A 57,671-nucleotide genomic window follows, 5' to 3' on the forward strand; every position below is an offset into this window, starting at 1 on the left:
CGCTGAGTAACAATGAAGCAATGGAGATTGTTGATAAAGCTATTCAAGTTGGCTGGCGCTACTTTGATACCGCACCGCATTACGGTAGCGGCTTGTCAGAACTGCGTTTAGGACTGGGATTGCGCGGGCTGGAGCGTAGCGAATATGTATTGTCTACCAAAGTAGGGCGCCTACTACAATCCAGAAAACAGTTACCCGGTCTTGAAGCTGGGGAGTTCTTTTATGACGAGAACCCGTTTAATCGGTGCGCTGATTACTCTTATGCAGGCATTATGCGCTCTTATGAAGAGTCTATTCAGCGTCTGGGAACCCGTTATATCGACATTCTCTATGTTCACGATCTCGGTACTTATACCTACGGTAATACGGAACTGGAACGTCAGCATTTTAAAACCTTCTGTGATTCCGGACAGAAAGCGTTAGTAGAACTGAAGCGTAATGGTGATATCAAAGCCTGGGGCGCTGGCGCGAATGAGGAGGCTATCCTGATGGCGCTAATGGATAACGCTGAACCGGACATTCTCATGCTTGCTAACCGCTATAACTTGCTGGAAACAGATCGTCAGGTATTTTTTGCTCAATGTGAGAAAAACCGTGTCTCGGTAGCGGTTGCTGCTCCTTTTGCGACCGGGATCCTGGTCGCAAAAGATAAATCCAAAGCACTGTATGAATACGGATCTGCGCCGGCTCAGGTTGTCGAAAAAGTGAATGCTATAGAAGCTGTATGTGCAAAGCATTCTGTGCCGATTGGTGCAGCAGCGCTGCAATTCCCATTAAGAAATCAAAACGTGGTGACGGTTACCTGTGGCGTTCAGTCGGTGGAGCAGGCTGTAACTAATTTTGCCTGGGCTAACTGGGATATTCCGCAGGATTTGTGGGATGAGTTAGCCAGTATCGGCATTCAGTAATCGTAATGCGTATTATCACCAAATAATTAACAGATATTGAGGATGTAATGAAAATTATTAAAGCCGAAATCTTTATGGTTGATTTAAAACCTAAAGTAAAGCGTGTAGATGCGATTCAATCTTTTGTATCACAAGAGACGCCAATTATTCGTTTGACCACCGCGAGTGGAGAAATGGGTGAGGGGTATACCTACACCATTGGTACCGGTGGTTCTTCGGTGGTTGCGTTATTGCGGGATCATTTGTTACCGAAGTTGATCGGCCAGGATGCGACAATGATTGAGCAGATTTGGGAGTCGCTGCTGTTCTCGACGCATGCGACATCGGTTGGTGCCATCACCTCGCTGGCATTGGCGGCTATCGATACAGCACTTTGGGATTTGAAGTGCAAGCGTATGAATTTACCACTATATAAAGTGGCAGGTGGCGCGAAGTCACGCATGAAACTGTATACCACCGAGGGCGGCTGGCTACATTTAAGCACTCAGGAGCTGGTGGATGATGCCTTGTCCGTCAAGGCTCAAGGGTTTTGTGGCTCCAAAATCAAAATTGGTTCTGAAAGTCCAATTCGCGATATTGAGCGCTTGCAAGCCGTGCGAGATGCGGTAGGTGATGAATACGTAATCATGACCGATTGTAATCAGGCGTTCAAATTTTCGGAAGCAAAGCAGCGGGCTGCGCTGCTGGAATCGATTAATCTTTCATGGATTGAAGAACCGTTCCTCGCTCATGATGTTGATTCCCATCAAAAGCTGTGTGAATCAACAACAATTCCGGTCGCAGTGGGTGAATCTATATATTCTATTCAACACTTCAAAGAATATCTGCAGAATAATGCTGCGGATATTATTCAGGTTGATGTTGCCCGTATCGGTGGGATCACGCCCTGGCTTAAAGTAGCACATATGGCTGAGTGCTTTAATAAAATTGTATGTCCGCACTTTTTGATGGAGTTGCACGTCTCGTTATGCTGCGCTATTACCAATAGCCGCTGGTTGGAATATATTCCTCAGCTTGATAGCATGACTCTCAGCAAAGTGAATATTAGTGAAGGGTTTGCTTGTCCGCCAGAGGAGCCAGGCTTGGGTATTCAATGGGACTGGCAAAAAATTAAGGCCGAAACCGTTGTGCATCATATTGTCGAATAATACGACTATTCGCTTCTCAGGAACATATTATGTCTGAAAATCATGCTCTATTTCATGGCGCATGGTGCCCATCAATTACTCCTTTTGATGATCAGGGGAATATTGATTTTGCGGCACTACAGCAGCATTTGCAACGTCTGGAAAATGCCGGCACCCATGTTGTTCTGCTGATGGGTAGCATAGGGGAGTTCACTGCATTAACGTTGGATGAACGGCTGACGCTAATCCGTGAGGCACGTAAACTGACACCGTTGCCCATGGTTGCCAATATCTCTACGACCTGCGTTGATGACATGCTCCATCTGGCGGATGAAGCCAGAGATTGCGGTTATCAGGCGGTGATGATTTTACCGCACTACTATTTTCAACAAACGCCGAGCCAACTACTTGCGTACTATCGTCAGTTAGGGCAGCGCCTGCAAGGTAAGTGGTTTGCTTATAATTTCCCTGCCCGTACCGGATGCGATCTGGATGCGACTTTGGTCGCACAATTAGCGGCTGAATTTCCAGATTTTGTTGGGGTGAAGGACACTGTTGACTGTCTCTCTCATACCCGCGCTATCATTCAGTCTGTTGTGCCAGTCAGACAGGACTTTGTCGTACTGTCAGGCTACGATGAGTATCTGATCCCCAATCTTTTGGCCGGTGGTGCAGGGGTTATTTCAGGGTTAAACAATATCTGTCCAGAGCTCTTTGTTCAGGCCATTGAGGCCTGGAAAGGTAATAATTTGGCGCAGCTTAACCATATTCAGCGTGAAATTAGCCGTCTTTCTGGTATTTATGCTATTGGAAATGACTTCGTTACGACCATTAAAACTGCAGTGGCGCACAAATTCCAATATTCCGGGATTAAATCGCGCAGTTTTGCAGGCGAATTAACATTACAGGAATCTCTGTTAATCGACGATATGTTCGATATTAAATAATAAAATACCTCCAGACACATTGCTGTATTTCCATATGCAGTAATGCCACACATTCATGTTATACGGTGAATATTATGTCTTATAGAATGATTTTAAACGAAACTTCATATTTTGGCCCGGGTTCGATTAGCAGTATTGTTGATGAAGTAAAAACGCGTGGTTTTAAAAAAGCACTGGTCATCACTGATAATGCTCTTATTTGTTTTAATATAGCGACAAAGGTACTGGATATTCTTGATAGCGCAGATTTGTCCTACCAGGTTTTTGATAAGGTTACTCCTAACCCCACGATTGAAGTGGTACAAGAAGGGGTTGAGGCTTTCCAACAATCAGGAGCAGATTATCTGATTGCTATTGGTGGCGGCTCTCCGCAGGATACCTGTAAAGCTGTAGGGATTATTGTTAATAACCCTGAGTTTTCTGATGTGCGTAGCCTTGAGGGTGGGGCAAACACAAAAAATGCTGCCGTTCCGATGATTGCAGTTCCAACTACAGCCGGTACTGCGGCAGAGGTGACCATTAACTATGTGATTACTGATGTGCAGAATCGACGCAAATTTGTCTGCTATGATCCGCATGCTATTCCTGTCGTGGCCATTATTGATGCCGATATGATGGTCAGCATGCCGGCCAGCCTGAAGGCCGCCACGGGTGTTGATGCGTTGACCCACGCAATCGAAGGTTATATTACGAAAGGGGCATGGGAATTAACCGACATGCTGCATCTGAAGGCCATTGAGATGATTGGTCGTTCGCTGCGCGGGTCGATACAGGGCATTGCGCAGGATGCTGATGGGATGGCTCTGGGGCAATATATTGCCGGAATGGGTTTTTCCAACGTCGGACTGGGGTTAGTGCATGGGATGGCGCACCCGCTGGGCGCCTTTTACGGCACTCCGCATGGTGTTGCTAATGCGGTACTGTTGCCACACATCATGGCTTACAATGCTGATTTTACTGGTGAGAAGTATCGAGACATCGCGTTGGCTCTCGGTAATAACCACGCTGCAACATTGCCAATTGAGGATGCCCGTCAAGCGGCGGTAGAGGCAGTCATACAGCTAAACCGTGACGTTAATATCCCCGTTCGACTGCGGGATATAGGGATGAAACTTGAAGATATAGATGCGCTGGCGGAGGCCGCGATGGTTGATGTATGTACTGGTGGTAATCCACGTGAAACCAATATTGAAGAAATTAAAGCGCTATATGAACAGCTCTACTAATTACTAATACTCTGCGACCGGTAGCTATACCGGTCGTATTATTTCAGCAGGGAGAGTTATTTAAAGCTGGAAAACAGACGGCTATAAGAGTTGCCGACGTGCTGGGTAATGGCATCGCGGGTCTGCTCTATATCTCTGGCGATAATGCCAGCACAAATTTTCAGATGCTCTCTGGATGAGTCAGTAATTGAGTCATTCTTCATTTTATCCGAGCGCAGCATGCGCAAGCGATCGTACATAAATGACAGCGTTTTAGTCACTATGGGGTTGTGGCAGTCAGACAGCATCTGCTCATGAAGTTCGTTATCCGCTTCCAGTAACAGTGACACATCCTGTTGCTGAAAACCTGCTTCGATTTTATCTTTAATCTGCTGATAGCGTTGTGGATCCTGATTCTCCCATGACAGATTCAGCACCATAATTTCAATATCTTTTCTGATCTGAAAAATATCGCGTATTTCGCTGAAAGTGATGGGCTTGATGGTTTTGGTTTTATTTTTAGAAGGTTCAATCCACCCTTCGGTTATCAGGCGAAACAAGGCTTCTCGCAGCGGGGTTCGACTGACGTTGAGCTCCTGACATAGCTCGTTTTCAGATATGGCGCCCACTAACTCATTGGCGATGATTTTGGCCTTCAATTGATGATACGTTTTTTCGCTGATATTCATAGATTAGGTTCAATGACGGTCATAATCCGGTTTAGTTACCTACAAATTAGTCGCTTGTCACTATGAAATCAATGGGTAAGCCTGTGTGCTTTGCGGCCGTATGATAAGTAAAGAGCGAATGCTGGCATTTCTTACTGTGCAATTAAGAGCATGGGCGGGATATAAAGAAATCCACGCGTTAGCGTGGATTTCTGGTCTACTCAGACAGCACAGCAAATTACACGTTGAACAGGAAGTTCATTACGTCGCCATCTTTAACGATGTAATCTTTACCTTCCGCACGCATCTTGCCGGCTTCTTTTGCGCCTTGCTCACCTTTATAGGTGATGAAGTCTTCAAATGCGATGGTCTGTGCGCGGATAAAGCCTTTCTCGAAGTCGGTGTGGATCTTACCGGCAGCCTGCGGAGCAGTTGCGCCTACAGGGATGGTCCACGCGCGGACTTCTTTCACGCCTGCGGTGAAGTAGGTTTGCAGGTTCAGCAGTTCATAACCGGCGCGGATCACGCGGTTCAGACCAGGTTCTTCAATGCCCAGCTCAGCCATAAATTCTTCACGATCGGCATCGTCGAGTTCGGCGATATCGGATTCAACCGCCGCGCACACGGCAACTACCACAGAGCCTTCAGCTGCCGCGATCTCGCGCACTTTATCGAGGTACGGGTTGTTCTCAAAACCGTCTTCGTTAACGTTGGCGATATACATGGTTGGCTTCAGGGTCAGGAAGCTCAGGTATTTGATGGCGGCTTTGTCTTCGTCTGTCAGGTTAGTCAGTGAACGCAGCATCCCGGCATTTTCCAGCTGTGGCAGACATTTTTCCAGCGCGGCCAGTTCAGCTTTAGCGTCTTTGTCGCCGCCTTTGGCTTTCTTCTGCACGCGGTGAATCGCGCGTTCGCAGGTATCCAGGTCAGACAGAGCCAGTTCGGTGTTGATAACGTCGATATCGTCAGCCGGATCCACTTTGTTATTAACGTGAATGATATTGTCGTTTTCAAAGCAGCGTACCACGTGGCCGATCGCTTCGGTTTCGCGGATGTTGGTCAGGAACTGGTTACCCAGACCTTCACCTTTGGACGCGCCTTTTACCAGACCGGCAATGTCGACGAATTCCATAGTAGTCGGGAGAATACGCTGCGGCTTGACGATCTCAGCCAACTGGTCCAGACGCGGATCGGGCATCGGTACAACGCCAGTGTTCGGCTCAATAGTACAGAACGGGAAGTTAGCCGCTTCAATACCCGCTTTGGTGAGCGCGTTGAACAGGGTGGATTTGCCTACGTTTGGCAAACCGACGATACCGCATTTGAATCCCATGTTTAAATCACCTTAATCTTTTGATATTCAACCTGTTATGGAAAACAGATTGTAGAAAAGTAAATAACTTTGCCTATTATACACAGCACGCGCGAAAAATGCCGCACATCGCTGCTTATTGTGCTTTAAAGGTATGTAATCGGCTGGTTGCCTTGGTCAGGCCATCTTTGAACAAAATCTCGGTACAACGTGCCGCTTCGTCGATGGCTTCATCAATTAACTTCTGTTCTGAAACAGGCGGTTTGCCTAAAACAAAACCGACAACTTTGTTTTTATCGCCGGGATGGCCAATTCCGACGCGTAAGCGATGAAAGTTCGGGTTATTGCCCAACTTGCTGATGATGTCTTTCAGGCCGTTATGTCCGCCGTGACCGCCGCCGAGCTTAAACTTGGCAACACCTGGGGGCAAATCTAATTCGTCGTGGGCAACCAAAATCTCATCGGGGTTAATCCGGTAAAAGCTGGCCATCGCGCTGACTGCCTTGCCGCTCAGATTCATAAATGTGGTTGGCACCAGCAGGCGGACATCTTCACCTTCGAGCGTCACTCTGGAGGTGTAACCGAAGAATTTCGGCTCATCGCGCAGGGGGGCGCGTAATCTCTCTGCCAGCAAATCGACGTACCATGCGCCGGCATTGTGTCGCGTAGCCGCATATTCTGCGCCGGGGTTCGCCAGACCGACAATCAATTTAATCGTCACGTATTTTGTCCTGAGTGTGTCCATAACCGGCGTGTAGTTTACTGTCTGTCGGCGCACTTGACAAAAAACTGCGTGCGTACCGGCACAAACTGAATAATTGCCTCACTGGACTATTAGAAAGTGAGAGTGTTCAGTAGCTTATTTGTAAAGTTTTGTTGCATGAGTGTTTGTAATTGTGATCGCAGGCGCACTTGCGAGCGGCAGTGTTGTCTATACTTTACACATAAGGATTAGGGGTATTCCCTGTAGCAACCCAAAGTTCCGGAGGTGACACATGAAACGCAAAAACGCTTCGTTACTCGGTAACGTGCTCATGGCTTTAGGGTTGGTGGTGATGGTTGTCGGTGTGGGCTATTCAATCTTAAATCAGCTGCCGCAATTTAATCTGCCACAATTTTTCGCACACGGTGCCGTGCTCAGTATTTTTGTTGGCGGCGTACTCTGGCTGGCGGGGGCTCGCGTCGGCGGTCACGAACAAATCAGCGACCGCTACTGGTGGGTGCGCCATTACGACAAACGCTGTCGTCGTAATAATAGCCAACGCCATAGCTAAACCGTGATATTCCTGCAGACCAGCCAGCATCACGCTGACTGGTTTTCAGTTCGTCTTGTTTCTGTGCGAGCGGGACCGAATGCGCTGTAATAGTGCTAGTAGGGCTAAAACCACTGCCAGATACCCCATGACGTACATTCCCTGAAGTTTTCTTGATGCCAGCTGCGGATCGGCGACCCACGCCAGAAACGCGGTGACGTCACGCGCGTACTGTTCCTCGGTTTGTGGCAGATGGGACTGCGAGGTCCAGGTAATCTCACCGTCTGCCAGCGGCTTTGGCATATTGATTACCCCACCCGGGAAATACCTGTTTGCCTTCATCTCTGGATCGTTGGGTAAATAACCCGTTAGCAGCGCATAAATATAATCCGCACCGCCGTCAGTATAGGGAATAAACGCATCGAGGATAAACTGCGGAAACCCGCGATCGTAGCTTCGTGCCCGCGCGATATAGCTGAGATCCACCGGTAGTGCGCCATTGTTGAGGTATTTGGCTTCCTGATCGTTCAGATAAGGGGAGGCGAAGACATCGTTCAGATTGCCATCTCGCTCACCCGGTTGCCCGTCGTCTTCAACTGTTGCAAACACATAGCCGCTGGCTAGCGCTTTGGCCTCCGCTTGCGTGAGATGCGGCCCGCCAGGTTCGGTTAGCTCTTTGAAGGTGAGGTATTTCATACCGTGGCAGGCCCGGCATTTTTCTTCGTAAACCTGCAAACCGCGGCGCAATTGCTCGCTGTCGTGTGTGCCGTTTACGCCGCTAAATGCCCATGACTGTTGGGGGGGAAGCTGCGCATACAGTTCGTGACCGCAGAGCAAACCCAGAGCCAGGGCGGCATAGCTTAAGCATCGTCCTATCATGTCAGTCCTGTTTTTCCAGTAAGCGCCGGCATGGCATCACAATCAGAAACCATGCGAAGTAGATAAGCGTTGAAAGCTGAGATGCGGGGCGGATCCAACCCTCGTCATGACTGAACCCGTCTACCAGGTCGGGTCCAACCAGCGCTTTTGACCCCAGCCAGCCTAAAAAGAATGCATTGCCGACCCAAATCCAGAAGCTGACTTTGACCCATTTGCTGTAATGACGAAACCGTGCGCGAGAGGTATCCAGCCAGGGTAAAAAATAGAAAATCAACACTGAGGCACACATGGCAGCAATGCCCGCCAACTCATTGGGAAAACAGCGCAGAATAGAAAAGAAGGGTAGAAAATACCATTCGGGCGCGACGACTGCGGGCGTGACCGTCGGGTCGGCGGGGATGAAGTTATCGGCACTGCTGAAGTAGTGCGGCGCGAAGAATAAGAACCACGCAAACAGCATTAAAAACAGCGTCAGCTTGAGGGCATCGCGTTCGGTGACGCGAAAATCAAACAGCAGACGTTGCGATTCACGGGCGGTGAACGTTTTTTTCATCGCGTGGGCGAACGCCGACTGGACGGTACGCACATGCCATATCGTCATCGCAACAATGGCGAAGGGAATAATAAAGTGCAGCACATAAAAACGCCCCAGTGTCGGAGTGCCGGGCGCATACCCGCCGACCAAAAAGGTATACAGCGTATCGCCAACGAACGGTATTGCGCGGGCGAAGCTGGTGATGACCGTGGCGGCCCAATAACTTTTTTGCCCCCAAATCAGGCTATAGCCGAGAAACGCGGTGATCATCAGGAGCACATACAGCGTCACGCTGATAGTCCACATCTTCAGATACGGTTTGCGGTACACGTTGTAATACATGGCGCGAAAGATATGCAGGTAGCAGGCGAAGAAAAAAAGTGAGGCGCCAATAGCGTGTAGATTACGCACCAGCTCCCCGTGCCTGACCGCGCGCATAATATGCACAATGGAATCAAACGCGGATCCTGCCGTGGGCACATAGAACATTGCCAACACGATGCCGGAGAGAATTTGCACGCCCAGCATGACCAGCAAGATGATGCCGACGGCAAAGATCCACACACCGGCCACCGAGCGGGGGAATGGAAGGCGAAATTGAACGTGACGCGCAGGTGTTGTCGGGGAAGCAGCGCTCATGTCAGGCCTCTTTTGTGCCAAGGCGAACGCTCAGACCATCGGCGGCCAGGGCGTAGTCGGGGATGGCCAGATTTGCCGTAGCCGGACCCCGCGTCACGCGCCCGGAGGTGTCAAACTCTGAGCCGTGACACGGACAAACCCAGCCTTGCCCGCTGGGATTGGCGTTAGGGACGCATCCGGCATGCGGGCAGTAACCCTGAACGATCAGCCACTGCGGATGCGCCGCCGTGACCCGCTCGCTGTCCAACTGTGGGTCGAGCAACAGCCGGGTGTCGGCCTGCTGTGCCGCCGAGATCTCGTCCGCTGTACGATGGCGAATCAGGATAAGTTTTCCCTGCCAGATTCGTTTCACCGTCTGGCCTGCAGCCACTCCCGCAAGGGAAACATCCACCGGCTCATTTTCTGCCACGGTTTTATCGTCCGGGCCCAGCGCCGAGATGAGTGGCCAGACGGCTGCAGTCACCCCCGCCGCGCCGACAAATTTTGTCAACTTACACAGGCAGTCGCGTCGCTGGGTGTGGATTGCCTCACTGTCCGTTTTTTCATTCACCGCTGTTATCCTCTTTTTGTTGCGCCGTTAGGGCTTTTCAATGCGGGTATAAATGTCCTGAAAGCGCTTATCGGCAAGGCCGGGGGCTTTAAACGCGCGGTAACTGTCGGGTAAAACGGCGTCGCCGACTTTGATAAGCATAATCATCCCCTGCGCATAGTGCGGAGAGCATTTGATGCCGTAGAAACCGGCGATGTCGTATTTGATTTCAATCTCCTCATCGATTTTGCCGATAAAACCGGGGTATCCGGCGGGGGAGAGTTCGGCAATCGAAGCCGCATTGTGGCTTTTGTGCTTGCGAACAAACTTCACGCTATCGCCCGGCTGGATCGCCAGATAATCCGGTTCGTAGACCATTGGTCCGCCGCTGCCACGGTTTTTCATCAATACTTCGTAGGTCTGTGCGAACGCTGTCGAGGTGAACGCGAACAGGCACAGGACGAGCAGGCTTTGTTTAAGACATTTCATAGCGGTTCCTTGTGGTATTTACGCCGGTCGTTGGTAGCGGATGAAGCAGCTCGCCTCATCGGGATCGCGTTCGACAATCGCATCGATGCCAAACCAGCTGTTAAGATTTTCACGGGTGAAGACAGCCGCAGGGCGGCCCTGTATAGCCAGTTGCCCGGCCGTCATCACCATGATGCGATCGCAAAACATTGCGGCATGGTTCAGGTCGTGCAGGGCGGCAATCACGGTCAGTTTTTCGCGTTTGACCAGGTTAAGCAGGCCAATTTGATGCTGGATGTCGAGATGATTGGTCGGCTCATCCATCAGCAAGACCTGAGGCTGTTGCGCCAGCGCCCGGGCAATATGCAGGCGCTGGCGTTCACCGCCGGAGAAGGTATGCCAGCAGCGGTGTTGGACGTTTTGCAAGGAGACTTTCTCCAGCATCGTCTGCACGATATCGTCGTCAGTCCGTGACCACGGCGACAGCAGGCTTAACCACGGCGTGCGGCCAAGGGACACAGCCTGGATGGCGGTCAGACGCTCGCTGGTTTCCGCCTGCTGTTCAACCAGGGCGACCTTTTGCGCCAGATGGCGGCGCGAGTAGCGGCGAATATCTTTGTTGTTAAGCGAAACACTGCCAGCGGAAGGTTTGAGTAAGCCAGCCAGCAGGGAAATCAGCGACGTTTTCCCCGAACCGTTGGGGCCGATAATGCCAACAAACTCGCCGGGCGCGACCTGAAACGAGACATCATTGACGATGGTCTTGCCTTTCACCTCCCAGTGCAGGTGCTGTGCGCAGACCACATCGTTGGCGGTATTTGCCGCGCGTAGCGGCGTGGTAAAACGTGGGTTAACCGTCATTTGCTCGGGTTCCCTCGGATCAAAATAATCGAAAATGCGGGTGCGCCAACCAGCGCAGTGATCACCCCAATAGGCAGTACTTGCCCTGGTAGTAAGGTGCGTGAAATGACGTCCGCGACGATAAGAAAAATGGCACCAATCAGGGCGCTGACGGGCAGTAAGCGGTGGTGCTGATTGCCCACCAGTAAACGTGCGGCATGAGGAATGACCAGCCCGACAAAGCCAATGGCTCCGACAATCGACACCATAATGGCGGTCATCCCCGTCACCGCGGTAATCAGTACGCCGCGAGTGCGTTTAACCGGGATGCCCAGCGAGGCCGCCGACTCGGCGCCAAATGAAAATGCGTCCAGATGGCGGGCGTAGCAAAAGCAGACGATGATGCCGACCAGCGCGGTCGGGATGGCCAGTACCACATCGGGCCAGCGTACGCCGCTCAGATTGCCGAGCAGCCAGAACATAATGCCGCGTGCCTGTTCGGCATTGGCCGAACGGGTAATGATGAGCGAGGTAATGGCATTGAACAGCTGCGAGCTGGCGATCCCGGCGAGAATAATTTGCGTGGTGGCGGAGCCATGTTTCCCTCTGGCTGCCGCGGCCAGCAGTGCGACAAACAGAAATGCCGTCAGCGCGCCGATAAATGCCCCGAGCGACATGCTGATAATCCCCGCACCCAGCCCGGTCAGCGCGATCAGCACCGCTCCTGTCGACGCCCCGGCCGAGATCCCCAGCAGATAAGGTTCGGCCAGCGCATTACGCAGCAGCGATTGCAGCACCACGCCGGAAACGGCCAGACAGGCGCCGCAGCAGGCGGAGACCAGTGCACGGGTCAGGCGGTAGTTCCAGATAATCCCGGCATCCAGCGCGTCTACCGGATATTGGCTGCCAAACAGGTGGTTTGCCAGCGTGTGGGTGACATGCTGCCACGGGATAAACGTCTCACCGATGGAGATCCCCGCCAGCAGTACTCCGCACATCACCACGCTGACCCACAGGCTATGCAGCAGCGCTCGCTGTGTAAACTGACCCATCGCCCGACGCGTCCTGCGTAATTCGCTCATTGTTTACGGCTTTCCTGAGTACGAAAGCGCGTGATGCCCATGTACGGCATCACGCGCAACGAGGATTAGTGAGTGGCCTGTGGATGTGCCAGACCGTATTGCACCAGCGCATCGGCGAGTTTTTCCAGTCCATCAATGGTTCTTATTCCGGCGTTCATAGTCTGGACATCAATCACCGGCAGGTGGTTGTCTTTCACCGCCGGGATAAGGCGGGTAACAGGGTCAGATTTGAGGTATTCCATTTTGACTTTCCAGTCATCCGCCGGGAAACGGCGACGGCCCATCTCGCCGAGAACGATCACCGACGGACTGGCTTTGGCAATGGTTTCCCAGCCGACGGTCGGCCACTCTTCGGCGGAATCAATGACATTTTTTACCCCGAGGGTCTGCGCAATCCACGCGGCGGGGCCAAATTTACCGGCAACATACGGGTCAAGCTGCAGATCGGCGCTGGAGAACCAGAAGACGGCAGAAACGTTATTTTCCATGCCGGTGATCTTCGTTTTGGCTGCGGCTTCGCGGGCTTTGAGGTTAGCTATCAGCTCATCACCTTTGTCCTGCACATCGAAGATTTTTGCCAGATCGGCAACTTCCTGGTAGACCATGGCGATATCAAACATGCCTTTACGCACGCCATCACCGCCGTCTTCATTGTCTTTTGCACAATCAGCAGGGGCGGTATAAACCGGAACGTTGAGTTCACTGAATTGTTCATAAGAGGCAACCGTCCCCGCGGGGCCAATCTGCCATTCAAACTGGCTGGCAACCAGGTCTGGTTTTTTGGCGATAATGCCTTCAAAGCTGGGTATGTTTTGCGCGATGACCGCAATCTTGTCATTCACAGCTTTGTACTGTTCAGGAACCGGGCCAAACCACAGCGATGTGCCTACAACGCGATCGGCCAGACCCAAAGAATAGAGGATTTCAGTGCTATTCTGACCCACGGTGGTCACGCGCTGCGGGGCTTTATCAAAGGTAATATCCCGACCGCAGTTTTTGATGGTCAGTGGATATTGCGTCTTCGCCGCAGTAGCCATATTACTGGTCAGGAAAAGTGTCGCGCCAGCCAGCGCCAGAAGTGAATATTTGCAATAAGAAGAGGTAAAATCAGAATACATTATCATTGTCCCGTTGATGCCAGAATCTCAGCGTCTGGTCATTGTTTATTTCACGGGACAGGCACATGACGATAGATGACATCTAATCATGATAGTCAGGCAAGATAATATGAAAATAAAACATATTGTTGCCGTTTGATCAGGAATCAATTCTTTTCACTCGTCAAATAAATCACCCCATGGACCATCCCGTCCACTCAATGTATAAAACCATGACAGCAGGTCTCCTGGCTCACGGTAATCAGAATATCGGCCTTCCCATAAAAAATATTTTACAGTGACCTGTAGTGAACCATCACTACACAGGGATATTCAGCATCCGCTTACAGTTGCGGGGGCAGCTATGGCATAAGAGAGAAATCATCCGCACCATATTCCGTTTCAAAAACATGACTATGCTTTGAAATACTGTCGGCGGGGACTGTATCGGCATGCCAATATTGCGTCAACCGCTTGAATAAGTAGGTCGCGTTTGATTGTTATTTTTTAATTCCTTTTAAATCATGTGGTTAATATCTATTTTTTTAAATTGTCTTAATGAAAGTAATGAATGTTCGGTAAACTAAATGAGAATTATTTGACGCTGATCAATTAATATTATTGTGCTGAAAAAGGGCAGAATGGATAACGTTAAATACGCTGTTATTTAATTTTTTGCACCGCGTCACATTTTTAAAGATATTTTCCCATATGGACAATTTGTTGCTCGCCACCTTCATCAAGGAACACGTTAAAGTCATTTTTGCACCAAAACTGATAGCCGCCGGGTAAAAAATGATGGGTATGCAAGTAGAGCGTTTTATATTGCTGACGCTGACAATATGCTTCTGCCAACGTCATAAGTTGGCGGCCTATACCTCGACGGCGGTGTTCCTGTTCCACGTAACAGCGGCAAATTTCTGCGGTGGTGGTTAAATCATAGCGTCCGTGCAACGCTGTTATTCTGTCATCGTACTGACATACTGCCAGCGTGGCGATAAGTTGCTGGTGTTCATCCCACGCGCCGAGCAATAGATTCCGTGGTTGTTGCAGGTAGTTTGCACGCAAATCTAATATGTCTTCGTCAGGCCGTGGGGTGGGCCTGTTAGCCTGAAAATAGAGATTTAAATGACGAATAATAAATGATTGAACGGCGGGAATATCCGACTCGGTAATTTCGCGAAAGGTATACGTAGCATTAGGGTTCATTGTTGTGGGTATTATCAGAAGTAGGGGAAATGATAATAGCAACTCAGAGGGGATTGCAGAAGTGAAGAGTGACCGACAAGCAAAGCCTGCCGGTCATCGCTAAACGTTAAATATCGGCCAGCGCGGCGTCACGGTTCGGGAAGAACGCCAGACGACCAGGGATGGGCTGAATACCCGCTCGTGCCATGGTGCGCAGCGGTTGGAACTCCAGATTACTGATACGTAATTCACAGCCTTCCGGCAGTCGTTTAACAAAACGCTGGAAGGCGTCCAGACCACCGGCATCCAGTACCGGGACGGCGTCCCACTTCAGTACCACGATACGCTTGCCAGCAATGCGCGTTTCAAGATCGGTAAACAATCCCTCGGCGGCGGCAAAGAACAGCGGGCCAATCACGCGCAGCACCAGCACATCGTCCGGTACATCTACGTTAACCGGTGCCAGGCGTGTCATGCGCGCAATGCGGCGCATAAACAGTAGCGAGGCAAGGACGATACCGACGCTGATGGCGATCACCATATCAAACAGTACGGTCAGCGACATACACATCAGCATCACGATGATGTCGTCTTTCGGTGCGTGACGCAGCAGATCCACCACTTTATGGGCTTCACTCATGTTCCACGCTACCATCAGCAGCAGGGCGGCCATGGCGGAAAGCGGCAGCCAGGAGAGCCAAGGAGCTAACACCAGCAGGGCGAGGATCACCAGAATCGCGTGGATCACTGCAGAAATGGGCGAGGTGGCCCCGGCGCGAACGTTAGCCGCAGAGCGGGCAATTGCGGCGGTAGCGGTGATGCCGCCAAAGAATGGCGCAACGATATTCCCCAGACCTTGGCCCACCAGTTCGCTGTTGGCTTTGTGCTTGGTGCCGGTCATCCCGTCGAGCACCACGGCGCACAGCAGGGATTCAATGGCGCCCAGCATTGCCATCGAGAAGGCTGCGGGTAACAGCGCCCGCAATGAGCTCCAGCTCAGCGTAAAGTCCGACCCTGGCATATCCCACGGCAACACCAGCTGTGGCAGCAGTTGCGGGATACCGTTGCCCTGCGAGCCATCCGCCAGAATGTAGTGGAACTGAGACCCGATGGTCGCGACATGGCCACCCGTCAGGTTAACGATGCCCATCACCGCACAACCGGCCAGCAGCGCCGGAAGATGACCAGGCAGGCGGATCCCCAGGCGCGGCCAGAAAATCAGGATCCCCAGCGTGACCACGCCAATGGCGGCATCACCAAGGTTAATGGTCGGCAGGGCCATGAACAACGCACCCACTTTTTGCAGGTAGTGTTCCGGGACGTGTGCCATCTGCAGACCGAGAAAATCTTTAATCTGCATGGTACCGATGGTGATACCGATACCTGAGGTAAAGCCTAAGGTAACGGAGACCGGAATATATTCGATCAATCGGCCAAAGCGGGCGAGGCCGAAAAGGATCAGGAAGATCCCGGACATCAGCGTGGCAACCAGCAGGCCTGCCAGCCCGAACTGCTGCGACACCGGATACAAAATCACCACGAAGGCGGCGGTAGGACCGGAGACGCTAAAACGTGAACCACCGGTAAGGGCGATAACAATCCCGGCAACGGCTGAGGTATACAGGCCGTACTGTGGCGCAACGCCGCTGCCAATTGCCAACGCCATTGCCAGCGGGATAGCAATAATCCCCACGGTTATTCCTGCGATCAGATCGCGGGTAAAGCGCGAGGCGGTATATTTTTCTTTCCAACAAGCGTCGATGAGGGCGCGGAAAGGCATCACATGTGAGGAAAATAGTCTGTTCACAATAATGTTTCATCCATGAGCGCATCATCTATCTAGAAAATGATAGTTGAAGTTGGCATAAATCATACAAATAAATAAAACGGATAAAAAAACCCGCCGCAGCGGGTTTTTGAGCCGGGCTCGATTAATGCTCGAACATAGCAGAGATGGATTCTTCGTTGCTGATACGACGAATCGCTTCGGCCAGCATACCCGACAGGGTCAACGTACGCACGTTCGGCAGTGCTTTGATTTCGTCGGTCAGTGGAATGGTGTCACAAACCACGACTTCATCAATCACCGAGTTGCGCAGGTTGTTTGCCGCATTGCCTGAGAAGATCGGGTGAGTTGCGTAGGCAAATACGCGTTTGGCACCACGTTCTTTCAGCGCTTCTGCTGCTTTGCACAGCGTACCGCCGGTATCGATCATGTCATCAACCAGGACGCAGTCACGACCTGCAACGTCACCAATAATGTGCATCACCTGAGAAACGTTCGCACGCGGGCGACGTTTGTCGATGATAGCCATATCGGTATCGTTCAGCAGCTTAGCGATAGCGCGGGCACGCACGACGCCACCGATGTCCGGAGAAACCACAATCGGGTTGTCCAGGTTCAGCTGCAGCATGTCTTCTAACAGAATTGGGCTACCGAATACGTTATCAACCGGTACGTCAAAGAAGCCCTGGATCTGTTCAGCATGCAGGTCAACGGTGAGGACGCGGTCAACGCCAACGCTTGACAGGAAGTCAGCGACGACTTTTGCGGTAATCGGTACACGAGCGGAACGTACGCGACGATCCTGGCGTGCATAGCCGAAGTAAGGAATAACGGCGGTGATACGGCCTGCGGAAGCACGGCGCAGAGCATCGACCATAACGACCAATTCCATCAGGTTGTCGTTAGTAGGGGCACAAGTGGACTGGATGATGAAAATATCACCACCGCGTACATTTTCATTAATTTGTACGCTGACTTCGCCGTCGCTAAAGCGACCTACAGCGGCGTCGCCGAGTGAAGTGTACAGGCGGTTGGCAATACGTTGTGCTAGTTCCGGGGTGGCGTTACCAGCAAAAAGCTTCATATCAGGCACGAGAAGAACCTCAGGCATGCGTCCATTGGTGGAAAGAATCTGCCGAAAACTGTGCGGGCCAGGCAGTATCCTCTCCAGGCGGTGTATTAAAGAGCGCGATGCAACGTCTGGAACGGGGTGACGTTGTCACCGCAACTCAGCTTGCCCGGCTTACTCGTCATCATTCATGTTTCATGTGCGCTGGCATCAATAATTCGCACCAGTTACATACTTTTGTATGTTCCTGGCGATTCGTCATTTCGCCATCTTCCTGAAACCCGAATGATTTAGAGTAGCGCTCTGTGCAATGGGGAGAGGTTGACACCTTTCGCCACAAAGCCTTCGAGCCATTCCGGGGCTTGCTCAAGCACCTGGCGAGCACGAGACTCTGTATCAAATTCAGCAAAGACACAGGCCCCTGTACCAGTCAGGCGCGACGGCGCATATTCTAACAGCCAGGAAAGCACCGCATCAACCTCGCGAAAACGTTTTCTTGCGATAACCTCGCAATCATTGCCGAATTCACATTTTAGTAACGTTTCTATTGACCTTTTTGGCGTGTTGCGCGGGAGTTCCGGGTCTTTAAAAATCACCGGCGTAGGAATACTGACGCCGGGGTGAGCAACCAGGTACCATTTTTCCGGTGGATTGACCGGCGTGAGAATTTCTCCCACCCCCTCGGCGAAGGCCGCGTGTCCGCGTACAAATACCGGCACGTCGGCACCCAGCGTTAACCCAATGGTTGCCAGTTCATCGACAGACAGTCCGCACAGCCAGAGGTGGTTCAGCGCCACCAGAACGGTGGCGGCATTCGAGGATCCGCCGCCCAGACCCCCGCCCATGGGCAGACGCTTATTAATGCTGATGGCCGCGCCGCTCCCGGCGGGCAAACGCCCACTTTCTGCGGCAGTTTTCATCAGCAAACGCGCGGCGCGCACGATCAGGTTATCTTCATGCTCTACGCCTGCAACCGGGGTGAGTAGATGAATGTCGCCGTCATCGCGCACCTCAATGCTGATATCATCGCCGTAATCGAGAAACTGAAACAGCGTCTGCAGCGTGTGATAACCATCCGCACGCTGTCCGGTGATGTATAAAAACAGATTCAGTTTTGCCGGAGAGGGCCAGTGGGTCATCATTTCACGATCCAGTTATCCATTTTCAGCTTAATGCGCTGGTCGCCGTCGGACAGTTCCATGTTAGCGGGCATCGCCGGCTGCGTTTTGCTGTCGTAGGCGCTGTACACCACTTTCCAGCGCTTACCGTTCTGGCTGTAGTTGACTTCACTCAGACGGTACTGCTCGTCGAGTTTGTAGTCGGTGGCATCGCCCGGCAGACCGAGGATCCATTGACGCAGGCTATTGAGAGGAATCGGCATGCCGGTCAGTTTGCCAATCATCTCTTCGGCGTCATCGGCGGTGTAATGCTTGCCTTTATTATCGACAAGCTCGACGTTGCCAGGCTGGGCTTTCAGTTCCAGTTCAGTACTGCCCAGCGGATTGGTCAGCAGCAGACGATAGTTATCCTGACCGGTTTGCTGCCAGAAGAAGCGGGCATAAACCTTCTGCTGATCGGAAATGTAGGCAAACGCGCCGCGCGTCTGATACTGGTGCAGCGCACGCACTTCCTGCTGGTGCTGACGCCACTGCGGGGAGTCCGGGCTTTTGCCAGGACCTTGCGGCGCATTGAGTGTACAGGCGGTGAGGACCAGGCTTGCCAGCGGCAGCAGGCGGATCAGGCGAAAATCAGGCAGGGTCATAATGATGACAAATCCTTGAGATACGTTGCAGTTATAGTTCTTAATGCTAGCGCCGCCGTTTAACCTCGTCTACGTTCACGTTATCTTAAATCACTAAAATTTGTGCACTAAGCTATTACTCCAAAAGGGGGCAGTCTCTTTTATTGGCCGCACGCATCCTGTATGATGCCCGCAGTCTAACCTTATCAACGCTGGTACTATTCCCGCACACATGACCCTTTTAGCGCTTGGTATTAACCATAAAACGGCACCTGTATCGCTGCGAGAACGCGTAACGTTTTCGCCGGATACGCTCGATCAGGCGCTGGACAGCCTGCTTGCGCAGCCAATGGTGCAAGGCGGGGTAGTGCTGTCGACGTGTAACCGCACGGAGCTGTATCTCAGCGTCGAAGAGCAGGATAACCTGCAAGAAGCGCTGATCCGTTGGCTGTGCGAATACCACAATCTGAATGAAGAAGAACTGCGCAGCAGCCTTTACTGGCATCAGGACAACGACGCCGTCAGCCATCTGATGCGGGTTGCCAGTGGCCTGGATTCGCTGGTACTCGGCGAGCCACAAATTCTCGGTCAGGTGAAAAAAGCCTTTGCGGATTCGCAAAAAGGCCACCTGAACGCCAGTGCGCTGGAACGCATGTTCCAGAAATCGTTCTCCGTCGCCAAACGTGTTCGCACCGAAACCGACATCGGCGCCAGCGCCGTGTCCGTTGCCTTTGCGGCCTGTACGCTGGCGCGACAAATCTTTGAATCACTTTCCACGGTAACCGTGCTGCTGGTTGGCGCAGGTGAGACCATCGAACTGGTGGCGCGTCATCTACGCGAACACAAAGTGAAGAAGATGATAATCGCCAACCGTACGCGTGAACGTGCGCAGGTGCTGGCAGACGAAGTCGGCGCTGAGGTGATTTCATTGAGTGATATCGACGCACGTTTACAGGACGCCGATATCATTATCAGTTCTACCGCCAGCCCGCTGCCGATTATCGGTAAAGGGATGGTGGAGCGCGCGCTGAAAAACCGCCGCAATCAGCCGATGCTGCTGGTTGATATCGCCGTACCGCGCGATGTTGAACCGGAGGTCGGCAAACTGTCGAACGCTTATTTGTACAGCGTTGACGACCTGCAAAGCATTATTTCGCATAACCTGGCGCAGCGTAAAGCGGCGGCGGTGGAAGCCGAAACGATCGTCGAGCAGGAAACCAGCGAATTTATGGCCTGGCTCCGCGCCCAAAGCGCGAGTGACACCATCCGCGAATATCGCAGTCAGTCAGAACAAGTGCGTGATGAACTGACCGCCAAAGCGTTGGCTGCTCTTCAACAGGGCGGTGACGCGCAAGCCATTATGCAGGATCTGGCCTGGAAACTGACTAACCGCCTGATCCATGCACCAACCAAATCACTTCAACAGGCTGCCCGTGACGGGGATAGTGAACGCCTGAATATTCTGCGCAACAGCCTCGGGCTGGAGTAGCAGCACACCAATCTTATTTTTTACAGGGTGCATTTACGCCTATGAAGCCTTCTATCGTTGCCAAACTGGAAGCCCTGCATGAACGCCATGAAGAAGTTCAGGCGCTGCTCGGCGATGCGGGAACCATCGCAGACCAGGATCGTTTTCGTGCGCTGTCGCGCGAATATGCCCAGTTAAGCGATGTTTCCCGTTGTTTCACGGACTGGCAACAGGTTCAGGACGATATCGAAACGGCACAGATGATGCTCGACGATCCTGAAATGCGTGAGATGGCGCAGGATGAACTGCGCGAAGCAAAAGAAAAATGTGAACAGCTGGAACAGCATCTGCAGGTGCTGCTGCTGCCGAAAGATCCGGATGACGAACGTAATGCGTTTCTTGAAGTGCGTGCCGGAACCGGCGGCGATGAAGCCGCGCTGTTTGCAGGCGATCTGTTCCGTATGTACAGCCGCTACGCTGAATCCCGCCGCTGGCGCGTGGAGATCATGAGCGCCAACGAAGGTGAACACGGCGGCTATAAAGAAATTATTGCCAAAGTGAGCGGCGATGGCGTGTATGGTCGACTGAAGTTCGAGTCTGGTGGTCATCGCGTACAGCGCGTTCCTGCCACCGAATCTCAGGGGCGTATCCATACCTCTGCTTGTACGGTCGCGGTGATGCCTGAGCTGCCGGAAGCGGAACTGCCAGACATCAATCCGGCTGACCTGCGCATTGATACCTTCCGTTCATCGGGGGCCGGTGGTCAGCACGTTAACACCACCGACTCGGCTATTCGTATTACCCACTTACCGACCGGTATTGTGGTTGAATGTCAGGACGAACGTTCACAGCACAAAAACAAAGCCAAAGCGATGTCGGTGCTGGGATCACGTATTCGTGCCGCTGAAGTGGCGCGACGCCAGCAGGCGGAAGCCTCTGAGCGTCGTAACCTGTTAGGTAGCGGCGATCGCAGCGATCGTAACCGTACTTATAACTTCCCGCAGGGTCGCGTGACCGATCACCGCATCAACCTGACGCTCTACCGTCTGGACGAAGCGATGGAAGGAAAACTGGATATGCTCATTGAGCCGATTGTCCAGGAATACCAGGCCGACCAGCTGGCGGCGTTGTCCGAGCAGGATTAATGGATTATCAGCACTGGCTGCGTGAAGCAATAGGCCAATTACAGAACAGCGAAAGCCCGCGTCGCGACGCCGAGATCTTACTCGAGACCGTTACCGGCAAAGGGCGTACCTTTATTCTGGCATTTGGTGAAACGGTATTAACAGCCGCACAGCAGGAACAGCTGAGCGTGCTGTTGGCGCGCCGTCAACGGGGAGAGCCTGTGGCGCACTTAACCGGCGTTCGCGAGTTCTGGTCGCTGCCGCTGTTCGTTTCTCCTGCCACGCTTATCCCACGTCCGGACACCGAATGCTTAGTCGAGCAGGCGCTGGCGCGCCTGCCTGCCTCTTCGTGTCGTATTGTTGATTTGGGGACCGGCACGGGCGCTATTGCGCTGGCGCTGGCCTCCGAGCGCCCGGACTGCGATGTGACGGCGGTTGACCGGATGCCGGACGCAGTGGCGCTGGCGACCCGCAATACGCAGCATTTGGGCATCAACAATGTGCGGGTGCTGCAAAGTGACTGGTTCAGCGCTTTGCAGGGGCAGCAGTTCGACATGATCGTCAGTAATCCACCGTACATTGATGAGCAGGACCCGCATCTGGCGCAAGGCGATGTACGCTTTGAGCCGCTGACCGCGCTGGTGGCGGGCGCGAGTGGTCTGGCGGATATCGTGCATATCATCGAACAGTCGAGACACATGTTAACCCCTGGCGGTTATTTGCTGCTGGAACACGGCTGGCAGCAGGGGCAGGCGGTGCGTGACGCGTTTATGCGCGGCGGATACCTGGCGGTCGAAACCTGTCGCGATTATGGCGGCAACGAGCGCATTACACTCGGACGCATCGCCGCATGACCACCTTCAGCTTGTTACTCGGCGTTCATCTTATTAGCATTGCACTTTCCGTGGGGCTGCTCACGCTGCGTTTTTGGTGGCGTTACAGCCACGCACGTCTTGCGTCAGCGCGCTGGACGCGGGTTGTCCCACCGGTCATTGATACCGTTTTGTTACTCAGCGGCGTGGCGTTGATCGCTAAAACGCACATCCTGCCATTCACCGAACAGGGGACATGGCTGACTGAAAAGCTGTTTGGGGTTATTATTTACATCGTTTTGGGTTTTATTGCGCTCGATTATCGTCGGGCGCGCAGCCAGCAGGCGCGTTTAATCGCCTTTCCGCTGGCGCTGGTGGTGCTGTACATCATCATTAAACTCGCCACCACAAAAATACCGTTACTGGGGTAATCATGAGGTCGTTAGCTGATTTCGAATTTAATAAAGCGCCATTGTGCGATGGGATGATCCTGGCATCGGAGTCTATCCGCCTGGATTTCCCTACGCAATCTGTCTACGACGAACTGGAACGTCTGGCCAGCCTCGCGCATGAAGAAATTAGCCAGCTCCTGTCTCAGGATGAGCAACTGGAAAAATTGCTGGCACTTTTTTACGGCGACTGGGGGTTTACGGATACCCGCGGCGTCTATCGTCTTTCTGATGCACTTTGGCTCGACCAGGTCCTGAAAAATCGTCAGGGCAGCGCGGTGTCGCTTGGCGCCATCTTGTTGTGGCTGGCCAATCGGCTGGATCTGCCGCTGGTGCCGGTGATATTCCCGACGCAGTTAATCCTGCGCATTGAATCACTGGAAGGCGAAATGTGGTTGATTAACCCGTTCAATGGCGAAACGTTAAATGAGCACACGCTGGAAGTGTGGCTAAAGGGCAATATCAGCCCGGTAGCGGAATTGTTTAACGAAGATCTCGATGAGGCGGATAACGCGGAAGTGATCCGCAAACTGCTCGACACGCTGAAATCATCGCTGATGGAAGAACGGCAAATGGAACTGGCACTGCGCGCCAGCGAAGCTTTGTTGCAGTTTAATCCTGAAGATCCGTATGAAATACGCGATCGCGGATTGATCTACGCGCAGCTGGAATGTGAACATGTTGCGTTAACCGATTTAAGTTATTTCGTTGAGCAGTGTCCGGAAGACCCGATCAGCGAAATGATCCGTGCGCAGATAAACACTATTTCGCACAAGCAAATTGTATTGCATTGATTAATGACACTTTACCTACCGTTTAAGGCGATCCTATGAAACAAAAAGTGGTTAGCATTGGCGACATCAACGTGGCAAATGACCTGCCATTCGTGCTGTTTGGCGGCATGAACGTGCTGGAATCCCGCGATCTGGCGATGCGCATTTGTGAGCACTACGTAACCGTTACTCAAAAACTGGGTATCCCTTACGTGTTCAAAGCCTCCTTTGATAAAGCCAACCGTTCTTCCATCCACTCTTATCGTGGTCCGGGCCTTGAAGAAGGGATGAAAATCTTCCAGGAACTGAAGCAAACCTTTGGCGTAAAAGTGATCACCGATGTGCATGAAGCCAGCCAGGCGCAGCCTGTGGCTGACGTTGTGGACGTGATTCAGCTTCCGGCCTTCCTCGCCCGCCAGACCGATCTGGTTGAAGCGATGGCGAAAACCGGCGCCGTTATCAACGTCAAAAAACCGCAGTTCGTAAGCCCGGGTCAAATGGGTAATATCGTGGATAAATTCCATGAAGGCGGCAACGACAAGGTTATTCTGTGCGACCGTGGCGCAAACTTCGGTTACGACAACCTGGTTGTGGATATGCTGGGCTTTGGCGTGATGAAGAAAGTTTCCGGTAACTCACCGGTTATTTTTGACGTTACCCACGCGCTGCAGTGCCGTGACCCGTTCGGTGCTGCAAGCGGCGGTCGTCGTGCGCAGGTGACTGAACTGGCGCGTGCCGGTATGGCGGTAGGTCTGGCGGGTCTGTTCATTGAAGCACACCCGGATCCGGCCAATGCGAAATGTGACGGTCCTTCCGCGCTGCCGCTGGCGAAGCTGGAACAGTTCCTCACTCAGATCAAAGCGATTGACGACCTGGTGAAAAGCTTCGACGAGCTGGACACCGAGAACTAAGATAGCTGTGCGGGCCGGAGAATTCTCTCCGGCCTTTTTGACTCTTGTCGTCAGGCGCCAAATGCACCGTCAATCGTGTGCATTGCCCCCGTTACAAATCCCGCTTCCGGGCCTGCCAGCCAGGCAACCATGCCGGCTACTTCCTCTGGTCGTCCGTGTCGTTTTAGCGCCATAAAGCCGTGCATCAGATCTTTCAATGGGCCTTCTGCCGGGTTGGCATCGGTATCAATGGGACCGGGTTGGACAACGTTTACCGTAATACCGCGCGGGCCGAAATCTCGAGCCAGTCCTCTTGCCATCCCCTGTAACGCTGACTTACTCAGCGCGTAAGAGGCCATTCCGGCAATTGGCATACGGTCGCCGTTCACTGAACCAATAATAATGATTCGCCCGCCGTCAGGCATCTGTCGTGCCGCTTCCACTGCAGCGTAATAGGGGGCGTGGATATTAATATGGAAAAGGCGTTCAACCGCATCAGGGTCCTGATCAAGCGCGTCGCCGAACAGAATAATCCCTGCGTTGACCACCAGTACATCCAATGGACCGCTTTCTCGCACCCGCGCGATGACGGCGTCGCGATCGGCGCTATCGGTTTGCGCTGTACGGGTACCTGTCTCTTCGGCCAGTGCTTTAGCGGCGTCAGGGGAACCTGAATAAGTGAAGCTAACGGTTGCGCCATCTGCGGCAAAACGACGCACGATAGCGGCACCAATTCCACGGCTGCCGCCAAGCACCAGCACTGACTTACCATTAAACGAAGACATCAGAGATTCCTTGAACAATTATGTAGTGATCGATATATAATGTCCGCATGGTTTTCTGTCAATGGATTTGTAATGAGCACTACAAAATGCTTCCGCGCGCCGGGTCGACCGCGTAATTTTGATCCAGAGCTGGCCGTGGCCAAAGTGCAGCGGTTATTTCATGCCCAAGGTTATGACACCGTTAGCGTGGCGGATGTCACTCAGGCGCTGAACATCAAGCCACCCAGCTTCTATGCAGCTTTTGGCAATAAACTCGGTCTGTACCAGCGCGTCCTTAGCCGCTACGTACAAAACGATGCTATTCCATTTGACGATATTCTGCGCTGTGACAGACCGGTTGCGGAGTGCCTTGCGTCTCTGCTTGAAGAAGCGGCACGCCGTTATGCTGCCGATCCAGACGCACCTGGCTGTTTGGTTCTGGAAGGAACGCATAGCAACGATCCACTGGCGCGTAATGCCGCCCGTGCTTTCTATTCCGTAGCAGAAAATAAGATTCATGACTTTATCGCACAGCGGCACCCTGAAGAGGCACCAGGCCTGACGGATTTCATTTGTACAACGATGCTAGGTCTGTCGGGTAAGGCACGTTGCGGACACTCGCTTGAACGCCTGCTATCCAGTGCGCAAATTGCCAGTTTAGCGCTGATACACCGATTTTCCTGACTATCGCCACACAAGGAGTAGAGAAACATGATAGGTAAGATGGGTTTTTTCTTTAGCACGCCGCCGCCTGTTATCCGCAATGTTACGCTGATTACATTGCTGATTGGGGCATCCTTTCTGGCACATTCGCAGGAGAAGGCTGATGTCATTTTGTATAACGGACAGCTGATTACGTTGGATGACCAACAACCAAACGCCCATGCGTTGGCGGTGAAAGGGCAACATATTGTTGCCGTCGGCAATAACGAGGAGATAAAAAAATGGTCAGGCCAGAATACAAAAGAAATTAATCTGGCGGGGAAAACGGTTATCCCCGGGTTAATTGATGCGCACCTGCATGGCATCCGGGGAGGACGAACGTTTTTATTCGAAACCTACTGGTTTGATGCCAAAAATTTACCTGATGCGTTGAATAAACTGTCGCAATCGGCAGCACAGAAAAAGGCCGCACAATGGGTGGCCGTTGTCGGCTCATGGATCCCCGAGCAATTTGCTGAAAAGCGCGATCCAACCTTTCAGGAGTTGAATCAGGCGGTACCTGAGAACCCGGCTTATATCCAGAGTCTTTATGATTATGCGCTGTTAAATCAATCCGCGATTGATACCCTGAAACTGAATACCGCCAAGCCAGATATTCCTGCCGGAATAGAAATAGAACGTAATGACCACGGGGCAGCAACCGGGAAACTGCGTGGAACTATCGGCAGTTTTAATCAGCTTTTTGCTCAAATTAGCCAGGACAGCGATGTTAAAGAGAATCTCAACGCCTTTATCCGCTATTTAAATCAACGGGGTGTGGTCGGGTTTATCGATCCTTCCGCGGGGCAAGAGCAGGCTTATCGTGATTTTTTTAAATTCCAGCAACAACACCCTCTCAGAATGCGCGTGGGCTATCGTTTATCGGCGCCGCCAGGTAATGAGACGGAGTGGTTTAAACAGCGCCTGGCTTTTCGCCCGGCAATCCATGATGACGGGAAAATCGCCTTTTTAGGTTTTGGTGAAAGCTTAGTTATGGCAATGAATGATGGCGTGCGGATGTCATCGGGATTTAGCGCGTCTTCGAATGCGAAACAAGAGCAGTTTAAAGTGTTACAACTGGCGGCGCAGGAAGGCGTTCCCGTTGAAATACATGCCTATACCGATGATAGCGCAGAGGCGATTTTAGACCTCATTAGTGACGTTGCGAAATCGCATGATATCGCGTCGTTGCGTTGGTCAATTGCCCATTTAAATACCGGCACGCCAGAGACTCTCGCCCGGATGAAAGCACTTGGTTTGGCCTATTCTGTTCAAATGGGGCCGTATTTTGAAACTCCCGCGATTGAACGCGCTAACGGTAAAGAAGTGGCGGCGCTGTCATCCCCCATTCAACCCGCGCTGGCGCAAGGGATTGTTGTTGCGGGAGGTACTGATGCGACGCGAATTGGCGTTGCAGGCGTGTGGCATGCCATTGAATATCATGTGACGGGCAAAGCGCTTGATGGCACGCTACGCCATGAAAATCGCCGGTTAAGCCGGGAAGACGCATTAAAAATGTATACGTTAAACGCCGCCTGGCTGGCTTTTGCTGAACAGCAGCGGGGAAGCTTGCGTGCGGGTAAGCTGGCCGATTTTGCCGTGATTAATCAGGATATTCTGGCGATTGCGGCAGATAAACTGCACCAAACGGAATCACTGTTAACGTTTGTCGATGGGCAACAGGTCTACCCGCCGCAATAAAGGATGCGAAAGAAAACGGCCCTGCAAAGGGCCGCTAATTTGGACAGAAAAGCGAATCAGGCAAAGATCGTCATCAGATAGGCGATAAACAGTGCCAGATGGGCCGCACCGTTAAGCACGTTCGTGCGCCCGGTCGAGAAGGAGATATGACACAGTACCAACGAAGAGACCATCACAATCATCTCTGGCGAACCTAAGCCAAACACCAGATCGTTGCCCGTCGCCCACGCAATCAGCGTCACAACCGGAACCGTCAGCGAAATGGTGGCGAGCACGGAGCCGAAGAACAAATTCATCGCCCGCTGTACCTGATTGCTCAGCACCGCTTTCAGCGCCCCCAGCCCTTCAGGGGAGAGGATCAGCAATGCGACGAGGAAACCGGTGAACGCAACCGGCGCGTTCAGTTCCGTTAACAGTGTCTCCAGCGGGTTAGCGTTCATTTTGGTGACCGCGATAACCGCAATTAAATGGATGATTAGCCAAGCCGCATGCCACATATTGCTATGCGCTGATGGTTTGCCGTGATGCGGATCGTCGTCGTCACCCTCGTCTTCATGTTCGTAAATAAACAGGCTCTGGTGGGTTTTGGTCTGAATCAGAAGAAATACGCCGTACATCGCGGCAGAAATTAACGCCACCAGCAGCGCCTGCGCGGTGGTGAAATTCGCGCCCGGCAATGCCATCGGGAACACCAGCACAATAATGGCCAGTGGGAACAGGGCGATCAAATACTGTTTAATACCAAACAGGTTCATATACTGGGTGGCGAATTTACGCCCGCCTAACAGTAATGAAAAACCGACCAGACCCCCGGTGACAATCATAATGATCGAATAGAGCGTATCACGCATCAGGGTCGGCGCGGCGTCACCCGTTGCCATTAATGCAGAAATTAAGCTAACTTCAAGAATAACCACTGACAGACTGAGGATCAGGGAGCCATAGGGTTCGCCGAGTCGGTGGGCTAATACGTCTGCGTGACGAACAACGCTAAATGCGCTGCTTAATATGCCCACCAGAGCAAGCGCATTAATGCCGATAACCACTGGTAGTGACTGGCTGCTCCCCCATAAAAACAGCACTACCAGCGCCACAATCGGGAAGACGAGCGAGGTCTCCTTGTGGCGGGTTTTTACCGCCTCATGTGCATGTGTCATTTACGTTACTCTCCATCTCTGCAGGTATTTATAATTATAAATGTATTAAAGAATGTGAAAAATAACAGATATCTCGGTATTTCCGATCTGTTTTTACGTAATTTTACGGCGTGGCCTGTTTCTTGCCTCAAAGTGAGTAAAATTCCTTATCTTGTTTAGAGAGCATTTAAATAACAATGTGTTAGTTTTAATTGAACACAAATATTGACACTGGTAATAGGGAAAATGTCGGTACTGAGCGAAACATAAGTACAGGATATAAAGTGCCGTTGAGTCTTTGTAGCCTTGCAAGCGGTCAGTGAATTGCCTATTGTCCTGATATTGGTTTCAAAATGAGCAGCAAAAAAGCCCGGAAGGCGTCAAAAAGTTGTCGCAGGGATGTTGCAGTGGCGGAGGTGTAAGGTGTTAACGCGTGATTTTTTATTGAATGCCGACTGTAAGACGGCATTTGGTGCTATTGAAGAATCACTACTCTGGTCAGCGGAACAACGTGCAGCCTCACTGGCCGCCACGCTCGCTTGCCGACCAGATGATGGACCGGTGTGGATCTTTGGTTATGGATCGTTGATGTGGAACCCGGCCTTAGAGTTTGAAGAATCGTGTACCGGCACGTTAGTCGGCTGGCATCGGGCATTTTGTCTGCGCCTGACGGCAGGACGAGGCACGGCGTGTCAGCCTGGACGGATGCTGGCGCTGAAAGAAGGGGGACGTACCACCGGTGTGGCCTACCGCTTGCCGGATGCCTCGCTGGAGCAAGAATTGTCGCTGCTGTGGAAACGCGAAATGATCACCGGCTGCTATCTTCCGACCTGGTGTCAGCTCACGCTTGATGACGGGCGGACGGTCAATGCGTTGGTCTTTATTATGGATCCGCGGCATCCGTTGTTTGAGTCCGATACGCGCGCGCAGGTGATCGCGCCGCTGATTGCCGCCGCCAGTGGGCCACTTGGGACCAACGCGCAGTATCTGTTCTCGCTGGAACAAGAACTGTCCCGGTTAGGGATGCAGGATGACTGTCTGAGCGAACTGATCGTCACGGTCAAACGACTGCTGGGCGAGGTGTTACCGGAAGGGGTCATGCGACCAGGATTTGCCTGAGCCGGAGAACTGCCCGAGAAGCGAAAGTGCTTTCGGGCAGCTAACTATCAGGCTGCGATATAACTGATGGAATGCTCCAGCGACTGGCTGTGGCTGTCGATCAGAACATTCCACGTGCCGGTATACGGCACGGTCAGCCATGCGTTATCCCGATCCTGCACGCTTAAAATGTCAGTCTGCGTGTCTTTGACGTGATTTTTCTCGCTCATCAGATGAATGTGACAGCGCTCAGAGCAGCGCACTACCACCGTATCTCCACCAAACAATTTCAAACTTGCCTTCACTAATGCCATTTTTCACCCCGTTCTTGAAAACAACGTACTTTCTGTCGAAAGTGCTGCGTGATGTTGTTCACATTTCACTCATGGCATAACACCAAAGGGGGAGGGACGGGATGCTGATTTTGATCAAAAAATGGCATAACGATTAAACAAAAATGACAAAATCCCTGAAAAGCGTTGAAAGGGCGTGCTTACGTTTAGAGAAACCGCGCCCCTGACAGATTAAATCTGGAAATATCCGGCTCTTTCAGTGTGCTTGCCTGAAAAGCCGTCTATCAGAAGGTTAACACCTTATCTGCTGCCAGCGTCCACTGGGCTAATTCCACCAATGTCCCGACTTCAACGCCGTCAATTAACGGCAGCGTGGTAATGCCACGACCATCGGTGCAGGTTTTGCACAGCTTCACCGGCACGTTTTGTGCGGTCAGGATCTCCAGCATTTGCTGAATATTGTAGCCTTCCGTCGGCTTCTGCCCGCGTATTCCCGCCGTTACTGCGTCCGACATCAAAAAAAGTCGCAGGTCGAGGCTGTCATCCTGTTCGCGCAGGGCAATGGCCAGACGCAGACTGTTAAATAACGATTCGCTTCCATAGGCCGCACCGTTCGCGACGATCACTATCTTTTGCATTTTGACTCCTGTTGTCAGGGGGGCATGGATATTGCTAGCTCTTTGGGAAAACCCGTTATCCGTGAGAGCAGAGATGATGACACATGCGCAAGACCCCGGTGCCACGCAATGGTTTCATCACGCACGCCAGCTTGAGAATACCCAGCTTCGCCAGTTGGCGCAGTCAAGCCAACTAGTGACGCGCATTAGCCATCTGGTGCATATGCTACAGTGCGAACGCGGTGCATCCAACATTTGGTTGTGCTCCCGTGGGTCACTTTACGGTCCGGAGGTCCGTGCCAGCCGCGCACTGGTGGATGAGGAATGTCGACAACTGCACGCGCTGTTTACGCAGCTTATGCCGCAGGCCAGCAGCACGCTATGCCATCGCATCGCCGGTACCGTCTGGTGCCTGGCGCAGTTGCCCGCATTGCGTGAAGCGGTCAGCGGGCAGGCGTTAGATGCGCAACAGGCCATGGCGCAGTACAACCGTGCGCTGCGGCATGTGCTCGGTATTGTCCCGCAACTTAATGACAGTATTGATGACCCCTACGTTGCCCGCGGGATGGTGGCCCTGTACAGCTTTATGCAGGGCAAAGAGCTGGTGGGGCAAGAGCGGGCATTGGGCGCGATTGGCTTTACGCTTGGCGAATTTGAGCCGCCTATGCGCCAGGCGCTGGTGGATCGGATCGACGGACAGCAGCCGTGCTTTGAAGCCTTTAGCTCACTGGCCTCACCGGCGCTGGTGCAGCATTTTCGCCAGCAGTGTGAAGCCTCTGGCACGATTGAACAGTTGCGTCGACAGGTTTGCACGCGACACCCGCAGGCCGATAACGGCGAAAGCACGCTGCGCTGGTTTACGTTGCAGACCCAGCGGCTGGAACGTTTACGCGACGTGGAGGAGAGGCTGATCGGCGAGCTGATGCAGGCCGTTGAGCGGCGTCTGGCGGAAGACGCCAACGCGCTGCCGCTCGATAACTGGCTTGATGATAGCGCCGATGACAACCTCTGCCTGCGTCGCGACAAACAGCTTCTGCTGCTGGTTCGCCAGCAGGCACGCCAGCTCGAGCAGATGAGCGGCCAACTGGCGTCGCTACAGGATACGTTAGAAGAGCGGAAGGTGATTGATAAGGCGAAAAGTGTACTGATGAATCATCACAATATGAGTGAGGAACAGGCCTGGCAACGGCTGCGCAAAATGGCGATGGATAAAAATCAGCGGATGGTGGATATCGCCCGTGCGTTGTTGACCGTGAAATCACTTATTCAGGGATAGCGGCTGCACAACAGACGAGCAGCCTCTGCCATATTCGGGTGCAAAATAACGTCACCGGGAGGTAAAAGCCGCTCAGCGCGCCAGCGAAATTCTGGCATCCGAATTGCATTCATCTCTACAGACAGTTTAGCAACAGACCAACGGCGGTTTGTCTGCTTTGAGGATAAAGGCGTCCTGCAATGCTTCGGCATTGCCGGGCGCTTTTTTTTTGTTATGGGGAGCATGTATGGGTGACAGAACAGTTTTGCTAACGCGGCGGCGATTCCTGCAGGCCAGCGCCGCCATCGGGGGGGCATCCCTGATTTCCGGCCTGATGCCATCGGTGTGGGCTGCAGGGTCTGACGCGCCAGAAATGACCACGGTCAGAGTGGGCTTCATTCCCCTCACTGACTGCGCGCCGTTGGTGATTGCCGCGTTGAAAGGCTTTGATAAAAAGTACGGCATTACGCTGGTGCCCAGCAAAGAGGCCAGTTGGGCGGCGGTACGTGACAAACTGGTTTCCGGCGAACTGGACGCCGCCCACGTTCTGTATGGACTCTTGTACGGGCTGGAGTTGGGCATCGCCAGCAAACCGCAGGCGATGGCAAATCTGATGACGCTGAACCAAAACGGCCAGGCCATCACGCTGTCTGCTGCGCTGCAGGAGCAGGGGATCACCGACGCGCCGTCGCTGAAAAAGCTGATTGCCGGGCAGGCGCCAGGAACCTACACCTTCGCGCATACCTTTCCTACCGGCACGCACGCCATGTGGCTCTATTACTGGCTGGCCAGCGCCGACATCAATCCGTTTACCGATATCCGTACCGTGGTGGTGCCGCCGCCGCAAATGGTGATGAACATGCGCATCGGCAATATGAGCGGTTTCTGCGTCGGCGAGCCGTGGAATGCGCGGGCCATTAACGACCGCATCGGATTTACCGCCGCTACCTCGCAGGCAATCTGGCCCGATCATCCGGAAAAAGTGCTCGGCACGCGCCGGGAATGGGTGGAGAAGCATCCGCACACCGCCCGGGCGCTGGTCAGCGCCGTACTTGAGGCGTCACGCTGGATTGACGCCAGCGAGGCCAACAAACGTGAAACGGCGCAAATCCTTGCCGGGCGCGCCTGGCTCAATACCAAAGCACAGTACCTGACCGGGCGCATGCTGGGCGAATACGACAACGGTGCTGGTCATCGCTGGCAGGACGCGCACCCGATCCAATTCTTTCGTGACGGAGAAGTCAGCTTCCCGTGGCACTCGGACGGCATGTGGTTCCTGACGCAGTTCCGTCGTTGGGGGCTGCTTAAGCAGGCGCCGGACTATGCGGATATTGCGGCCAGGGTCAACCGTATTGATATCTGGCGCGACGCAGCGACGGCCGTTGGCGGCATAACCCCGCCTGCGCAGCTATTGCGTACCAGCACGCTGATGGACGGTGCCGTGTGGGACGGTCGCGACCCGGAAGCGTATGCCAACCGATTTACCCTCCACCGTAAAGGAGCCTGAGATGAAACAAAACACGCAACTAAAAACCTCTGAACCGGCTGTGGGGGAGGTGATCACGCTGTCAGCCGTGACTGTGAGAAAACGCAAAACGCCGGGCTCTTTGTGGCTGCACGCGTGGGTCAGGCGAGCCGTGCCCGCGCTGCTGGGGATGGGCCTGCTGGTGGTGTGCTGGCAACTGGCGGCGATCAACAGCCAGGGATTTCCGACGCCGCTCAGCACGCTGGACTCGGCGCTGACGCTGTTTGCTGACCCGTTCTATAACAATGGGCCGAACGATATGGGCATCGGCTGGAACGTGCTGGCGTCATTGCAGCGGGTGGCCATTGGTTTTGGCCTCGCGGCGCTAGTCGGCATCCCGCTCGGATTTCTGATTGGCCGATTTACCTTCGCCTCACACATGTTTTCACCGCTGGTCGCGCTGCTGCGCCCGGTCAGCCCGCTGGCCTGGCTACCGATTGGGTTGCTGCTGTTTCAAAAGGCGGAACCGGCCTCCAGCTGGACCATTTTTATCTGCTCCATCTGGCCGATGGTGATCAACACCGCCGAAGGGGTGCGCAGAATTCCTGATGATTATCTCAACGTCGCCCGCGTGCTGCAGCTCTCCGAGTGGACGGTGATGCGCCGCATCCTTTTTCCTGCCGTGCTGCCTGCGATCCTCACCGGCATGCGGCTGTCTATCGGTATTGCCTGGCTGGTGATTGTGGCCGCCGAAATGCTCACCGGTGGACTGGGTATCGGCTTTTGGATTTGGAATGAGTGGAACAACCTCAACGTCGAAAACATTCTTATCGCCATTGTCATTATCGGCGTCGTGGGCCTGCTGCTTGAGCAGGGGCTGATGCGGGTCGCCCGTCGTTTTAGCTGGCAGGAAAAATAAGGAAACCGCATGAAACCCATTATTCAGGTACAGGCAGTGAGCCAACGTTTTTCCACCGCCAGCGGCGAGTTTCTGGCGCTGCAAAACGTCTCGTTTGATATCCATGAAGGTGAAACGGTCAGCCTGATTGGTCATTCCGGCTGCGGGAAATCGACGCTGCTGAATTTGATCGCTGGCATCACGTTACCCACTGAAGGCGGCCTGCTTTGCGATAACCGCGAAATTGCCGGGCCGGGGCCGGAGCGGGCGGTTGTATTCCAGAATCATTCATTGCTGCCGTGGCTGAGCTGCTTTGACAACGTGGCGCTGGCGGTCGATCAGGTCTTTCGCCGCACCATGAACAAGGCCGAGCGGCGCGAGTGGATTGCGCACAATCTTGAACGGGTGCAGATGGGCCACGCGATGCACAAACATCCAGGCGAGGTTTCCGGCGGCATGAAGCAGCGAGTGGGCATTGCCCGTGCGCTGGCCATGAAACCCAAAGTGCTGCTGATGGATGAACCGTTTGGCGCGCTGGATGCACTCACCAGGGCACATTTGCAGGACACGGTGATGCAGATCCAGCAATCGCTGAACACCACCATTGTGCTGATCACCCATGACGTCGATGAGGCGGTGCTGCTCTCTGATCGGGTGATGATGATGACCAACGGCCCGGCGGCCACGGTGGGCGAGATTCTGGCGGTAAATCTGCCGCGCCCGCGTAACCGCGTCCAGTTGGCGGATGACAGCCGTTATCACCACCTGCGGCAACGCATCCTCCACTTCCTGTATGAGAAACAGCCGAAGGCGGCGTAAGGGGGCGATATGGCGCAACGACTGGTCATTGTGGGGCACGGCATGGCGGCGACGCGCCTGACCGAGGCGCTGCTGGCGTTCAAGCGCAGCGACATCGCGATCACGCTTATCGGTGAGGAACCGCAGCTGGCCTATAACCGCATCCAGCTATCTCCGGTGCTGGGTGGGGAGAAGACGTTTGCCCACACGCTGCTTCATCCGCGCCAGTGGTATACCGACCACGGCGTGACGGTGCTGAGCGGGGAACGCGTGCTGGCCGTTGATGCTGCGTGCCGCCGGGTGACGACCACCAGGCGCATCCTTGAGTGGGATGAGCTGGTTTTTGCCACCGGCTCGGTGCCGTTTATTCCGCCAATTCCCGGCGGTGAGCAGGCACATGTGCACGCGTTTCGCACGATGGCGGATGTGGAGGCCATCTTGCAACGACCGGGCCCGGTGGTGGTGCTTGGCGGCGGCGTACTCGGCGTGGAGGCGGCGGCAGCGCTACGGCTAGACTGTGACAACGTCACGTTAATTCATCGCGCCGAACGGCTGATGGAACACCAGCTGGATCGGCAGGCCAGCGATCTGTTGCAGGCCCAGCTGACAGCGCGCGGTATTCGCTGCGTACTCAATTCCGGGATTACGTGTATTGAGGGAGAGCGCGTCACATTGCTGGATGGTGAGCAGTTGGCCGCGCAGCGGGTGGTGATGGCGACCGGCGTCAAACCCAATATCCACCTGGCGCAGCAGAGCGGTGTGAGCTGCCAGCGGGGGATCGTGGTGGACGCACAACTGCGTACCACCGTCGCAGGCATCAGCGCGGTGGGCGAGTGTTGTGAAATTAACGGCCAGACCTGGGGGCTGGTGGCACCGTGCCTGCAGCAGGCCGAGGTGCTGGCTGCACGCCTGGCAGGCCAGAACGGCGAGGGATTTCGTTGGCAGGATCGCGGCACGCGCCTGAAGGTGACGGGAATCGAACTGTTCAGCGCGGGGGTAACGGACGCCGAACCCACGGATACCGCGTTGAGTAGCTGGGATCCGCTCAGCGGACACTACCGCCGTCTGCTGATTCGCGACGGAAAACTCCATGGCGTGCTGTTAATGGGCAATTGCCGCAGCGCTGCGCCGCTCACCGATTTGCTGGACGCACGCGCGACGGCAAATTCCGCCTGGCTGTTTGACCGCTTTGATACGCAGCCACCGGCTGCAGGACTGATGACGATGACAAAACCGACGCTGGCTGTTGTGGGACACGGTATGGTTGGCCACCATTTTCTTGAGCAATGCGTAAGCCGCAACCTGCATATGCAGTATCACATCGTGGTGTTCGGCGAAGAACGTTATGCCGCCTATGATCGGGTACATCTTTCCGAGTACTTCGCCGGGCGCAGCGCGCAGTCTCTGTCACTGGTGGACGAGGACTTCTTTGCGCGTCACGGTATCGAGCTGCGACTTGCGCAGTGCGTGACGGAAATAGACCGTGAAGCACGGGTTATCCGTACTGCCAGTGGCCATGAAACCCACTGGGATGCGCTGGTGCTGGCCACCGGATCGTACCCGTTTGTGCCGCCGGTAAAAGGCGGTGATTCCGCGGATTGTTTTGTTTACCGTACGCTCGACGATCTCGATGCCATTGCGGAAAAAGCAAAAAATGCCCGGCGTGGGGTGGTGATTGGCGGTGGGCTGCTTGGGCTGGAGGCGGCCAATGCGCTGCGCCAGCTTGGGCTGGAAACCCATGTCGTTGAATTCGCCGCGAACCTGATGGCGGTGCAACTGGATAATGCCGGCGCCGCTATGCTGCGCGAAAAAATTGAGGCGTTGGGCGTGGGGGTGCATACCGCAAAATCCACCCGCGAAATTGAGCGTACGCCAGACGGCCTGGTGCTGCATTTTGCCGACGGAGAGCGGCTGGAGACCGATCTGGTGGTGTTCTCCGCCGGTATTCGCCCGCAGGATACGCTGGCTCGCCGCAGTGGCTTACACCTCGGCGATCGCGGTGGAATAAGCATTGATAGCCACTGCCGCACGTCAGATGACGCCATTTACGCCATTGGCGAGTGCGCGCTGTGGGAAGGGCGGATATTTGGACTGGTGGCGCCGGGCTATCAGATGGCGCGCGTTGCCGCCGCGCGGCTGGCCGGGGAAGAGGCAAGTTTTGGCGGGGCGGACATGAGCACTAAGCTCAAGCTGCTCGGCGTTGATGTGGCGTCATTTGGTGATGCGCAGGCGCGCACGCCGGGGGCGCAAAGCTATCAGTGGACCCACGGCCCGCAGCAAATCTACAAGAAAATCGTCGTCAGCGCCGATGGCAAAACGCTGCTGGGCGGCGTGTTGGTGGGCGATGCCAGCGATTACGCCACGCTACTGCAAATGATGTTGAACGGGCTGGCGCTGCCCGCGCAGCCGGAATCGCTGATCCTGCCTGCTGTGGCGGGCGGCGCACCGAAAGCGCCTGGGGTGGCGGCACTCCCTGACACTGCACAAATTTGCTCTTGTCATAACGTCAGCAAGGCCGATATCTGCCGGGCGGTCAGCGCCGGGGCGACGGATATCGGTGCAATAAAACAGTGTACCAAAGCGGCAACCGGCTGCGGCGGGTGCAGCGCACTGGTCAAACAGGTGATGGAGCATCAGCTGGCCGCGCAGGGCGTGGAGATCAAAAAGGATATCTGTGAACACTTTCCCTGGTCGCGTCAGGAAATCTATCACCTGGTGCGGGTGAATCATATTCACACCTTCGAACAGTTGATTGCCCGCTATGGACACGGGCACGGCTGTGAAATTTGTAAACCGCTGGTGGGGTCGGTGCTGGCCTCCTGTTGGAATGAGTATCTGCTTAAACCTGCGCATCTGCCGTTGCAGGATACGAACGATCGCTATTTTGCCAATATTCAAAAAGACGGATCGTATTCGGTGGTTCCGCGCATGCCAGCGGGGGAAGTGACGCCGGATGGTCTGATTGCCATTGGTCAGATTGCTAAACGCTACCAGTTGTACAGCAAAATTACCGGCGGGCAGCGGGTTGATCTCTTCGGTGCGCGGCTTGAACAGTTGCCCGATATCTGGCGCGAGCTGGTCGAGGCGGGGTTCGAGACCGGGCACGCTTACGGGAAGTCGCTGCGTACGGTGAAGTCCTGCGTCGGCTCAACCTGGTGTCGCTACGGTGTTCAGGACTCAACCGGACTGGCAGTCACGCTGGAGAACCGCTACAAGGGTCTGCGCGCGCCGCACAAAATCAAAATGGCGGTTTCCGGCTGTACCCGCGAGTGTGCCGAAGCCCAGGGGAAAGATGTCGGCATCATTGCCACGGATAAAGGCTGGAACCTGTATTTGTGCGGCAACGGCGGCATGAAGCCGCGCCATGCCGATCTGTTTGCCAGCGATCTGGATGACGCCACGCTGATTCAGACCATCGATCGTTTCCTGATGTTCTACATCCGCACTGCGGACCGCCTGCAGCGCACCAGTACCTGGATGGACAATCTCGAAGGCGGTATTGATTACCTGCGCGAGGTGATCATGGACGACAGCTTAGGTATTGCCAGCGAACTGGAACAAGATATGGCGCGGGTAGTGGAAAGCTACCAGTGCGAGTGGCAAACCACGCTCAGCAGTCCGCAACGTCTGGCGCTGTTTCGCTCTTACGTCAACAGCGATGCCCCGGATGACGCCATCGCGCGTCAAACCTTGCGCGACCAGCCGCAGTTGGCCCCCCTTGTACATCATGCTCGTGAGACATTGCCGGTGAAACCCTGGCAGGCTATCTGCCCGCTTGAGGCGATCCCGGAACAGGCAGGGATTGGTGCCCTACTGGGTGACCTGCAAATCGCGCTCTTCCGTTTTGGTCAGTCGATTTATGCGCTGGATAATCGTGAACCCGGCAGTGAAGCTCAGGTACTTTCGCGCGGCATTTTGGGGGATGTGGCCGGTGAGCCTGTTGTTATCTCGCCGCTGTATAAACAGCGCATTCGCCTGCGCGATGGTCGCCAGGTTGACAGCGGCGAGCAGGCGGTACGCGCCTGGCCAGTGAAAGTGGTGGATGGAAAAGTGTGGGTGGGCAATCAGGCATTGATTCTGCGCGCGGAGGCTTCATGAGTGAGATACGTACCACATGTCCCTACTGCGGCGTCGGCTGCGGGGTGATCGCCCAGGTGAGCGAAAAAGGCGTTAGCGTCCGGGGCGATCCTGACCATCCGGCAAACTTTGGCCGCCTGTGCGTCAAAGGCGCGGCGCTGGCGGAAACTACCGGGCTGAGCGGCAGATTGTTACAGCCGACGGTTGACGGGGCGAAGGTCAGTTGGTCGCAGGCGCTGGAAACCGCAGGTACGCGTCTGCGCAGCATTATCGCCCAGCACGGCTCGCAGGCGGTGGCCTTTTACGCTTCCGGTCAGCTACTGACGGAAGATTACTACGCGGCCAACAAGCTGATGAAAGGTTTTATCGGTGCGGCCAATATCGATACCAACTCGCGGCTTTGCATGTCGTCGGCGGTGACCGGTTATAAGCGGGCGCTGGGTGCCGACGTGGTGCCCTGCAGCTATGAAGATATCGAGTGTAGCGATCTGGTGGTGCTGGTGGGATCGAATGCTGCGTGGACGCATCCAGTGCTGTACCAGCGGCTGGTGCAGGCGCGACAAACCAATCCATTGTTGAAGGTGGTGGTTATCGATCCCCGGCGTACTGCCACCTGTGATATTGCGGATCTGCATTTGCCGCTGCTGCCCGGCAGCGACGGTGGGCTGTTCGTGGGTTTACTCAACCGAATAGCCACCGACGGTGCAGCGCTGGGCGATTTTGACGGGGAAACGGAAACGCTGGCTATCGCGCGTGACTGGGACGTGGCGCGGGTGGCGCAGTTTTGCGGGCTGGAGGTGGCGGAAGTCACCGCGTTTTATGACACGTTTATGCATGCGCCAAAGGCCGTCACGCTGTACACCATGGGCATTAACCAGTCCGCCAGCGGCAGCGATAAATGCAATGCGATCATCAACGTCCACCTGGCCAGCGGCAAATACGCCCGCGCCGGGTGCGGGCCATTTTCGCTGACCGGACAGCCAAACGCGATGGGCGGTCGCGAGGTGGGCGGGCTGGCGACGCAGCTGGCGGCACAGATGAGTTTTGACCCGCAGGACCTGTCGCGCGTGGCCCGTTTCTGGGGCGCTGAGCGGCTGGCGCAAACGCCGGGGTTGATGGCGGTCGAGCTGTTCGAGGCTATTGGCAGCGGCCAGATCAAAGCGGTGTGGATCATGGGGACTAACCCGGCAGTATCGCTCCCGGACAGCCATGCCGTGTGTCAGGCGCTGGCAGCCTGCCCGCTGGTCATTGTCTCCGAGGTAGTGGCCGATACTGATACCAGTCGCTATGCCCACATTCGCTTTCCGGCGCAGGCCTGGGGAGAGAAGAATGGCACGGTGACCAATTCAGAGCGGCGCATTTCTCGCCAGCGCGCCTTTTTGTCCTCCCCCGGTGAGGCACGTGCGGACTGGTGGATTATCGCCCAGATGGCTAAACAGCTGGGGTATGCCGGGGCGTTTAGCTGGCAAAGCGCGTGGGAGGTCTTCTGTGAACATGCGGCGCTTTCCGGTTTTGAAAATAACGGCGAGCGCGCCTTTGATATTGGTGCCCTGGCCGATATGACGCACGCGCAGTGGGAAGACATGACCCCGGTTCGCTGGCCGGTCAGTCGACGCGTAGCGCCGCTAAACCTCTGGCAGGGCTGGCACGCTAACCAGCGTTTGCGGCTGGTGCCGGTTACACCGCAGGGGATGACCACCGCCTGCGATGCGCTTTATCCGCTGGTGTTAAACAGCGGGCGTATCCGTGACCAGTGGCACACCATGACCCGCACCGGCACCGTTTCACGCCTGATGCAGCACATCAGCGAACCGCTGGTCGAGGTGTCACCCGAGGACGCCGTACGATTTCAACTGACCGGGGGAGCGCTGTGTCGTATCAGTTCCCCGCGCGGGCTGATGGTGGGCAGGGTGGCAATCCAGCCAGGTCAGCGGGCGGGCAGCGCGTTTACCTCAATGCACTGGAACAACAGCTTTGCCCGTCAGGGCCGGGTAAACGCGCTGGTCGCACCGGTGTGCGATCCCCATTCCGGACAGCCAGAAAGTAAACAGACGGCGGTGCGTATCATGCCCTGGCAGCCGCAATGGCAGGGGGAGATGTTTAGCCGCCATCAATTAACACTGCCCGGTTTTGTCCATTGGTGGCGCAAAGCGGCGGATACGGTTTTTCGCTATACCTTGGCGGGTGACAGGGAATTCGCCAGCTGGCTATGCCAGTACTGCATGGCACAAGGCTGGCAAATCCAGCAGGCGCACTGGGGCCAGGGGCTGAATATTCTGGCCTGGCGGGAAGGGCAACTGATGCTGGGATTCTGGTCGGCGGCGACGCAGCCTGAGATTGACACCGTCACTATTCTCGCCGCGTTTGCGCGAGCGCCAGACAATGCTGAAATACGTCATGCGCTGCTGAGCGGCAAACCCGCAGGTATAGCGCCTGACGAGGGGGCGATAGTGTGCAGCTGTTTCAGCGTAGGCGAAACGGCGATCGTCCGGGCGATCACCGACGGTTGCCATTCGGTTCAGACTCTGGGGCAAAAGCTGCGCTGCGGCAGCAACTGCGGGTCGTGCATCCCGGAGTTGCGTGCTTTACTGAAACAAACGCTAACGCTTAAAGAGTAAGGATATTCCTGAAAATTTGAGAAAAGGCTGCAAATTGCCGGCCTGAAAGGTATGGTTAACGGTCGAGAGACCTGACTTTAATGATGTAAAAGCCACCGACGATTTGAGCCGTTTTTTCAGTTGTACACGTAGTTTCCTCCTACTCTTGCCGCTGGCAGGCGGTACTGCCAGCGCGCAGTCTTCGTTTATCCAGCAGGCCGCCAACCCGTTTGACAACAATCATGATGGCTTGCCCGATCTTGGCATGGCGGCGGAGTCCCGGGCCGGTGAAAAGCATTTTGCCGAAATGGTCAAAGCGTTTGGCGAAGCCAGCATGACCGATAATGGTCTTGATACCGGTGAGCAGGCGAAGCAGTTTGCGTTTGGCCAGGTGCGTGACACGGTCAGCGAGCAGGTGAATCAACAGCTGGAGTCGTTGCTTTCTCCCTGGGGCAATGCCAGCGTTGGGCTACAGGTGGATAACGAGGGTAGCTTTACCGGCAGCCGGGGAAGCTGGTTTATTCCCTGGCAGGATAATCAACGCTACCTGACCTGGAGCCAGATGGGGATAACTCAGCAAGATGAGGGGCTGGTCAGTAATCTGGGCATCGGGCAGCGCTGGGTACGCAACGGCTGGTTGTTAGGTTACAACACCTTTTATGACACTCTGCTGGATGAAAACCTGCCGCGCGGTGGCGTGGGTGCCGAAGCGTGGGGCGAGTATCTGCGCTTATCCGCCAATTATTATCAGCCGTTCTCGTCCTGGCAGGAACGTTCTGCGACGCAGGTGCAGCGCATGGCGCGGGGATACGACCTTACTGCACTGATGCGGGTCCCGTTTTATGAACATCTCAATACCAGCGTTAGCGTGGAGCAATACTTTGGCGACCAGGTCGATCTGTTTCATTCCGGAACCGGCTACCACAACCCGGTGGCGGTCAAGCTGGGGCTGAGCTACACGCCGGTGCCGCTGGTGACGGTGACCGCGCAGCATAAGCAGGGTGAAAGCGGGGTCAGCCAGAACAGCGTCGGTGTAAAGCTTAACTATCGCTTTGGCGTGCCGTTAAAAAAACAGTTGATGGTCAGCGAAGTGGCAGACAGTCAGTCCCTGCGCGGGAGTCGTTATGACTTACCACAGCGTAACAATCTGCCGACGATGGAATATCGCCAGCGCAAAACCCTGGCTGTGTTTCTGGCAACTCCGCCGTGGGATCTCACGCCTGGCGAGTCGGTGGCGCTGAAGCTGGAGGTGCGCAGTCTGCACGGTATTCGCCACCTGACGTGGCAGGGGGATACGCAAGCGCTGAGTTTGACGGCGGGAACTACCACCCGGAGTGCAGAAGGCTGGACGATTATTATGCCAAAGTGGGACAGCAGTGACGGGGCAACAAACCGCTGGCGGCTGTCGGTGGTGGTGGAAGACGAACAGGGTCAGCGTGTCTCTTCCAATGAGATCACGCTATCACTGACCGAACCGTTTAGCGCGGTGTCGGAAAATGATCCTCGTTGACGATAAGCAGCATACAAAATTAGAAAATGCGTTCCTGATGCACCCATACCGCGGCTTCTACGCGTGATTTGAGCTTCATTTTCTTCAGCATATGCTTCACGTGGACTTTGACCGTACTTTCGGTGATGTCCAGACGGCGGGCAATCATCTTGTTAGGCAGGCCCTGGGCAATCAGTTTCAGGATATCGCGTTCGCGCGGCGTGAGCTGGGTGACATCGCGGTCTGAGGTGGCACGATTAGCACGCAGGCTGGCGGCCAGTACGGGTGTTAAGGCTTCGCTGAGCACCATTTCACCGGCGGCTGCTTGCTGTAATGCCTTCAGCAAATCTTCCGGTTCCATGTCTTTCAACAAATAACCATCCGCGCCGCGTTTCAGGGCGGTGACCACGTCTTCTTCATGATTGGAGACGCTGAATACTACGATGCGGCCGGACAGGGATTTTTCGCGCAGCTTATCGAGCGTTTCCAGACCGTTCATACCGGGCATATTGAGATCCAACAGGATCAGATCAGGGTCAAGAGATTCAGCCAGCTCGATACCCTGCTCGCCATTACTGGCTTCGCCGACCACGGTAATATCGGGCGCCATGCTGACAAGCTGTTTTACACCGGTTCGCAACATCGGATGATCGTCGATCAACAGGATGGTTGCCGGTTCCAGATTACTCATGGGTATCTCCTTGGACTTCTGTGAAGTTTGTTTCGGGAATAAAAGTGACAGCAACTTCAGTACCGCCAGTCTCGCGACGGCGTACACGGCAATCGCCGCGCAAGCTCTGCGCACGATCGCGCATAATAATCATGCCGTAGTGGTTACTGCGTTCGGCGTTTTCCGGTACGCCGCAGCCGTTATCTTGCACTGTCAGTTTGACCTGCTTGCCATTTTGCACCACCGTCACCACAACGTTATCGGCGTGAGAGTGTTTCAGGGCATTACTCAGGGCTTCACGGGCAATTTGCAACAGGTGAATAGCCTGGTGCGAGGGCACCAGACGCGGTGGCAGCTGGTAATCCAGCTTCACCGTAAAACCAAATCGGGCGCTGTATTCCTGGCAGCTGGCTTCCAGCGCCGGGCGCAATCCAGGCTCCGTTAACTGTAAACGGAAGGTGGTTAACAGCTCACGCAACTGCACCCAGGACGTGTTCAATTCGTTACGAATTTGACCCAGCAGATCGCGGCAGTTTTCCGGCAGCGTCTCGCCTTGCATCTGCAAACAGCTGACCTGCATCTTCATACAGGAAAGTGATTGTGCAATAGAATCATGCAGTTCACGTGCAATGGTGGCACGCTCTTCCATCACAATCAACTGCTGCTGTCGCTCCTGGTGCCTGTCCAGCGCCAGCGTCGCGGTCAGTTGCTCAACCAGGGTATCAACCAGTTGCTGCTGGTCGTGGCTAAGATGACGTCCGTGCGGCAACGTGGCCAGCAGAATACCATACTGAGTATGCGCATCGGTCAGTCGCCATTTCAGTGTGATACCGCCTTCAATGGCGGGCAGCGTACCGCGTGGGCATAGATGACACCCTTTTTCATCACAGCTGACGTTGGACTGACAAGTAAACTCCTGGTGATTATCTTCATCTTCCAGGTCGTACACCCGCAGTTCGATATCATGCAACAGCGTTAAATTTTGTAGTCCGTTGAGCACCGGGGAAAGACGTTCACACAGCGGTACCTGAGAGTGCAGGCGGCGGTTAGCTTGCCACAGGAAAGAGAGGATCTGGTTTTTATGTTCCAGACCGGCTGTTTTCTCTTGCACCCGCTGTTCCAGTACCGCGTAACTTTCGGCCAGCTCTTCTGACATATTGTTCAGCGCCGAGCCCAGGGCCGCCATTTCATTACGCCCGCTGATGCGTGCGCGTTGGGTAAAATCACGCTGGCTAACGGCTCGCGCCATCGATAGCAGCTGTTTCCACGGCTCCAGCAGACGGACGCGCAACCAGATAATGGTAAAGACCAGCAGCAGAGCCATAAACACGGCCATCAGGCGGTGCAGCATCACCACGCGTTCAATACGCAATTCCGTGGTGTGATCAAAGGCGGTCACCAGCTTATCCAGTCCCGCCACAAACTGCGTAACGTCCTCGGCAACGGCATCCGCGTTTTGTGCATGTGATAACCCTGGTGCCAGTTCGGTATGCCAGTAATCTTGTAACGCCTTCAGCTGTGCCTGTTGTCCATCACGCTTAGCGGCGCGCGTTAGTTCCGGGCTGAAGGCCGTTCTTTCCATCTCTTCCAGCAGGGGCTGGTCATTGGCATCCAGCGGAACTGCCGCCAGCAGACGGTAGCTCTGCATACGCAGGGAGCCGGCTTTATTGATTGCATGCGCGCTGCCCTGTACGCCCTGAACCAGCCAGCCGGAAACGGCCATACCCGCCACGCCGAGTGCGGTGGACAGTAAAACAATCAGCGCCACCTGGTTGACCAGCGTAAGCGGAGAGAGACAACGTTTGAACATGGTGACTTCTTCCTTCAGGATTTCGTTGCACCGAAATCCTTATTGAATGACGATTCTGCTGCAGGCAGTGGCGTTATTCTCAGCTATAGACTGGAGTATACCCATACCTCAAACGGGCTACCCCTTAATTGCCATGGGTGGGAGAGATTCCTGACTGAGGGGAGTAGGGCGCGACAGAAGCGTGAAAAACCAGACCTTTTTTACCGATGTTGTGTACTCATTTGGGGTAATGATAAATTTTAAGCAATAATAATGACACCTTTTCCTTTGATTTATATCAACTTACCCCCCGCTGTAAACCCTAATGTTGCAGGCATCGAAACAAGTATCAGAGGTGTCTATGAGTCACTCATCTGCCCCGGAAAGGGCATCTGGATCTGTAATTACAGAATGGCGGCCGGAAGATCCCGTCTTCTGGCAGCAAAAAGGTCATCGTATTGCCAGCCGCAACCTGTGGATTTCCGTCCCTTGTCTGCTGCTGGCGTTTTGTGTATGGATGTTATTTAGCGCCGTGGCGGTAAATTTACCGAAGGTCGGTTTCGACTTCACCACTGAGCAGCTGTTCATGCTGACAGCGTTACCGTCAGTCTCCGGTGCGCTGCTGCGTGTTCCGTACTCCTTTATGGTTCCCCTGTTTGGCGGACGCCGTTGGACGGCATTCAGCACCGGTATCCTGATTATTCCTTGCGTGTGGTTAGGTTTTGCGGTGCAGGATACCACCACGCCGTTTAGCACCTTTATTATCATCTCTTTGCTGTGCGGTTTTGCCGGAGCAAACTTTGCTTCCAGCATGGCGAACATCAGCTTTTTCTTCCCGAAACAGAAACAGGGCGGTGCGCTGGGTCTGAACGGTGGTTTGGGTAACATGGGCGTCAGCGTGATGCAGCTGGTTGCGCCGCTGGTGGTATCCTTGTCCATCTTCGCGGCATTTGGTAGCCAAGGCGTTGAACAACCGGATGGCACGCAGCTGTATCTGGCTAACGCCGCGTGGATTTGGGTACCGTTCCTGGCGGTGCTGACGCTGGCAGCGTGGTTTGGTATGAACGAACTGGCGACGTCTAAAGCGTCACTGAAAGAGCAGTTGCCGGTGCTCAAACGTGGACATCTGTGGATTATGAGCCTGCTGTATCTGGCGACCTTCGGCTCCTTCATCGGGTTCTCTGCCGGTTTCGCGATGCTGTCTAAAACACAGTTTCCTGAAGTCCAGATCCTGCATTACGCTTTCTTTGGTCCACTGATTGGCGCCCTGGCCCGTTCTGCCGGTGGGGCAATTTCAGACCGACTGGGCGGGACGCGCGTGACGTTGGTGAACTTTGTCCTGATGGCCATTTTCAGCGCCTTGCTGTTCCTGACGCTGCCAACAAACGGCGAGGGCGGCAACTTTATCGCCTTCTTTGCGGTGTTCCTGGCGCTGTTCCTGACGGCCGGGCTGGGTAGTGGTTCTACCTTCCAGATGATCTCCGTTATCTTCCGTAAGCTGACGATGGACCGAGTGAAAGCTGAAGGTGGAACCGAAGAGAAAGCGATGCGTGAAGCGGCAACCGACACGGCGGCGGCACTGGGCTTTATCTCAGCCATCGGCGCGATTGGCGGCTTCTTTATTCCTAAAGCGTTTGGTACGTCGCTGGCATTAACCGGTTCGCCGGTGGATGCGATGAAAGTGTTCCTGATCTTCTATGTCGCCTGCGTGGTCATCACCTGGGTGGTATACGGACGTCATTCTAAAAAATAAAAAAGTAGTATACACAAAGTCATTCTAACGGCATCAAGGCGGCAAGTGATAAATCCCCGGCAGCTTACTCAAGTACAGCGGCTGGGGAGAATGAGCACAGCCAACGCAGACGCAGTTTGAAAGATGAAGTGTAGGTTGATTATCCATTGCGCGGTGTTAGACCGCGCTTTTTTTTATCTGATATTAGTTACAACATACTTAAATATTTGCAGGGATAAACCGTTTGTCAGAATGGCGCGCGTAATAGGCTTGCCAGGGGGGATACCCCTTAATACCCACTTATAAAGAATTTAACATTTGCATGATGGGTGTTTTTAAAAATATCCTTTAAAATCAATTTGTTGTTGATTTTAACGGCATCCTACTTAGGGGGTATATAAAATTTAACCTCTCTTACCCATCCCTGCCAGCCTTGATCGTTATCAATTCCTACGCGCTTTCATAGCGTTACCTTCGCAGGCAATCAAGCAATGTCGATTTATCAGAGAGCCGTCAGGCTCCTACAGGAGACAACCGATGAGTAAATTCCTGGACCGGTTTCGCTACTTCAAGCAGAAGGGCGAAACCTTTGCCGATGGGCACGGCCAGCTTCTCAATACCAACCGGGACTGGGAGGATGGATACCGCCAGCGTTGGCAGCATGACAAAGTCGTGCGATCAACTCATGGGGTAAACTGCACCGGCTCATGCAGCTGGAAAATCTACGTGAAAAATGGTCTGGTGACCTGGGAAACCCAGCAAACCGACTACCCACGCACCCGTCCAGACCTGCCAAACCACGAACCACGCGGCTGCCCGCGCGGTGCGAGCTACTCCTGGTATCTCTACAGCGCTAACCGCCTGAAATACCCGCTGATGCGCAAACGTCTGATGAAAATGTGGCGTGAAGCGAAAAGACTGCACAGCGATCCGGTAGACGCATGGGCCTCCATCATCGAAGACGCCGATAAAGCAAAAAGCTTCAAGCAAGCGCGCGGTCGTGGTGGTTTTGTCCGTTCTTCCTGGCAGGAAGTGAATGAGCTGATTGCCGCTTCTAACGTTTACACCGTCAAAACCTACGGCCCTGACCGCGTGGCAGGCTTCTCGCCGATCCCGGCGATGTCGATGGTTTCCTACGCCTCCGGCGCACGTTACCTGTCCCTGATTGGCGGTACCTGCCTGAGCTTCTACGACTGGTACTGTGACCTGCCGCCTGCGTCTCCGCAGACCTGGGGTGAGCAGACCGACGTTCCTGAATCCGCTGATTGGTACAACTCAAGCTACATCATTGCCTGGGGTTCCAACGTTCCGCAGACCCGTACCCCGGATGCTCACTTCTTCACTGAAGTTCGCTACAAAGGGACCAAAACGGTCGCGATCACTCCGGACTACGCCGAAATCGCCAAACTGTGCGATCTGTGGCTGGCACCGAAGCAGGGCACCGATGCCGCGATGGCGCTGGCAATGGGCCACGTCATGCTGCGTGAGTTCCACCTCGATAACCCAAGCCAGTACTTCACCGACTATGTGCGTCGCTACACCGACTTCCCGATGTTGGTGATGCTCGAAGAGCGTGACGGATACTATGCGGCGGGTCGTATGCTGCGCGCCGCCGATCTGGTCGATTCTTTGGGCCAGGAAAATAACCCAGAGTGGAAAACCGTTGCCGTCAATACCGACGGCGAGATGGTCGCGCCAAACGGTTCGATTGGTTTCCGTTGGGGCGAAAAAGGTAAGTGGAACCTTGAGCAGCGTGACGGCACGTCCGGTAAAGAAACCGAACTGCAGCTCAGCCTGCTGGGTAGCCAGGATGACATCGCCGAAGTCGGCTTCCCGTACTTTGGCGGCGAAGGCACCGAGCACTTCAATAAAGTCGAACTGGAAAACGTTCTGTTGCACAAACTGCCGGTAAAACGCCTGCAACTGGCGGACGGTTCTACCGCGCTGGTGACCACTGTTTATGACCTGACCATGGCCAACTACGGTCTGGAACGCGGCCTGAACGATGAAAACTGCGCCACCAGCTACGATGACATCAAAGCATATACCCCGGCATGGGCAGAAAAAATTACCGGTGTATCACGCGCTCAAATCGTGCGCATCGCCCGTGAATTTGCCGATAACGCCGACAAAACGCATGGTCGTTCAATGATTATCGTCGGTGCCGGTTTGAACCACTGGTATCACCTCGATATGAACTATCGCGGGCTGATCAACATGCTGGTGTTCTGCGGCTGCGTTGGTCAGAGCGGCGGCGGTTGGGCACACTATGTGGGTCAGGAAAAACTGCGTCCGCAGACCGGCTGGCAGCCGCTGGCATTTGGCCTTGACTGGCAGCGTCCGGCACGTCACATGAACAGCACCTCCTACTTCTATAACCACTCCAGTCAGTGGCGTTATGAGACGGTGACTGCGCAGGAACTGCTGTCGCCGATGGCGGACAAGTCCCGCTATAGCGGCCATTTGATCGACTTTAACGTGCGCGCTGAACGTATGGGCTGGTTGCCATCTGCGCCGCAGTTGGGCACCAACCCGCTGTACATTGCCCGTGAGGCGGAGAAAGCCGGGATGACTCCGGTGGATTACACCGTGAAATCGTTGAAAGAGGGTTCTATTCGCTTTGCGGCAGAACAACCTGAAAACGGTAAAAACCATCCGCGTAACCTGTTCATCTGGCGTTCTAACCTGCTGGGCTCGTCCGGTAAAGGTCATGAGTACATGCTGAAGTATCTGCTGGGTACTGAACACGGTATTCAGGGGATGGATCTGGGCAAACAGGGCGGTGTGAAGCCAGAAGAAGTGGAATGGCAGGACAACGGTCTTGATGGCAAGCTGGATCTGGTGGTGACGCTGGACTTCCGCCTGTCGAGCACCTGTCTGTATTCCGACATCGTGCTGCCGACTGCCACCTGGTATGAAAAAGACGACATGAATACGTCGGACATGCATCCGTTTATTCATCCGCTGTCTGCCGCTGTTGATCCGGCCTGGGAATCGAAAAGCGACTGGGAGATTTACAAAGCCATCGCCAAGAAATTCTCTGAAGTCTGCGTCGGTCACCTCGGTAAAGAAACCGACGTGGTGACGCTGCCTATCCAGCATGATTCCGCTGCTGAACTGGCGCAGCCGCTGGACGTGAAGGACTGGAAAAAAGGCGAATGCGACCTGATCCCAGGCGTTACTGCTCCGCACATCATGACCGTTGAACGTGATTACCCGGCAACCTACGAACGCTTTACCTCCATCGGCCCACTGATGGATAAAGTCGGTAACGGCGGGAAAGGGATTGCCTGGAACACCCAGAGCGAAATGGACCTGCTGCGTAAGCTCAACTACACCAAGGCCGAAGGCCCGGCTAAAGGCCAGCCGATGCTGAATACGGCGATTGATGCTGCGGAGATGATCCTCACCCTGGCACCGGAAACCAACGGTCAGGTGGCGGTGAAAGCCTGGGCTGCGCTGAGTGAATTTACCGGCCGTGACCATACGCATCTGGCGCTGAATAAAGAAGACGAGAAAATTCGCTTCCGCGATATTCAGGCCCAGCCGCGCAAAATTATCTCCAGCCCGACCTGGTCTGGCCTGGAAGATGAACATGTTTCTTACAACGCCGGTTACACCAACGTTCACGAGCTGATCCCATGGCGTACGCTGACCGGTCGTCAGCAGCTGTATCAGGATCATCAGTGGATGCGCGACTTTGGTGAAAGCCTGCTGGTTTATCGTCCGCCAATCGACACCCGTTCGGTGAAAGAGGTGATGGGCGAGAAATCCAACGGTAATCCGGAAAAAGCGCTCAACTTCCTGACGCCACACCAGAAGTGGGGTATCCACTCCACCTACAGCGACAACCTGCTGATGCTGACGTTAGGTCGCGGCGGTCCGATCGTGTGGATGAGTGAAGCCGATGCGAAAGATCTGGGTATCGAAGATAACGACTGGATCGAAGTCTTTAACAGCAACGGGGCGCTCACTGCCCGTGCGGTTGTGAGCCAGCGTGTCCCGGCCGGGATGACCATGATGTATCACGCCCAGGAACGTATTGTGAATATTCCTGGGTCGGAAATTACCGAGCAACGCGGTGGGATCCATAACTCGGTGACCCGTATTACGCCGAAACCGACGCACATGATTGGTGGTTATGCCCACCTGGCCTACGGCTTTAACTACTACGGCACCGTAGGGTCAAACCGTGATGAATTCGTGGTGGTCCGTAAGATGAAGAACATTGACTGGTTGGATGGCGAAGGCAATGACCAGGTACAGGAGAGCGTAAAATGAAAATTCGTTCACAAGTCGGCATGGTGCTGAATCTCGATAAGTGCATCGGTTGCCACACCTGTTCAGTAACCTGCAAAAACGTCTGGACCAGCCGCGAAGGGACCGAGTACGCCTGGTTCAACAACGTTGAAACTAAGCCGGGTACCGGTTTCCCGACCGACTGGGAAAACCAGGAAAAATGGAAGGGCGGTTGGATCCGCAAGATCAACGGTAAGCTGGTGCCGCGCATGGGTAACAAAGCGCTGCTGCTGGGTAAAATCTTCGCTAACCCGCATCTGCCGGGTATCGATGATTACTACGAGCCGTTTGACTTCGATTACCAGACGCTGCACAACGCACCGGCTGACAGCAAAGCGCAGCCGATTGCACGTCCACGCTCGCTGATCACCGGCAAGCGTATGGACAAGATAACCAAGGGTCCGAACTGGGAAGACGACCTGGGCGGTGAGTTCGAGAAGCTGTCGAAAGACAAAAACTTTGAGAACATGCAGAAGGCGATGTACGGCCAGTTCGAAAATACCTTCATGATGTATTTGCCGCGTCTGTGTGAGCACTGTCTTAACCCGGCGTGCGTGGCGACCTGCCCAAGCGGTGCCATCTACAAGCGTGAAGAAGATGGCATCGTGCTGATCGACCAGGACAAATGCCGCGGCTGGCGTATGTGTATTACCGGTTGCCCGTACAAGAAAATCTACTTCAACTGGAAGAGCGGTAAGTCAGAGAAGTGTGTCTTCTGCTATCCGCGTATCGAAGCCGGTCAGCCGACCGTGTGCTCCGAAACCTGCGTCGGTCGTATCCGTTACCTCGGCGTACTGCTGTATGACGCTGACGCCATTGAAAGCGCGGCAAGTACCGAGAACGAGAAAGATCTGTACCAGCGTCAGCTGGACGTGTTCCTCGATCCGAACGACCCGGCGGTCATTGAGCAGGCACTGAAAGACGGTATCCCGCTGAGCGTGATCGACGCGGCCCAGCAGTCTCCGGTGTACAAAATGGCGATGGACTGGAAGCTGGCGCTGCCTCTGCACCCGGAATACCGCACGCTGCCAATGGTTTGGTATGTTCCGCCTTTGTCACCGATTCAGTCTGCGGCTGATGCAGGTGAACTGGGTAGCAACGGTATTCTGCCGGACGTGGAAAGCCTGCGTATTCCGGTTCAGTACCTGGCGAACCTGCTGACCGCAGGGGATACCCAGCCAGTGGTACTGGCGCTGAAACGCATGCTGGCAATGCGTCACTTTAAACGTGCGGAAACCGTTGACGGTAAAGTGGACACCCGTGCGCTGGAAGAAGTTGGACTGACTGAAGCACAGGCACAGGAAATGTATCGCTACCTGGCCATTGCAAACTACGAAGATCGTTTCGTGGTGCCGAGCAGCCATCGTGAGCTGGCGCGTGAAGCGTTCCCGGAGAAAAACAGTTGTGGCTTTACCTTCGGTGACGGTTGCCATGGTTCAGACACCAAATTCAATCTGTTCAATAGCCGCCGCATCGATGCTGTCGATGTGACCAGCAAAACGGAGCCGCACCAATGATTGAACTTGTCATTGTTTCGCGTCTGCTCGAGTACCCGGATGCTGCCCTGTGGCAGCATCAGCAGGAACTTTTCGATGCACTCGCGTCATCTGAAAACCTGAACAAAGAGGATGCCCAGACTCTGGGCGTCTTCCTGCGCGATTTAACTGCGCAAGACATGCTGGATGCGCAGTCCAGCTACAGTGAACTGTTCGACCGTGGCCGCGCAACCTCGCTGCTGCTATTTGAACATGTGCATGGTGAATCCCGCGATCGCGGCCAGGCGATGGTTGATCTGATGGCACAGTACGAGCAGCACGGTTTACAGCTTGACAGCCGCGAATTGCCGGACCATCTGCCGCTGTACCTGGAATATCTGGCGCAGTTGCCGAAGGAGGAGGCGCTTGGCGGTTTGCAGGATATCGCCCCGATTCTGGCCCTGCTCAGTGCGCGTCTGCAACAGCGTGAAAGTCGCTACGCCGTGCTGTTCGACCTGCTGTTGAAACTGGCGAATGCCGCTATCGACAGCGACAAAGTGGCGGAGAAAATTGCGGATGAAGTTCGCGATGATACCCCGCAGGCGCTGGACGCGGTCTGGGAAGAAGAGCAGGTGAAATTCTTTGCTGATCAGGGTTGCGGCGAATCTGAGATTTCCGCTCACCAGCGTCGTTTTGCCGGGGCCGTTGCGCCGCAGTATCTGAATATCACCACCGGAGGACAGCAATAATGCACTTCCTGAATACGTTCTTCTTTGACATTTATCCGTACATTGCGGGTTCTGTCTTCCTGATTGGCAGCTGGCTGCGCTATGACTACGGGCAGTACACCTGGCGTGCAGCATCCAGCCAGATGCTGGATCGTAAAGGGATGAACATGGCGTCAAACCTGTTCCATATCGGGATATTGGGTATTTTCGCCGGCCACTTCCTGGGTATGTTAACGCCGCACTGGATGTACGAAGCGTGGCTGCCGCTGGAAGTGAAACAGAAGATGGCAATGTTTGCGGGCGGTGCGTCTGGCGTGATGTGTCTGGTCGGTGGTGTATTGCTGCTTAAACGCCGTCTGTTCAGTCCACGCGTGCGTGCCACCACAACTGGTGCGGATATTCTGGTGCTGTCCATTCTGGTTATCCAGTGTGCGCTGGGCCTGCTGACTATTCCGTTCTCCGCCCAGCATATGGACGGAAGCGAGATGATGAAGCTGGTGAACTGGGCACAGTCCGTGGTGACCTTTCACAGCGGCGCGTCCCAGTACCTGGATGGCGTAGCGTTTATCTTCCGTATGCACCTGGTGCTCGGTATGACGCTGTTCCTGCTGTTCCCGTTCTCGCGTCTGGTGCACATCTGGAGCGTGCCGGTCGAGTATTTGACCCGCAAGTACCAGATTGTTCGCGCGCGTCACTAATCGACTCTCTACATCATTGTAAACCCTGCTTCGGCGGGGTTTTTTTATGGCTGTTTGCCGAACGGCAGCGTAAATGCCTTATTCGGCCCCGAACCGGTTTACCGCTGGTCTGCGATGCCTGACATCTGAATCCGTACTCTCTATTTCTGGTTTTTTCCGCCCCTGTCGAGTTTTTTGTATGCAGAAAAAAGATGATGCAGCATAGAATAACGCCATAAACGACAATAGGGATTGTTGTATGCGTTTTTCATTAATTTTCAAGATAATAATATTAAATATATTAATTCCAAAAATGGTTCATGCTGCTGTCTGTGAGGAGCGCTATCCTCCCGACTCGGAAGAATGCCAGTACGTTCAGGAATTAGAGCAAAAAGCGGAGCAAGGAGATGAAAGTGCGCAGTTCTCGCTTGGAGACTGGTATGCGGATGGTCGCTATGTTAGGCCTGATTATAGACTAGCCATAAAATGGCTGGAGAAAGCGGGTAAACAAGGATCTGATTTTTCCTATTTCGTCATTGGCTATCATTACAATTATGGTAAAAACTTTCCTCTTGATAAACAGCAAGCGCTGAAGTGGTATCGCAAGGCGGCAGAGTTGGGGGATAGTTCTACGCAAGAAATATTAGGCGATGCCTATTTGTACGGTGATGGTCTTCCCTACAATATCCCGCTAGCGCTGGAGTGGTATCGCAAAGCCGCATCGCCAACCAACGACGCGGGTGTTACTCGTCATCGAGGCTCTGGTTCAAGCGCCCAATACAAGATTGGCGTGATGTATGCCCATGGACAGGGCGTTCATCAGGATTATCAACAAACGGCAAGCTGGATGCATAAAGCGGCGGAAAATATGTACGACCCCGCGCAACTTTATCTTGGCGTCGCTTATTTTTATGGTGAAGGCGTGCCTCAGGATTATCGTCAGGCAGTTTACTGGCTTAATGAAGGTATACCAGGCAGCTATACGACAGGACACATTCCGCTGAATGCGCTCTATGATAAAGCGCATCCCGCTGACCAGGTTTACTCTCAGACGTGGTATCGAAAAACAGCGAAACGCGTGATGGCAAAGGTGCAGTATAATTTTGGCGTATGGTATTACAACGGTTATCACTTATCGAAAGATCACAACCTGGCGCTGGAGTGGTATCGCAAAGCTGCAGCGCAGGGATTGGCCGAGGCACAGGATGCGATCGGCGTGATGTTTATGCAGGGCGAGGGCGTTTCTCAGGACGACCAACAGGCGCTGACGTGGTATCGCAAAGCCGCGCGGCAGGGACTGCCTGCTGCGCAAACGCATCTTGGCATCATGTCTGCCTTTGGCCGCGGCGTCGTGCAAAGCGACAGACAGGCTATCGCATGGTATCGGAAAGCGGCAAAACATGATTTTGCACAAGCGCAATATCAGCTTGGCGTGGCATACAGTACGGGAAAAGGCGTGTCTAAAAATAGCCAGAATGCGCTGAAGTGGTACCTTAAAGCGGCAGAGCAGGGGTTTGCTCCGGCACAATTAGCGCTTGGGGAAATTTATTCCCATGGGCGACAGGGTGTACCTAAAGATAATAAGCTGGCTTATATCTGGTATGACAGGGCCAGTCTGTATACGAGAAAATCTGAGGATGAATGTTTAGCGCTCATAGCCGAAAGAGACCGACTCAAGGAAACGCTTACGCCAGCTCAACTTGACGAGACATATGCCGCCATTGATCTCATTAGGCGAAAAATTGAACAGTCAGAGGCGGCGAAAAATACCACCAGGAAGAAGTATTGATAAGATAACCAAGATGAAGATTGATTGAACTGAGGTGTTACAGGAGAAGATGGTGGTGGGGGAAGGATTCGAACCTTCGAAGTCGATGACGGCAGATTTACAGTCTGCTCCCTTTGGCCGCTCGGGAACCCCACCAGGGGTATACTTATTATTGAGAACTTACCAGAATGAATGGTGGTGGGGGAAGGATTCGAACCTTCGAAGTCGATGACGGCAGATTTACAGTCTGCTCCCTTTGGCCGCTCGGGAACCCCACCACGGGGTAAATTCATTATGCTGCTCGCATTCTATAGTGGGAAGGATTATTCGGAGCTAAAGCTCCTCACCCTTCGGGCCGTTGCCTGCGGCAACGTTCTCTCACTATCGCTCGAGTCGAACCTTGAAGTCGATGACGGCAGATTTGCAGTCAACTCCCTTATGATCGCTCGGGAACCCCACCACGGGGCAATGCTTTTACTGGCCTGCTTCCTTGGGAAGCGGGGCGCATCATATCAAATGACGCGCCGCTGTAAAGCATTCCTTTGCTTAACGTAGATCGTTTGCGTGTTTTTCATCCGTAACGCAGTAAAGCTAATCAATTCATATTATTGGTGATTACAGAATAATCGTTCGGTTACCGTAAACAAAGACTCGCTGGGCCAGAACCTGATACAGCGCACGGCTTAAAACATTCTTTTCTACGTCGCGGCCTGCTCGCATCATATCTTCTGCGGTATAGGTGTGATCCACGTGAATCACGTCCTGCATGATGATTGGACCTTCGTCGAGGTTATCATTCACATAGTGAGCCGTCGCACCGATTATCTTAACGCCACGCTCATAAGCCTGGTGGT

At 54.1% G+C, this 57,671-nt stretch carries 49 protein-coding genes, 2 tRNA genes, 1 other RNA gene and 1 riboswitch (1 of these 53 running past the window's edge); of the genes, 27 read left to right on the forward strand and 25 right to left on the reverse strand.

Annotated features, from left to right (window positions below; translation table 11 throughout):
• The 4 genes from IMQ48_RS10360 to fucO form a co-directional block, all read left to right on the forward strand.
• On the forward strand, positions 1-908 hold a 908-nt coding region (locus IMQ48_RS10360), incomplete at its 5' end, for an aldo/keto reductase (RefSeq protein WP_196208965.1).
• A 47-nt stretch (positions 909-955) separates the two neighbouring features.
• Entirely contained in the window at positions 956-2,056 is a 1,101-nt protein-coding gene (locus tag IMQ48_RS10365) for a mandelate racemase/muconate lactonizing enzyme family protein (protein ID WP_196208966.1), read from the forward strand.
• Positions 2,057-2,085: 29 nt separating this feature from the next.
• Positions 2,086-2,982 carry a dihydrodipicolinate synthase family protein gene (locus IMQ48_RS10370; RefSeq protein ID WP_196208967.1) on the forward strand — a complete coding sequence of 299 codons (897 nt, stop codon included), beginning with the start codon at positions 2,086-2,088 and terminating at the stop codon, positions 2,980-2,982.
• Between the two features lie 74 nt (positions 2,983-3,056).
• Positions 3,057-4,208 carry a lactaldehyde reductase gene (fucO, locus tag IMQ48_RS10375; protein WP_196208968.1) on the forward strand — a complete coding sequence of 384 codons (1,152 nt, stop codon included), beginning with the start codon at positions 3,057-3,059 and terminating at the stop codon, positions 4,206-4,208.
• 56 nt (positions 4,209-4,264) lie between these two features.
• On the opposite strand, the gene IMQ48_RS10380 is transcribed toward fucO, so the two are convergent.
• The 3 genes from IMQ48_RS10380 to pth all read right to left on the reverse strand — a co-directional run bounded on the left by IMQ48_RS10380 (position 4,265) and on the right by pth (position 6,888).
• A complete protein-coding gene (locus IMQ48_RS10380; RefSeq protein ID WP_196208969.1) occupies positions 4,265-4,876 on the reverse strand; it encodes a GntR family transcriptional regulator in 612 nt (203 codons plus the stop codon).
• A gap of 217 nt (positions 4,877-5,093) precedes the next feature.
• A complete protein-coding gene (gene ychF / locus IMQ48_RS10385) occupies positions 5,094-6,188 on the reverse strand; it encodes a redox-regulated ATPase YchF (RefSeq protein ID WP_135322111.1) in 1,095 nt (364 codons plus the stop codon).
• A gap of 115 nt (positions 6,189-6,303) precedes the next feature.
• Positions 6,304-6,888 carry an aminoacyl-tRNA hydrolase gene (gene pth, locus IMQ48_RS10390; protein ID WP_046275292.1) on the reverse strand — a complete coding sequence of 195 codons (585 nt, stop codon included), beginning with the start codon at positions 6,886-6,888 and terminating at the stop codon, positions 6,304-6,306.
• Positions 6,889-7,162: 274 nt separating this feature from the next.
• On the opposite strand from pth, the gene ychH reads away from it, so the two are divergent.
• Positions 7,163-7,441, forward strand: coding sequence for a stress-induced protein YchH (ychH, locus tag IMQ48_RS10395; RefSeq protein WP_045443721.1), 279 nt, complete (start codon positions 7,163-7,165; stop codon positions 7,439-7,441).
• Positions 7,442-7,486: 45 nt separating this feature from the next.
• Here the strand turns inward: ychH and IMQ48_RS10400 are convergent, their stop codons facing one another.
• The 12 genes from IMQ48_RS10400 to lolB all read right to left on the reverse strand — a co-directional run bounded on the left by IMQ48_RS10400 (position 7,487) and on the right by lolB (position 19,294).
• Positions 7,487-8,299: a cytochrome c1 gene (locus tag IMQ48_RS10400; protein ID WP_196208970.1), complete on the reverse strand. Its 813-nt coding sequence runs from the start codon at positions 8,297-8,299 to the stop codon at positions 7,487-7,489.
• A 1-nt stretch (position 8,300) separates the two neighbouring features.
• Positions 8,301-9,473: a cytochrome b N-terminal domain-containing protein gene (locus tag IMQ48_RS10405; protein WP_196208971.1), complete on the reverse strand. Its 1,173-nt coding sequence runs from the start codon at positions 9,471-9,473 to the stop codon at positions 8,301-8,303.
• Position 9,474: 1 nt separating this feature from the next.
• Positions 9,475-10,023 (reverse strand): ubiquinol-cytochrome c reductase iron-sulfur subunit, encoded by a 549-nt coding sequence (gene petA, locus IMQ48_RS10410; protein ID WP_196208972.1) that lies wholly within the window; start codon positions 10,021-10,023, stop codon positions 9,475-9,477.
• Between the two features lie 27 nt (positions 10,024-10,050).
• Positions 10,051-10,491 (reverse strand): pseudoazurin, encoded by a 441-nt coding sequence (locus tag IMQ48_RS10415; RefSeq protein ID WP_196208973.1) that lies wholly within the window; start codon positions 10,489-10,491, stop codon positions 10,051-10,053.
• Positions 10,492-10,509: 18 nt separating this feature from the next.
• Complete coding sequence (locus IMQ48_RS10420; protein WP_196208974.1) at positions 10,510-11,331, reverse strand: ABC transporter ATP-binding protein; 822 nt, start codon at positions 11,329-11,331, stop codon at positions 10,510-10,512.
• The gene (locus tag IMQ48_RS10425; RefSeq protein WP_196208975.1) at positions 11,328-12,392 is read right to left on the reverse strand and encodes an iron ABC transporter permease; all 1,065 of its coding nucleotides are present in this window, start codon (positions 12,390-12,392) and stop codon (positions 11,328-11,330) included. The genes IMQ48_RS10420 and IMQ48_RS10425 overlap by 4 nt, the downstream gene beginning before the upstream one ends.
• A gap of 65 nt (positions 12,393-12,457) precedes the next feature.
• Complete coding sequence (locus IMQ48_RS10430; protein WP_196208976.1) at positions 12,458-13,510, reverse strand: ABC transporter substrate-binding protein; 1,053 nt, start codon at positions 13,508-13,510, stop codon at positions 12,458-12,460.
• A 199-nt stretch (positions 13,511-13,709) separates the two neighbouring features.
• Positions 13,710-13,938: riboswitch (cobalamin riboswitch) on the reverse strand.
• Positions 13,939-14,182: 244 nt separating this feature from the next.
• Positions 14,183-14,698 carry a GNAT family N-acetyltransferase gene (locus tag IMQ48_RS10435; RefSeq protein ID WP_196208977.1) on the reverse strand — a complete coding sequence of 172 codons (516 nt, stop codon included), beginning with the start codon at positions 14,696-14,698 and terminating at the stop codon, positions 14,183-14,185.
• Positions 14,699-14,804: 106 nt separating this feature from the next.
• Complete coding sequence (gene dauA / locus IMQ48_RS10440; protein WP_115258285.1) at positions 14,805-16,484, reverse strand: C4-dicarboxylic acid transporter DauA; 1,680 nt, start codon at positions 16,482-16,484, stop codon at positions 14,805-14,807.
• A 124-nt stretch (positions 16,485-16,608) separates the two neighbouring features.
• Complete coding sequence (gene prs, locus IMQ48_RS10445) at positions 16,609-17,556, reverse strand: ribose-phosphate diphosphokinase (RefSeq protein ID WP_001518537.1); 948 nt, start codon at positions 17,554-17,556, stop codon at positions 16,609-16,611.
• Between the two features lie 266 nt (positions 17,557-17,822).
• Positions 17,823-18,674 carry a 4-(cytidine 5'-diphospho)-2-C-methyl-D-erythritol kinase gene (gene ispE, locus IMQ48_RS10450; protein WP_196208978.1) on the reverse strand — a complete coding sequence of 284 codons (852 nt, stop codon included), beginning with the start codon at positions 18,672-18,674 and terminating at the stop codon, positions 17,823-17,825.
• Positions 18,671-19,294 (reverse strand): lipoprotein insertase outer membrane protein LolB, encoded by a 624-nt coding sequence (gene lolB / locus IMQ48_RS10455; RefSeq protein ID WP_196208979.1) that lies wholly within the window; start codon positions 19,292-19,294, stop codon positions 18,671-18,673. The genes ispE and lolB overlap by 4 nt, the downstream gene beginning before the upstream one ends.
• 211 nt (positions 19,295-19,505) lie before the next feature.
• On the opposite strand from lolB, the gene hemA reads away from it, so the two are divergent.
• The 6 genes from hemA to kdsA are packed head-to-tail and all read left to right on the forward strand — an operon-like array spanning position 19,506 to position 24,810.
• Positions 19,506-20,762, forward strand: coding sequence for a glutamyl-tRNA reductase (gene hemA, locus IMQ48_RS10460; protein ID WP_096756765.1), 1,257 nt, complete (start codon positions 19,506-19,508; stop codon positions 20,760-20,762).
• A 41-nt stretch (positions 20,763-20,803) separates the two neighbouring features.
• Positions 20,804-21,886 carry a peptide chain release factor 1 gene (prfA, locus tag IMQ48_RS10465; RefSeq protein ID WP_115258288.1) on the forward strand — a complete coding sequence of 361 codons (1,083 nt, stop codon included), beginning with the start codon at positions 20,804-20,806 and terminating at the stop codon, positions 21,884-21,886.
• Positions 21,886-22,719, forward strand: a complete 834-nt coding sequence (gene prmC, locus IMQ48_RS10470) for a peptide chain release factor N(5)-glutamine methyltransferase (RefSeq protein ID WP_196208980.1) — start codon at positions 21,886-21,888, stop codon at positions 22,717-22,719. The genes prfA and prmC overlap by 1 nt, the downstream gene beginning before the upstream one ends.
• Positions 22,716-23,108 (forward strand): invasion regulator SirB2, encoded by a 393-nt coding sequence (gene sirB2 / locus IMQ48_RS10475; RefSeq protein ID WP_196208981.1) that lies wholly within the window; start codon positions 22,716-22,718, stop codon positions 23,106-23,108. Before prmC ends, sirB2 begins: the two co-directional genes overlap by 4 nt.
• A gap of 2 nt (positions 23,109-23,110) precedes the next feature.
• Positions 23,111-23,920, forward strand: coding sequence for an invasion regulator SirB1 (gene sirB1 / locus IMQ48_RS10480; RefSeq protein WP_181617124.1), 810 nt, complete (start codon positions 23,111-23,113; stop codon positions 23,918-23,920).
• A 35-nt stretch (positions 23,921-23,955) separates the two neighbouring features.
• Complete coding sequence (gene kdsA / locus IMQ48_RS10485) at positions 23,956-24,810, forward strand: 3-deoxy-8-phosphooctulonate synthase (RefSeq protein ID WP_135322095.1); 855 nt, start codon at positions 23,956-23,958, stop codon at positions 24,808-24,810.
• A 50-nt stretch (positions 24,811-24,860) separates the two neighbouring features.
• On the opposite strand, the gene bdcA is transcribed toward kdsA, so the two are convergent.
• Entirely contained in the window at positions 24,861-25,574 is a 714-nt protein-coding gene (bdcA, locus tag IMQ48_RS10490) for an SDR family oxidoreductase (RefSeq protein ID WP_196208982.1), read from the reverse strand.
• Between the two features lie 72 nt (positions 25,575-25,646).
• Here bdcA and IMQ48_RS10495 point away from each other — a divergent pair, with 72 nt between their 5' ends.
• Both IMQ48_RS10495 and IMQ48_RS10500 read left to right on the forward strand, forming a co-directional pair.
• Positions 25,647-26,237 (forward strand): TetR/AcrR family transcriptional regulator, encoded by a 591-nt coding sequence (locus IMQ48_RS10495; protein ID WP_196208983.1) that lies wholly within the window; start codon positions 25,647-25,649, stop codon positions 26,235-26,237.
• A gap of 27 nt (positions 26,238-26,264) precedes the next feature.
• Positions 26,265-27,956 (forward strand): amidohydrolase, encoded by a 1,692-nt coding sequence (locus IMQ48_RS10500; protein ID WP_196208984.1) that lies wholly within the window; start codon positions 26,265-26,267, stop codon positions 27,954-27,956.
• Positions 27,957-28,012: 56 nt separating this feature from the next.
• On the opposite strand, the gene chaA is transcribed toward IMQ48_RS10500, so the two are convergent.
• Positions 28,013-29,113, reverse strand: a complete 1,101-nt coding sequence (gene chaA / locus IMQ48_RS10505; protein ID WP_196208985.1) for a sodium-potassium/proton antiporter ChaA — start codon at positions 29,111-29,113, stop codon at positions 28,013-28,015.
• A 402-nt stretch (positions 29,114-29,515) separates the two neighbouring features.
• On the opposite strand from chaA, the gene IMQ48_RS10510 reads away from it, so the two are divergent.
• A complete protein-coding gene (locus IMQ48_RS10510; RefSeq protein WP_096756772.1) occupies positions 29,516-30,211 on the forward strand; it encodes a gamma-glutamylcyclotransferase in 696 nt (231 codons plus the stop codon).
• A 47-nt stretch (positions 30,212-30,258) separates the two neighbouring features.
• On the opposite strand, the gene IMQ48_RS10515 is transcribed toward IMQ48_RS10510, so the two are convergent.
• Positions 30,259-30,504: a DUF1883 domain-containing protein gene (locus tag IMQ48_RS10515; protein ID WP_096756773.1), complete on the reverse strand. Its 246-nt coding sequence runs from the start codon at positions 30,502-30,504 to the stop codon at positions 30,259-30,261.
• 263 nt (positions 30,505-30,767) lie between these two features.
• Entirely contained in the window at positions 30,768-31,121 is a 354-nt protein-coding gene (locus tag IMQ48_RS10520; protein WP_096756774.1) for a DsrE/DsrF/TusD sulfur relay family protein, read from the reverse strand.
• Positions 31,122-31,194: 73 nt separating this feature from the next.
• Here IMQ48_RS10520 and nasR point away from each other — a divergent pair, with 73 nt between their 5' ends.
• The 7 genes from nasR to IMQ48_RS10555 all read left to right on the forward strand — a co-directional run bounded on the left by nasR (position 31,195) and on the right by IMQ48_RS10555 (position 43,700).
• Positions 31,195-32,376: a nitrate regulatory protein NasR gene (gene nasR / locus IMQ48_RS10525; protein WP_196208986.1), complete on the forward strand. Its 1,182-nt coding sequence runs from the start codon at positions 31,195-31,197 to the stop codon at positions 32,374-32,376.
• A gap of 226 nt (positions 32,377-32,602) precedes the next feature.
• Positions 32,603-33,862: a CmpA/NrtA family ABC transporter substrate-binding protein gene (locus tag IMQ48_RS10530; RefSeq protein WP_196208987.1), complete on the forward strand. Its 1,260-nt coding sequence runs from the start codon at positions 32,603-32,605 to the stop codon at positions 33,860-33,862.
• Between the two features lies 1 nt (position 33,863).
• Complete coding sequence (gene ntrB / locus IMQ48_RS10535) at positions 33,864-34,739, forward strand: nitrate ABC transporter permease (RefSeq protein ID WP_196208988.1); 876 nt, start codon at positions 33,864-33,866, stop codon at positions 34,737-34,739.
• 9 nt (positions 34,740-34,748) lie between these two features.
• A complete protein-coding gene (locus IMQ48_RS10540) occupies positions 34,749-35,537 on the forward strand; it encodes an ABC transporter ATP-binding protein (protein WP_115258295.1) in 789 nt (262 codons plus the stop codon).
• A gap of 9 nt (positions 35,538-35,546) precedes the next feature.
• Complete coding sequence (nirB, locus tag IMQ48_RS10545; protein ID WP_196208989.1) at positions 35,547-39,614, forward strand: nitrite reductase large subunit NirB; 4,068 nt, start codon at positions 35,547-35,549, stop codon at positions 39,612-39,614.
• Entirely contained in the window at positions 39,611-42,211 is a 2,601-nt protein-coding gene (locus IMQ48_RS10550) for a nitrate reductase (protein ID WP_196208990.1), read from the forward strand. Before nirB ends, IMQ48_RS10550 begins: the two co-directional genes overlap by 4 nt.
• A gap of 103 nt (positions 42,212-42,314) precedes the next feature.
• Positions 42,315-43,700: a YchO/YchP family invasin gene (locus IMQ48_RS10555; RefSeq protein WP_196208991.1), complete on the forward strand. Its 1,386-nt coding sequence runs from the start codon at positions 42,315-42,317 to the stop codon at positions 43,698-43,700.
• A 19-nt stretch (positions 43,701-43,719) separates the two neighbouring features.
• Here IMQ48_RS10555 and narL read toward each other — a convergent pair whose 3' ends face one another.
• Together narL and narX are read right to left on the reverse strand one after the other, a co-directional pair.
• Positions 43,720-44,370, reverse strand: a complete 651-nt coding sequence (gene narL / locus IMQ48_RS10560; protein ID WP_003020756.1) for a two-component system response regulator NarL — start codon at positions 44,368-44,370, stop codon at positions 43,720-43,722.
• The gene (narX, locus tag IMQ48_RS10565; protein ID WP_196208992.1) at positions 44,363-46,159 is read right to left on the reverse strand and encodes a nitrate/nitrite two-component system sensor histidine kinase NarX; all 1,797 of its coding nucleotides are present in this window, start codon (positions 46,157-46,159) and stop codon (positions 44,363-44,365) included. Before narX ends, narL begins: the two co-directional genes overlap by 8 nt.
• A 340-nt stretch (positions 46,160-46,499) precedes the next feature.
• Here narX and IMQ48_RS10570 point away from each other — a divergent pair, with 340 nt between their 5' ends.
• From IMQ48_RS10570 to IMQ48_RS10595, 6 genes are all read left to right on the forward strand, one after another.
• A complete protein-coding gene (locus IMQ48_RS10570) occupies positions 46,500-47,891 on the forward strand; it encodes a NarK family nitrate/nitrite MFS transporter (RefSeq protein ID WP_196208993.1) in 1,392 nt (463 codons plus the stop codon).
• A gap of 516 nt (positions 47,892-48,407) precedes the next feature.
• The gene (locus IMQ48_RS10575) at positions 48,408-52,151 is read left to right on the forward strand and encodes a nitrate reductase subunit alpha (RefSeq protein ID WP_196208994.1); all 3,744 of its coding nucleotides are present in this window, start codon (positions 48,408-48,410) and stop codon (positions 52,149-52,151) included.
• Positions 52,148-53,686, forward strand: a complete 1,539-nt coding sequence (gene narH, locus IMQ48_RS10580; protein WP_196208995.1) for a nitrate reductase subunit beta — start codon at positions 52,148-52,150, stop codon at positions 53,684-53,686. The genes IMQ48_RS10575 and narH overlap by 4 nt, the downstream gene beginning before the upstream one ends.
• Complete coding sequence (narJ, locus tag IMQ48_RS10585) at positions 53,683-54,393, forward strand: nitrate reductase molybdenum cofactor assembly chaperone (RefSeq protein ID WP_196208996.1); 711 nt, start codon at positions 53,683-53,685, stop codon at positions 54,391-54,393. Before narH ends, narJ begins: the two co-directional genes overlap by 4 nt.
• A complete protein-coding gene (narI, locus tag IMQ48_RS10590; protein ID WP_196208997.1) occupies positions 54,393-55,070 on the forward strand; it encodes a respiratory nitrate reductase subunit gamma in 678 nt (225 codons plus the stop codon). Before narJ ends, narI begins: the two co-directional genes overlap by 1 nt.
• Positions 55,071-55,308: 238 nt before the next feature.
• A complete protein-coding gene (locus tag IMQ48_RS10595) occupies positions 55,309-56,838 on the forward strand; it encodes a tetratricopeptide repeat protein (RefSeq protein ID WP_196208998.1) in 1,530 nt (509 codons plus the stop codon).
• A 50-nt stretch (positions 56,839-56,888) separates the two neighbouring features.
• On the opposite strand, the gene IMQ48_RS10600 is transcribed toward IMQ48_RS10595, so the two are convergent.
• The 4 genes from IMQ48_RS10600 to purU form a co-directional block, all read right to left on the reverse strand.
• Positions 56,889-56,973 (reverse strand) — tRNA-Tyr (locus IMQ48_RS10600).
• Between the two features lie 37 nt (positions 56,974-57,010).
• A tRNA-Tyr gene (locus tag IMQ48_RS10605) sits at positions 57,011-57,095 on the reverse strand.
• A 30-nt stretch (positions 57,096-57,125) separates the two neighbouring features.
• Positions 57,126-57,266: non-coding RNA, RtT sRNA (locus IMQ48_RS10610), on the reverse strand.
• 166 nt (positions 57,267-57,432) lie between these two features.
• A protein-coding gene (gene purU, locus IMQ48_RS10615) for a formyltetrahydrofolate deformylase (RefSeq protein ID WP_045443630.1) crosses the window boundary here: on the reverse strand, positions 57,433-57,671 show its final stretch. 604 nt of this gene lie beyond the right edge of the window; only the last 239 of its 843 coding nucleotides appear in the window; the start codon falls outside the window, past its right edge; its stop codon occupies positions 57,433-57,435.

The sequence above is a fragment of the Citrobacter sp. Res13-Sevr-PEB04-36 genome (assembly GCF_015672735.1).
In the GTDB taxonomy this organism is placed as follows: Bacteria; Pseudomonadota; Gammaproteobacteria; order Enterobacterales; family Enterobacteriaceae; genus Citrobacter.

Excerpts from the sequence above, each read along its gene's own strand:
- sirB1 (WP_181617124.1), top strand. The coding sequence starts at position 23,111 with ATGAGGTCGTTAGCTGATTTCGAATTTAATAAAGCGCCATTGTGCGAT.
- IMQ48_RS10575 (WP_196208994.1), top strand. The coding sequence starts at position 48,408 with ATGAGTAAATTCCTGGACCGGTTTCGCTACTTCAAGCAGAAGGGCGAA.
- IMQ48_RS10405 (WP_196208971.1), bottom strand. The coding sequence starts at position 9,473 with ATGAGCGCTGCTTCCCCGACAACACCTGCGCGTCACGTTCAATTTCGC.
- sirB2 (WP_196208981.1), top strand. The coding sequence starts at position 22,716 with ATGACCACCTTCAGCTTGTTACTCGGCGTTCATCTTATTAGCATTGCA.
- fucO (WP_196208968.1), top strand. The coding sequence starts at position 3,057 with ATGTCTTATAGAATGATTTTAAACGAAACTTCATATTTTGGCCCGGGT.
- IMQ48_RS10520 (WP_096756774.1), bottom strand. The coding sequence starts at position 31,121 with ATGCAAAAGATAGTGATCGTCGCGAACGGTGCGGCCTATGGAAGCGAA.
- bdcA (WP_196208982.1), bottom strand. The coding sequence starts at position 25,574 with ATGTCTTCGTTTAATGGTAAGTCAGTGCTGGTGCTTGGCGGCAGCCGT.
- IMQ48_RS10595 (WP_196208998.1), top strand. The coding sequence starts at position 55,309 with ATGCGTTTTTCATTAATTTTCAAGATAATAATATTAAATATATTAATT.
- nasR (WP_196208986.1), top strand. The coding sequence starts at position 31,195 with ATGATGACACATGCGCAAGACCCCGGTGCCACGCAATGGTTTCATCAC.
- IMQ48_RS10540 (WP_115258295.1), top strand. The coding sequence starts at position 34,749 with ATGAAACCCATTATTCAGGTACAGGCAGTGAGCCAACGTTTTTCCACC.
- IMQ48_RS10420 (WP_196208974.1), bottom strand. The coding sequence starts at position 11,331 with ATGACGGTTAACCCACGTTTTACCACGCCGCTACGCGCGGCAAATACC.
- prmC (WP_196208980.1), top strand. The coding sequence starts at position 21,886 with ATGGATTATCAGCACTGGCTGCGTGAAGCAATAGGCCAATTACAGAAC.
- prfA (WP_115258288.1), top strand. The coding sequence starts at position 20,804 with ATGAAGCCTTCTATCGTTGCCAAACTGGAAGCCCTGCATGAACGCCAT.
- IMQ48_RS10495 (WP_196208983.1), top strand. The coding sequence starts at position 25,647 with ATGAGCACTACAAAATGCTTCCGCGCGCCGGGTCGACCGCGTAATTTT.
- lolB (WP_196208979.1), bottom strand. The coding sequence starts at position 19,294 with ATGACCCTGCCTGATTTTCGCCTGATCCGCCTGCTGCCGCTGGCAAGC.
- IMQ48_RS10515 (WP_096756773.1), bottom strand. The coding sequence starts at position 30,504 with ATGGCATTAGTGAAGGCAAGTTTGAAATTGTTTGGTGGAGATACGGTG.
- ychF (WP_135322111.1), bottom strand. The coding sequence starts at position 6,188 with ATGGGATTCAAATGCGGTATCGTCGGTTTGCCAAACGTAGGCAAATCC.
- ychH (WP_045443721.1), top strand. The coding sequence starts at position 7,163 with ATGAAACGCAAAAACGCTTCGTTACTCGGTAACGTGCTCATGGCTTTA.
- IMQ48_RS10570 (WP_196208993.1), top strand. The coding sequence starts at position 46,500 with ATGAGTCACTCATCTGCCCCGGAAAGGGCATCTGGATCTGTAATTACA.
- ntrB (WP_196208988.1), top strand. The coding sequence starts at position 33,864 with ATGAAACAAAACACGCAACTAAAAACCTCTGAACCGGCTGTGGGGGAG.
- IMQ48_RS10430 (WP_196208976.1), bottom strand. The coding sequence starts at position 13,510 with ATGTATTCTGATTTTACCTCTTCTTATTGCAAATATTCACTTCTGGCG.
- narJ (WP_196208996.1), top strand. The coding sequence starts at position 53,683 with ATGATTGAACTTGTCATTGTTTCGCGTCTGCTCGAGTACCCGGATGCT.
- ispE (WP_196208978.1), bottom strand. The coding sequence starts at position 18,674 with ATGATGACCCACTGGCCCTCTCCGGCAAAACTGAATCTGTTTTTATAC.
- chaA (WP_196208985.1), bottom strand. The coding sequence starts at position 29,113 with ATGACACATGCACATGAGGCGGTAAAAACCCGCCACAAGGAGACCTCG.
- hemA (WP_096756765.1), top strand. The coding sequence starts at position 19,506 with ATGACCCTTTTAGCGCTTGGTATTAACCATAAAACGGCACCTGTATCG.
- kdsA (WP_135322095.1), top strand. The coding sequence starts at position 23,956 with ATGAAACAAAAAGTGGTTAGCATTGGCGACATCAACGTGGCAAATGAC.
- IMQ48_RS10550 (WP_196208990.1), top strand. The coding sequence starts at position 39,611 with ATGAGTGAGATACGTACCACATGTCCCTACTGCGGCGTCGGCTGCGGG.
- narL (WP_003020756.1), bottom strand. The coding sequence starts at position 44,370 with ATGAGTAATCTGGAACCGGCAACCATCCTGTTGATCGACGATCATCCG.
- IMQ48_RS10370 (WP_196208967.1), top strand. The coding sequence starts at position 2,086 with ATGTCTGAAAATCATGCTCTATTTCATGGCGCATGGTGCCCATCAATT.
- IMQ48_RS10435 (WP_196208977.1), bottom strand. The coding sequence starts at position 14,698 with ATGAACCCTAATGCTACGTATACCTTTCGCGAAATTACCGAGTCGGAT.
- IMQ48_RS10400 (WP_196208970.1), bottom strand. The coding sequence starts at position 8,299 with ATGATAGGACGATGCTTAAGCTATGCCGCCCTGGCTCTGGGTTTGCTC.
- IMQ48_RS10380 (WP_196208969.1), bottom strand. The coding sequence starts at position 4,876 with ATGAATATCAGCGAAAAAACGTATCATCAATTGAAGGCCAAAATCATC.
- nirB (WP_196208989.1), top strand. The coding sequence starts at position 35,547 with ATGGCGCAACGACTGGTCATTGTGGGGCACGGCATGGCGGCGACGCGC.
- narI (WP_196208997.1), top strand. The coding sequence starts at position 54,393 with ATGCACTTCCTGAATACGTTCTTCTTTGACATTTATCCGTACATTGCG.
- IMQ48_RS10415 (WP_196208973.1), bottom strand. The coding sequence starts at position 10,491 with ATGAAATGTCTTAAACAAAGCCTGCTCGTCCTGTGCCTGTTCGCGTTC.
- narX (WP_196208992.1), bottom strand. The coding sequence starts at position 46,159 with ATGTTCAAACGTTGTCTCTCTCCGCTTACGCTGGTCAACCAGGTGGCG.
- IMQ48_RS10365 (WP_196208966.1), top strand. The coding sequence starts at position 956 with ATGAAAATTATTAAAGCCGAAATCTTTATGGTTGATTTAAAACCTAAA.
- narH (WP_196208995.1), top strand. The coding sequence starts at position 52,148 with ATGAAAATTCGTTCACAAGTCGGCATGGTGCTGAATCTCGATAAGTGC.
- IMQ48_RS10425 (WP_196208975.1), bottom strand. The coding sequence starts at position 12,392 with ATGAGCGAATTACGCAGGACGCGTCGGGCGATGGGTCAGTTTACACAG.
- IMQ48_RS10500 (WP_196208984.1), top strand. The coding sequence starts at position 26,265 with ATGATAGGTAAGATGGGTTTTTTCTTTAGCACGCCGCCGCCTGTTATC.
- IMQ48_RS10530 (WP_196208987.1), top strand. The coding sequence starts at position 32,603 with ATGGGTGACAGAACAGTTTTGCTAACGCGGCGGCGATTCCTGCAGGCC.